Source organism: uncultured Hymenobacter sp. (assembly GCF_964242765.1).
In the GTDB taxonomy this organism is placed as follows: Bacteria; Bacteroidota; Bacteroidia; order Cytophagales; family Hymenobacteraceae; genus Hymenobacter.
Genome location: NZ_CAXTBM010000052.1, coordinates 1 through 41,559 on the forward strand (window position 1 = coordinate 1; position 41,559 = coordinate 41,559).

Annotated in this window: 38 protein-coding genes; 19 read left to right on the top strand and 19 right to left on the bottom strand. The window is 55.4% G+C overall.

The window, feature by feature from the left end; genetic code table 11:
* The first annotated feature begins 97 nt into the window (after positions 1 to 97).
* The 3 genes from ACFE7X_RS18785 to ACFE7X_RS18795 all read left to right on the top strand — a co-directional run bounded on the left by ACFE7X_RS18785 (position 98) and on the right by ACFE7X_RS18795 (position 3,274).
* Complete coding sequence (locus tag ACFE7X_RS18785; RefSeq protein WP_375437226.1) at positions 98 to 871, top strand: AMP nucleosidase; 774 nt, start codon at positions 98 to 100, stop codon at positions 869 to 871.
* A 157-nt stretch (positions 872 to 1,028) separates the two neighbouring features.
* Positions 1,029 to 1,463 carry a hypothetical protein gene (locus ACFE7X_RS18790; RefSeq protein ID WP_375437227.1) on the top strand — a complete coding sequence of 145 codons (435 nt, stop codon included), beginning with the start codon at positions 1,029 to 1,031 and terminating at the stop codon, positions 1,461 to 1,463.
* Between the two features lie 152 nt (positions 1,464 to 1,615).
* A complete protein-coding gene (locus ACFE7X_RS18795) occupies positions 1,616 to 3,274 on the top strand; it encodes an amidohydrolase (protein WP_375437228.1) in 1,659 nt (552 codons plus the stop codon).
* Between the two features lie 88 nt (positions 3,275 to 3,362).
* Here the strand turns inward: ACFE7X_RS18795 and ACFE7X_RS18800 are convergent, their stop codons facing one another.
* The 9 genes from ACFE7X_RS18800 to ACFE7X_RS18840 all read right to left on the bottom strand — a co-directional run bounded on the left by ACFE7X_RS18800 (position 3,363) and on the right by ACFE7X_RS18840 (position 13,008).
* Positions 3,363 to 3,878, bottom strand: coding sequence for a DinB family protein (locus tag ACFE7X_RS18800; protein WP_375437229.1), 516 nt, complete (start codon positions 3,876 to 3,878; stop codon positions 3,363 to 3,365).
* A 132-nt stretch (positions 3,879 to 4,010) separates the two neighbouring features.
* Positions 4,011 to 5,444: an MFS transporter gene (locus ACFE7X_RS18805; RefSeq protein ID WP_375437230.1), complete on the bottom strand. Its 1,434-nt coding sequence runs from the start codon at positions 5,442 to 5,444 to the stop codon at positions 4,011 to 4,013.
* Positions 5,445 to 5,520: 76 nt separating this feature from the next.
* A complete protein-coding gene (locus ACFE7X_RS18810) occupies positions 5,521 to 6,138 on the bottom strand; it encodes an NTP transferase domain-containing protein (RefSeq protein ID WP_375437231.1) in 618 nt (205 codons plus the stop codon).
* Between the two features lie 28 nt (positions 6,139 to 6,166).
* A complete protein-coding gene (locus ACFE7X_RS18815; RefSeq protein ID WP_375437232.1) occupies positions 6,167 to 7,354 on the bottom strand; it encodes an XdhC family protein in 1,188 nt (395 codons plus the stop codon).
* Between the two features lie 93 nt (positions 7,355 to 7,447).
* The gene (locus tag ACFE7X_RS18820) at positions 7,448 to 9,778 is read right to left on the bottom strand and encodes a xanthine dehydrogenase family protein molybdopterin-binding subunit (protein WP_375437233.1); all 2,331 of its coding nucleotides are present in this window, start codon (positions 9,776 to 9,778) and stop codon (positions 7,448 to 7,450) included.
* Between the two features lie 200 nt (positions 9,779 to 9,978).
* The gene (locus ACFE7X_RS18825; RefSeq protein WP_375437234.1) at positions 9,979 to 10,959 is read right to left on the bottom strand and encodes an FAD binding domain-containing protein; all 981 of its coding nucleotides are present in this window, start codon (positions 10,957 to 10,959) and stop codon (positions 9,979 to 9,981) included.
* Positions 10,960 to 10,995: 36 nt separating this feature from the next.
* A complete protein-coding gene (locus ACFE7X_RS18830; RefSeq protein ID WP_375437235.1) occupies positions 10,996 to 11,634 on the bottom strand; it encodes a (2Fe-2S)-binding protein in 639 nt (212 codons plus the stop codon).
* A gap of 557 nt (positions 11,635 to 12,191) precedes the next feature.
* Positions 12,192 to 12,419: a hypothetical protein gene (locus tag ACFE7X_RS18835; RefSeq protein ID WP_375437236.1), complete on the bottom strand. Its 228-nt coding sequence runs from the start codon at positions 12,417 to 12,419 to the stop codon at positions 12,192 to 12,194.
* A 319-nt stretch (positions 12,420 to 12,738) separates the two neighbouring features.
* Positions 12,739 to 13,008, bottom strand: a complete 270-nt coding sequence (locus ACFE7X_RS18840; RefSeq protein ID WP_375437237.1) for a hypothetical protein — start codon at positions 13,006 to 13,008, stop codon at positions 12,739 to 12,741.
* 456 nt (positions 13,009 to 13,464) lie between these two features.
* Between ACFE7X_RS18840 and ACFE7X_RS18845 the strand changes: the two genes are divergently transcribed.
* Positions 13,465 to 15,591 carry a prolyl oligopeptidase family protein gene (locus tag ACFE7X_RS18845; protein ID WP_375437238.1) on the top strand — a complete coding sequence of 709 codons (2,127 nt, stop codon included), beginning with the start codon at positions 13,465 to 13,467 and terminating at the stop codon, positions 15,589 to 15,591.
* Between the two features lie 164 nt (positions 15,592 to 15,755).
* On the opposite strand, the gene ACFE7X_RS18850 is transcribed toward ACFE7X_RS18845, so the two are convergent.
* Together ACFE7X_RS18850 and ACFE7X_RS18855 are read right to left on the bottom strand one after the other, a co-directional pair.
* Positions 15,756 to 15,962, bottom strand: a complete 207-nt coding sequence (locus ACFE7X_RS18850) for a hypothetical protein (protein ID WP_375437239.1) — start codon at positions 15,960 to 15,962, stop codon at positions 15,756 to 15,758.
* A gap of 339 nt (positions 15,963 to 16,301) precedes the next feature.
* Entirely contained in the window at positions 16,302 to 16,661 is a 360-nt protein-coding gene (locus ACFE7X_RS18855; protein ID WP_375437240.1) for a hypothetical protein, read from the bottom strand.
* Between the two features lie 781 nt (positions 16,662 to 17,442).
* On the opposite strand from ACFE7X_RS18855, the gene ACFE7X_RS18860 reads away from it, so the two are divergent.
* A complete protein-coding gene (locus ACFE7X_RS18860; RefSeq protein ID WP_375437241.1) occupies positions 17,443 to 17,862 on the top strand; it encodes a hypothetical protein in 420 nt (139 codons plus the stop codon).
* Between the two features lie 161 nt (positions 17,863 to 18,023).
* Positions 18,024 to 20,243: an ATP-binding protein gene (locus ACFE7X_RS18865; RefSeq protein WP_375437242.1), complete on the top strand. Its 2,220-nt coding sequence runs from the start codon at positions 18,024 to 18,026 to the stop codon at positions 20,241 to 20,243.
* A 197-nt stretch (positions 20,244 to 20,440) separates the two neighbouring features.
* Here the strand turns inward: ACFE7X_RS18865 and ACFE7X_RS18870 are convergent, their stop codons facing one another.
* Positions 20,441 to 20,998 carry a 2'-5' RNA ligase family protein gene (locus ACFE7X_RS18870; RefSeq protein ID WP_375437243.1) on the bottom strand — a complete coding sequence of 186 codons (558 nt, stop codon included), beginning with the start codon at positions 20,996 to 20,998 and terminating at the stop codon, positions 20,441 to 20,443.
* A 311-nt stretch (positions 20,999 to 21,309) separates the two neighbouring features.
* Between ACFE7X_RS18870 and ACFE7X_RS18875 the strand changes: the two genes are divergently transcribed.
* The 4 genes from ACFE7X_RS18875 to ACFE7X_RS18890 all read left to right on the top strand — a co-directional run bounded on the left by ACFE7X_RS18875 (position 21,310) and on the right by ACFE7X_RS18890 (position 26,206).
* Positions 21,310 to 21,465, top strand: a complete 156-nt coding sequence (locus tag ACFE7X_RS18875) for a hypothetical protein (protein WP_375437244.1) — start codon at positions 21,310 to 21,312, stop codon at positions 21,463 to 21,465.
* 159 nt (positions 21,466 to 21,624) lie between these two features.
* The gene (locus ACFE7X_RS18880) at positions 21,625 to 24,135 is read left to right on the top strand and encodes a TonB-dependent receptor domain-containing protein (RefSeq protein WP_375437245.1); all 2,511 of its coding nucleotides are present in this window, start codon (positions 21,625 to 21,627) and stop codon (positions 24,133 to 24,135) included.
* A 138-nt stretch (positions 24,136 to 24,273) separates the two neighbouring features.
* Positions 24,274 to 25,299, top strand: coding sequence for an aldo/keto reductase (locus ACFE7X_RS18885; protein WP_375437246.1), 1,026 nt, complete (start codon positions 24,274 to 24,276; stop codon positions 25,297 to 25,299).
* A gap of 91 nt (positions 25,300 to 25,390) precedes the next feature.
* Positions 25,391 to 26,206, top strand: coding sequence for a DNA/RNA non-specific endonuclease (locus tag ACFE7X_RS18890; RefSeq protein ID WP_375437247.1), 816 nt, complete (start codon positions 25,391 to 25,393; stop codon positions 26,204 to 26,206).
* Between the two features lie 113 nt (positions 26,207 to 26,319).
* On the opposite strand, the gene ACFE7X_RS18895 is transcribed toward ACFE7X_RS18890, so the two are convergent.
* Positions 26,320 to 27,549 carry an exo-beta-N-acetylmuramidase NamZ domain-containing protein gene (locus tag ACFE7X_RS18895; RefSeq protein ID WP_375437248.1) on the bottom strand — a complete coding sequence of 410 codons (1,230 nt, stop codon included), beginning with the start codon at positions 27,547 to 27,549 and terminating at the stop codon, positions 26,320 to 26,322.
* A gap of 437 nt (positions 27,550 to 27,986) precedes the next feature.
* Between ACFE7X_RS18895 and ACFE7X_RS18900 the strand changes: the two genes are divergently transcribed.
* Complete coding sequence (locus ACFE7X_RS18900) at positions 27,987 to 29,228, top strand: tyrosine-type recombinase/integrase (RefSeq protein ID WP_375437249.1); 1,242 nt, start codon at positions 27,987 to 27,989, stop codon at positions 29,226 to 29,228.
* A 186-nt stretch (positions 29,229 to 29,414) separates the two neighbouring features.
* Here ACFE7X_RS18900 and ACFE7X_RS18905 read toward each other — a convergent pair whose 3' ends face one another.
* Positions 29,415 to 31,160, bottom strand: coding sequence for a T9SS type A sorting domain-containing protein (locus tag ACFE7X_RS18905; RefSeq protein WP_375437250.1), 1,746 nt, complete (start codon positions 31,158 to 31,160; stop codon positions 29,415 to 29,417).
* Positions 31,161 to 31,360: 200 nt separating this feature from the next.
* Here ACFE7X_RS18905 and ACFE7X_RS18910 point away from each other — a divergent pair, with 200 nt between their 5' ends.
* Both ACFE7X_RS18910 and ACFE7X_RS18915 read left to right on the top strand, forming a co-directional pair.
* The gene (locus tag ACFE7X_RS18910) at positions 31,361 to 31,789 is read left to right on the top strand and encodes a hypothetical protein (protein WP_375437251.1); all 429 of its coding nucleotides are present in this window, start codon (positions 31,361 to 31,363) and stop codon (positions 31,787 to 31,789) included.
* A gap of 94 nt (positions 31,790 to 31,883) precedes the next feature.
* Complete coding sequence (locus tag ACFE7X_RS18915) at positions 31,884 to 32,207, top strand: hypothetical protein (protein ID WP_375437252.1); 324 nt, start codon at positions 31,884 to 31,886, stop codon at positions 32,205 to 32,207.
* Between the two features lie 326 nt (positions 32,208 to 32,533).
* Here the strand turns inward: ACFE7X_RS18915 and ACFE7X_RS18920 are convergent, their stop codons facing one another.
* Positions 32,534 to 33,217: a porin family protein gene (locus tag ACFE7X_RS18920; RefSeq protein ID WP_375437253.1), complete on the bottom strand. Its 684-nt coding sequence runs from the start codon at positions 33,215 to 33,217 to the stop codon at positions 32,534 to 32,536.
* A 133-nt stretch (positions 33,218 to 33,350) separates the two neighbouring features.
* Positions 33,351 to 33,500, bottom strand: a complete 150-nt coding sequence (locus ACFE7X_RS18925; RefSeq protein ID WP_375437254.1) for a hypothetical protein — start codon at positions 33,498 to 33,500, stop codon at positions 33,351 to 33,353.
* Between the two features lie 225 nt (positions 33,501 to 33,725).
* Between ACFE7X_RS18925 and ACFE7X_RS18930 the strand changes: the two genes are divergently transcribed.
* On the top strand, positions 33,726 to 34,124 hold the full coding sequence (locus tag ACFE7X_RS18930) for a hypothetical protein (RefSeq protein ID WP_375437255.1): 399 nt from the start codon (positions 33,726 to 33,728) through the stop codon (positions 34,122 to 34,124).
* A gap of 92 nt (positions 34,125 to 34,216) precedes the next feature.
* Here ACFE7X_RS18930 and ACFE7X_RS18935 read toward each other — a convergent pair whose 3' ends face one another.
* Positions 34,217 to 34,486 carry a superinfection immunity protein gene (locus tag ACFE7X_RS18935; RefSeq protein ID WP_375437256.1) on the bottom strand — a complete coding sequence of 90 codons (270 nt, stop codon included), beginning with the start codon at positions 34,484 to 34,486 and terminating at the stop codon, positions 34,217 to 34,219.
* A gap of 241 nt (positions 34,487 to 34,727) precedes the next feature.
* Between ACFE7X_RS18935 and ACFE7X_RS18940 the strand changes: the two genes are divergently transcribed.
* A complete protein-coding gene (locus tag ACFE7X_RS18940; protein WP_375437257.1) occupies positions 34,728 to 35,432 on the top strand; it encodes a porin family protein in 705 nt (234 codons plus the stop codon).
* Positions 35,433 to 35,645: 213 nt separating this feature from the next.
* Here ACFE7X_RS18940 and ACFE7X_RS18945 read toward each other — a convergent pair whose 3' ends face one another.
* Together ACFE7X_RS18945 and ACFE7X_RS18950 are read right to left on the bottom strand one after the other, a co-directional pair.
* Positions 35,646 to 35,807, bottom strand: coding sequence for a hypothetical protein (locus ACFE7X_RS18945; RefSeq protein ID WP_375437258.1), 162 nt, complete (start codon positions 35,805 to 35,807; stop codon positions 35,646 to 35,648).
* A gap of 18 nt (positions 35,808 to 35,825) precedes the next feature.
* Positions 35,826 to 36,080, bottom strand: coding sequence for a hypothetical protein (locus ACFE7X_RS18950; RefSeq protein ID WP_375437259.1), 255 nt, complete (start codon positions 36,078 to 36,080; stop codon positions 35,826 to 35,828).
* Positions 36,081 to 36,300: 220 nt separating this feature from the next.
* On the opposite strand from ACFE7X_RS18950, the gene ACFE7X_RS18955 reads away from it, so the two are divergent.
* The 4 genes from ACFE7X_RS18955 to ACFE7X_RS18970 all read left to right on the top strand — a co-directional run bounded on the left by ACFE7X_RS18955 (position 36,301) and on the right by ACFE7X_RS18970 (position 41,507).
* Positions 36,301 to 36,771, top strand: coding sequence for a LexA family protein (locus tag ACFE7X_RS18955; protein ID WP_375437260.1), 471 nt, complete (start codon positions 36,301 to 36,303; stop codon positions 36,769 to 36,771).
* Between the two features lie 18 nt (positions 36,772 to 36,789).
* Entirely contained in the window at positions 36,790 to 38,085 is a 1,296-nt protein-coding gene (locus tag ACFE7X_RS18960; protein WP_375437261.1) for a Y-family DNA polymerase, read from the top strand.
* A 716-nt stretch (positions 38,086 to 38,801) separates the two neighbouring features.
* Positions 38,802 to 39,935 carry a hypothetical protein gene (locus tag ACFE7X_RS18965; RefSeq protein WP_375437262.1) on the top strand — a complete coding sequence of 378 codons (1,134 nt, stop codon included), beginning with the start codon at positions 38,802 to 38,804 and terminating at the stop codon, positions 39,933 to 39,935.
* Positions 39,936 to 40,613: 678 nt separating this feature from the next.
* Entirely contained in the window at positions 40,614 to 41,507 is an 894-nt protein-coding gene (locus tag ACFE7X_RS18970) for a hypothetical protein (protein ID WP_375437263.1), read from the top strand.
* Positions 41,508 to 41,559 lie beyond the last annotated feature (52 nt).

The following is a 41,559-nucleotide window of genomic DNA, read 5'->3' on the forward strand; positions in this document are numbered from 1 at the left end:
CCTTCGTGGGGTGGACGGTTTTTTTGTAACCAATTTATTGAACCTCATACTTGGCTAGGCGGACGCCGGATCGAGCATGACAGAATAATTCATTCTTATGAAAACCAAATCAGACATTCTTGAAAATTGGCTACCCCGCTACACCGGCGTTCCCCTCAAGGAGTTCGGGCAGTACATATTGCTCACCAACTTTATCAACTACGTGCACATGTTCGCCGAGCAGTTTGGCGTGGAGGTGAACGGCCTCGATAAACCGATGCAAACCGCTACGGCCAACGGCATCACCATCATCAACTTCGGAATGGGCTCCCCCATGGCTGCTACCGTGATGGACCTCATTTCGGCGGTGAAGCCGAAAGCGGCGCTGTTTCTGGGCAAATGCGGCGGCCTGAAAAGCAAAACCAAGCTCGGCGACCTGATTTTGCCTATCGCCGCCATTCGGGGCGAGGGTACTTCCGACGACTATCTGCCGGCTGAAATTCCCGCGCTGCCCTCCTTCCGCCTGCAACGCGCGGTGTCGTCGATGATCAAGAAGCACGAGAAAGACTACTGGACCGGCACCGTGTATACCACCAACCGCCGGGTGTGGGAGCACGACGAAAACTTCAAAGAGTACCTGCGGCAGATTCGGGCCATGGCCGTGGACATGGAAACGGCTACCATCTTCACGGTGGGCTTCGTAAACGAGATTCCGCACGGCGCGCTCCTGCTCGTCAGCGACAACCCGATGACACCCGAGGGCGTGAAAACGTCGGAAAGCGACAAAAAAGTAACGGCCGACTTCGTAACAGCCCACCTACAAATCGGGATTGACTCGCTACTGGAGCTGAAAAACTCTGGCGAATCAGTGAAGCATATGCGCTTCGAGTAGCGAAAACAGCCCTTATCGCTTAGCTTGCGCAGCGGCGCTACCAGGAAAAACCCCAGTGGCTCCAACCCACTGGGGTTTTTCCTTGTCACTTCCTCCAACGTACTGGGGTATGCAGCGTCTTTTATTACTTTATTACCGACCGCTGTTTTAATTTGCTATGGATTCATTCTCTACTGCTTATCTGGACGTTGCCTATCACCCCGACCAACAACTGCTATATGGGCATTGGAAGCGGGGAGTCATGCCCTTCGAACTCCAACGCGGCTACGCAGCCATCCTCGACGTAGCGGCTGAAACGAACTGCCGCTTTTGGCTGCTCGACGTCCGGCGCCGGACGGGAGTGGATGCTTCCGACGTGTTCTGGATGATGGAAGATTTCTTTCCACGCCTACACCCCCGCCTGGGCCGCACCACGTACATCGCGCTTTTGATGGCCCCGCACCACCTGGCCGGCGCGCTGGCCAACATTGGCCTCTCCCAAAACAACGCAACTTCACAAGGCCAGCCGTACCTGATTCAGCGGTTTACCGACGAAAACCCGGCCCGCGCCTGGCTCGAATACTGCCTGCAACGTGACTCGGTGGAGCAGTGAAAGGACTTCGTGGTAAGACAGTGAAATGGTGAGGTAGTGAGATGATGACAGTGACGTTCTGCTAGCGCGAGTCTGCGCAAGTGGTGCAATTAGAACGTCACTGTCATCATCTTACCACCTCACCATTTCACCTTTTCACTTACTTTCGCGGCATGCTTCAATTTTTCCGCCTGTTTGCCCTGCTACCGTTGTTGGGCTTTTTTAGTAGCTGCCAAAGTAGTTCAAACCAGTCGGTTGATTTGGTGGTCTACAATGCTACCGTTTACACCGTCGATTCCGCTTTCACCAAAGCCACGGCCTTTGCCGTGCAAGACGGCAAGTTTGTGGCCGTGGGCAAAGAGGAGGACATCCGCAGCAAGTACACGGGCAAGGCAACCGTTGATGCCCGGGGCCAATTCGTTTATCCGGGCTTCTACGACGCGCATTGCCACTTCTACCGCTACGCCTTGGGGCTGCGCGATGCCGACCTGGTGGGCACTACCTCGTGGAAGCAAGTGGTGGCGAAGTTGCAGCAGCAGCGTCAGCAATACCCGCAGGCCGCCTGGTTGACGGGGCGCGGCTGGGACCAGAACGACTGGTCCAACAAGCAGTTCCCTACCAAAGACACCCTCGATATCCTGTTTCCGAACACGCCGGTGTTTATCGTGCGGGTGGATGGGCACGCGGCCCTCGTCAACCAGAAGGCGCTGGACCTGGCGGGCGTCACCACCAAAACGCCCATTAGCGGCGGCACCATCACTAAAAACGCAGCCGGTCAGCTAACGGGCTTGCTGGTTGACAATGCCGTGGATTTAGTCAGCACGAAGATTCCGGAGCCCACACCGACCGAAGCCAATGCAGCGTTGCTGGAAGCCCAGCAGCGCTGCGTAGCTGTGGGCCTCACCAGCCTCGCCGATGCGGGCCTCGACAAAGCGAATATCAACCAAATGGCCGCGTTGCAGCAGCAAGGCAAGCTGAAAATACGCGTATACGCCATGCTCAACCCAACCAAGGCCAACAAAGACTATTACCTGAAAAACGGACCGGTGTTCGAGGACCGCCTTACGGTTTGCAGCTTCAAGGTGTACGCCGACGGGGCCCTTGGTTCGCGCGGCGCCTGCTTGCTGCACCCCTACACCGACAAGCCCAAGGAAACCGGCTTTCTGCTTTCTTCCATAGCCGACTACCGCGCTTTAGCCAAAGAGCTGGCGGCCAGTAAATTCCAAATGAACACCCACGCCATCGGCGACTCCAGCAACCGTTTTTTGCTCGATGTGTACGGCGAGGTATTGAAAGGCAAAAACGACCGTCGTTGGCGCATCGAGCACGCGCAGGTGGTGAGCAAGGCGGACGTGCCCAAATTTGGGCAGTTCGGTATTGTGCCTTCGGTGCAGCCCACCCACGCCACTTCCGATATGTACTGGGCCGGCGAGCGGCTGGGCGCTGAGCGGTTGAAAACGGCGTATGCCTTTAACGACCTGCGTCAGCAATACGGCCAAGTAGCCCTCGGCTCCGATTTCCCGGTGGAAGATATCAATCCGCTGTTTGGCTTCCACTCCGCCGTGGCCCGGCAAGATGCCAAGAACTATCCCGCCAGCGGGTTTCAGATGGAAAACGCGCTGAGCCGCCCCGATGCGTTGCGCGGCATGACCACCTGGGCGGCGCACGCCGCCTTCGAAAACAAGCAGAAAGGCAGCATCCGCCCCGGCATGGCCGCCGACTTCGTGGTGTTGGATACCGACCTATTGCAAGTCCCCAAAGAGAAGCTGCGCGGCGCGAAAGTGCAGCAAACCTGGATTGCCGGCGAGCAGGTGTTCTCAATTAAGAATTGATAAGTAAGAATGAAGAATTGGCCGTTCAACGCTCCAAGTGGGAGTTATTGAACGGCCAATTCTTCATTCTTACTTATCAATTTTTAATTTACCGAACAGGAGCTTCATCGGCGGAGCCGCCGTAGATGGCGGGCACCGGGATATCGAGTAGGCGCAGGTAGACGCTCAGCTGGCCGCGATGGTGGATGAGGTGATTCAGAACCAAGGTCCGGGCTACCGCGGCGCGGGGCAGGGTCATAAACACCTGCTCGCCTCGGCGCAACGACCACATTCCGTGAAACGTAGCGTCATCTATTTGCTCTAAGGCCTTGTGAATGTTCTCGCCATTGACGTCGAAGCGGCGCAGTACCTCGTCGGTGGTGGTAGGCGAATCGGGCATTGTTACGCTGGCCAAATCGGTTTCGGAACCAGCCAGCGACATTTCCAGAAAGCCAACCAGATTGGCCATGTGCGAAGCGAGCGTGCCAAGCTTCATCGACTTGGGGTGAGGCTGCCAACTGAACTGCTCGTTGGGAACTCGCTCTAGAAGACGGCGGGTGAGTTTCAACTCGTGTTTCAGCTCTTGGCTAAGAGCAGCTTGCAAAGTGGGTTGGGCTTCGGTCATGAAGTTGGAAAAAGTATGATAAGAGTGCTGGAAGGTTTTAGAAGTGACTTCTTGGCGAAAAGTTATTGCAAATAAATAGCGCCAAACGAAAAGCCCCGCTTGTGGCGGGGCTTACTGATTATTTCAGGCGAACTACTTCGGAGAAACGGGCACGCCCATGTTGGGCGTAGCGGGTGGTGGGGCCAACACCTGGTCGCCTGCACTCTGCACCTCGTCGCGCAACTTCCGGCCGCGCAAACGCAACAGGAAAATCAAGCCCAAAACGAAGAACACGATAAGCGACAGGATACTGTTGCGCATCGAGCCCGTAATCTGGGCAATGACGCCGAACACGGCAGTGCCGATAACGATGCTAAGCTTTTCGGTTACATCGAAAAAACTGAAGAAAGCAGCAGTATTGGGCGTGTTTTCGGGGATTATTTTGGAATACGTACTCCGGGAAAGGCTTTGCACTGCGCCCATGGTGAGGCCGATAACCGAGGCCAGCGCGTAGAAGCTCCAACCGGCCTGCACGAAATACCCGGCAATGCAAATCAGCATCCAAATCACGACCGACCAACTCAGGGCCCGCGTGTTGCCGATGCGCTCCGACAGCTTTGAAAACAGATAGGCTCCTAGGATACCCACTAGCTGCAACAGCAAAATAGTGAGAATCAGGGCGGAGCTTTCCAGCTTCAACTCTTCGTCGCCGAAGATAGTAGCCACGTACATAACCGTTTGCACGCCCATGTTGTAGGTGAAGTAGGCTAGCAAAAACCGCTTCAGGTTGGGCAGATGCTCGAGCTGTGCCCAGACCTTACCTAGTTCTCGAAACCCGTTGAGCAGCCAGCCCGAATCGGCAGCGGCGGCAGTGGCCGGACGGCCAGGGTCGGCGGGCAAGGCGAAAAAGGGAATCTGCGCGAAACCAGCCCACCACACCCCAGTGAGCAGAAACGCCAGGCGCGTGGCGAAGCCTTCTTCCAGCCCAAGCGTCTCGTGGCCCATTATTAGGCCCAAACAAACCAGCAGCAGCAGCACCGACCCAATGTAGCCCATCGAAAAGCCCCGCGCCGACAACGAATCATATTGGTCTTCCGAGGAAATTAGGGGCAAGTACGAGTTGTAGAACACAATAGAACCCGAGAAGCCAATAGTGGCCGAAATGAATACGAAAGTGCTGACCGTCAGTGTATCGGGGGTGAAGAAAAAGAGGGCGGCGCAGGAGGCAGCCCCGAGGTAGCAGAAGATCTGCATGAACAGCTTCTTGCGCCCCGAAAAATCGGCCAATGAGGTCAGGAACGGGCTGATGAGGGCAATAAGCAGGAAGGCTGCCGAAATAGCGTAAGTGAGCAATGAGGAGCCTGGCACTTGAAAACCAAGGAAATCTACCGGACTTTTGCCGCTGTCGGTGCCGGTAACTTGTTTCACCATAGCGCCCCAATAAATGGGGAAGATACTGGACGTAATAACGAGCGGATACACGGAGTTGGCCCAGTCGTAGAACGTCCAGCCGCGGGTGATTCGTTTATCGTCTTTGGGAATGTTGTCGAAGCCGGTGTCCGGCGCGGTAGCCGAGGCAGTTGTCATAGAGACAAAGTTGAAGGTGTAGTACCGGCCAAGATAACGGGATTCAACGGTTGGGGTTGTTGGGCGGTTGGCAATGTTAGCTGTTACCCGTTGGGGAGGGCGCTTCCCCACGTAGCAGCGCCGCGTACTGTTGCGGCGTATCAACGTCTACGGCCCCGGCGGCAAACGGCACGGTGGCTACTAGCTGCGGGTGCTGCTTGAGTAGTTGGGCGGCCCCGGCGGCATTGGAAATCCCTCGGAGTAGCGGCAATACTTCGGCCCCAAAGAGCACCGGCACGCCCCGCACTGCACCATATTCAGCGGCCACTATGGGCTGGCCCGTGTCAAGGTAAGTTGCTACCAGCTGTTCCAGGACGGTAGCCGTCACGTAGGGCTGGTCACAGAGTATTACTACCACGGTAGCCCAGGTATTGCACAAGCTCTGCAAGGCCGTTAGGCCAGTTTTGAGCGAGGCACCCATGCCCTCGGCCCAAGTGCTGCACTGCACAACCAGGACCGGCAGATCGGTTAATTCTGGCAATAGTTCTGCGTGTAAGGCGCCCGTCACGACCACTACCGGCGCCCCGGCCGCAGCGGCTACGGCTGTTTCAACGGCGCGGCGCAGTAGCGTTTGGCCTTCATAGCACAATAGCTGTTTGGGCTGGCCCAAACGTGAAGACGAGCCGGCTGCAAGAACAATAACCGCAGTGGACATAAGCGAATTTAGCCTCTTTTCTATAGCGTTACAGCTCACAGACCGCATCTACGCGGCCTTCGGCTTGCAACGGTCCGTTCGAATGCAGCGGCGGGTGAATCGGGTCGGGCGAGTCACGCAGGAAGCCGGCGGGGCGGCCCGCCAGTACCGCCTGGATTTCCGCTACAATGGACAGCGCAATTTCTTCGGGAGTTTCGGCACCCAGGTTGAGGCCGATGGGGCTGTGGAGCCGGCCGGCCAGCAGCTGTGCGGCTGTGGGCTCTTCTTTTTGCAGATCAGTAAGTAGACGCTCGTATTTTTTGCGGGGCCCTAGCAGTCCAATGTAGCGCGTAGGTGCAGGCAATAAGTGGCGCAGCACGGCCAAATCGTAATAGTAGTTGTGGGTCATAAGCAGCGCAAAGCGCGCATCGTGGGGCTCTTCTCCTACCTCGGTTAGTGGCAGCACCCGCACTAGCTCCGCCTCCGGAAAACGAGTGGGTTGGGCTTGCGCGGGCCGGCCATCCAGCACCTGCACTCGCCAGCCCAATCCGGCAGCTAAATGCACGAGGGGCTGTACGTCGTTGCCGGCGCCGTAGATGGTAAGCCGTACCGGGGGGTGCAGTATTTCCAGGCACACCCGCACGGTGCCAACTCCGGCGGCATAATGGCGGGTAGCAGGCTGCCCCGCTTGCAAAGCCGCGCGGGCATCGGCCAGTATAGTTTCGTACAACTCAGATGAAGCGGGAAGGGTACCTTGCACCGTGCCATCGGGCAACAGCAACAGCCGCTCCCCCATCTGAACAGGAGCTTGCGCCCCAGCCAAACTAAACACCGTGGCTACCACAGCAGGCGCCTCCACTCCCTCAACCCAACGGCGCAGCATTTCCAGCGGATTGTCAGGATCAGTGAAGTCAAGCGGCTCCAGCAGGATCTGCACGACGCCTTGGCAGCCGAGCGCGGCGCCGAACTGCAAATCATCTTCCGGGTCGGTGGAGTCGTAGGTAACGACGGTGGGGCGGCCTTGCCGAATGGTTTGGCGCGCTCGGCGGCGGGCATCTCCCTCCAGGCAGCCGCCGCTGATAGCCCCGGTCAGTTGCCCATCTTCCGTAACGAGCATGCGGGCGCCCGGCCGCCGATACGCCGAACCCGCCACATCTACCACCGAGGCCAACGCGCAAGCACGGTTAGCGGCGCGGTGCTCGTCGTAGGCAAGAAGAAGGCGCTGAAGCTCAGTCATACAGGGCAATGGTTATCGGCTAGAGTGAATTAGAGCGGTATACGAGCGCAAGAAAGCTATGGGCGTTGAAAAATTGGAAACTGCAACCTCAAGCTAAACTGCCAAAGCCCCCATTACTTTATCGGGTGTGATCGGCAAATCCCGCACGCGTTTGCCAGTGGCGTGAAATACCGCATTGGCCACGGCGGCGGATACGCCGACCATTGAAATTTCACCGATGCCTTTCACGCCCATGGCGTTGATATAAGGATCGTGTTCTTCAATAAATTCCACTGTCATTTCCGGAATGTCGGCATTGACGGGAATGTGGTACTCGCCCAGGCTGGCGTTGGTGTAACGGGCGAAGTTTGGGTCGCGGTAGGTTTCTTCCATCAGCGCCGCGCCTATCCCGAAAATGCTGCCGCCGATAATCTGGCTGCGGGCGGTTTTGGCGTTCAGAATCCGGCCGGCACCGTGCACACTCACCCAGCGCGTAACGCGCACCGTACCAAGTTCAGCATCGACGCGCACCTCGCAGAAATGCGCCCCGAAGGAATGCATGGAGTGGCCCCCTTTGTCGTCTTGATGGCCGGAGTCGGCGGGGCCGGGGGCGAGGCCGGTTTCGTAGCCCGCGCCGTACTTACCGTTGCCGGTGCCCTCGATGTCGGTCATTTCGTTGCGCTTCATCAGGGCTGCGAAGTCCTCACCTTTCTGCTTGTTTGCTTTGAGTACCAACCGGTTTTTCTCGACTACCACATCTTCTATTTTCGCCCTGAACAGCGGCGACTTCTTATCGGCTACGGCCAGCTTTTTCAGTTTCTGCCACACCTCCTGCGCCGCCACGTACACCGACGACGACACCGTACCGGCCGCCACCGAACCACCCGAGTTGGGCGCCGTAGGCAAGCGTGAATCCCCCAACTCGAACCGCACTTTATCGGGCGTTAGGCCCAGGGCATCGGCGGCCACTTGTGTCATGACGGTGTAGGTGCCGGTGCCGAGGTCGGTGGCGCCGCTTTGCACCACGGCGTGGCCGTCAGCGTAGAGGCGGACGCGGGCCGTACCCTGCGAGTTGTGCACCGGGTACGAGGCCGTGGCCATGCCCATGCCGATCAGGTAGCGGCCGTCGCGGGTAGCACCGGGTTTGGGGTTGCGCTTGTTCCAGCCAAACAGTTCGGCTCCGCGGGCGTAGCACTGCTTCAGGCTCTTGCTGCTCCACGGCTTACCGTTGGTGGGGTCTTTTTCGGCGTAGTTGCGCAACCGGATTTCTATGGGGTCGATGCCAAGCTGAACCGCCAGATCGTCCATCGAGCACTCAATAGCAAACGAGCCGGGAGCCTCCCCGGGGGCGCGGGTGAAGGTGGACGTCATGACATTGGCGCGCGCCAACTGGTACGACGACTCGAAAGTGGGGCAGTCGTAGAGCAGGTTGATGATGCGGCTGTTGGGTTCGGCGTAGTTGTCCCAAAGCGAGGTGGTCGAGGTTTTTTCGTGCACCAGCGCCAGCAGCTTGCCTTCCTTGGTAGCCCCGATTTGCAGGGTTTGGGTTTGGTCTTCGCGGTGGCCCATGCCCGTAAACATCTGCTGGCGCGTGAGTACCAGCTTCACCGGCCGGTTCACGGCTTTGGCGGCCTGCACCGTTAGTACCGTGTGAGGCCAGGATGAACCCTTGCAGCCAAAGCCGCCCCCGATGTACTTAGTCACCACCCGAACCTGCTCCTGCGGCAGCCCCAGCATGGTCGCCAACGACTTCTGCGTGCGCGTAATGCCCTGCGTGGACTCGTACACCGTCAGCCGGTCAGGGGCTTCCCAGATGGCCGTGGTGGAGCCGGGCTCCATGGGGTTGTGGTGGTTGATGGCGTGGGTGTAGGTGGCCGAGTGCTTGATGGGCGCCGACGCCAAGGCCGCCTGCGCGTCGCCGCGGCGGGTGTAGCCCTTGGTTTTATCGTCTTGTACCTTCTCCGGGTTGAAGATTTCGGCCTTGGGGTCTTGGTACGAGGCCAAGGGCTTCTCAACGGCGTACTGCACCCGGACCAGCGAGGCGGCGTGGGTGGCCCGCTCAAACGTGTCGGCCACTACCAGCGCCACCGGCTGCCCAGCGTAGTGCACGGTGTCGGAGGTTAGCGGCAGGAAACCCATAGGCGCGCCAATGGCTTTCTTGCCTTCTGGGTCGTTGGGCGTTCTGGCAAGCTTGGGCAATGTTTGGTGGGTAAGCACGGCCAGCACGCCGGGCTCTTTCATAGCGGCCGTAATGTCGATGCTCTGGATTTTGCCTTTCGCAATTTCACTGCCTTTCAGTACGCCATACACCAAGCCCTGTAGCGGAAACTCAGCCGAGTACTTCGCCTTGCCAGTTACCTTGTCGTAGCCGTCTACGCGGTTGAGTGGCTGCCCCACTACGCCGCCGGGGCCATTGGTTTCAAAAAATCTAGGTTCGGTCTCCATACTATCTTATGCTAAGTCGTAGGCGGTAGCGCGAAGCCTGCGCTTCGCGTCTCGTTGAACGACTGTACCCCGAAGCAGCACCTGGCTCGTTGCACGTCGTAGTTATTGAATTCTGTTTCGGTTGTTCAACGAGACGCGAAATGGAAGCTTCGCGCTATGGTCGTTCGGTAGCCGAAACAGCGCTTTGAAGTGCTGAAAGGTTACGCCGTTATTTCCTGCAAAGCCCGGACGATGGTTTTCTGCGCCATTTCCACCTTGAACCGGTTGTGCTCGCGCGGGGCGGCACCCCGGACGGCGGCGGCGGCGGCAGCCCGGAAGCTGGCTTCCGTGGCGGGCTTGCCCACCAGCATTTTTTCCGCTTCCAGCGCGCGCCAAGGCTTGGTCCCGACGCTGCCCATGGCAATGCGCGCCGACCGGATCTGGCCGCCCTGCACATCAAGGCCCACAGCCGCCGACACCAGCGCAAACGCGTACGAAGCCCGGTCGCGCACCTTCACGTAGTGCGACTTGCGGGCATGCGCCGCGGCGGGCACGGTTACGGCCACAATCAATTCATCAACTTCCAAAATGGTTTCGCGCTGGGGCGTGGTGCCGGGCAGCAAGTGAAAATCGATGAGCGGCACGCGGCGTTGCTTGCCCTTGCTGTTTTCGAGGGTCACTACGGCATCCAGCGCCACCAAAGCCACCGCCATGTCGCCGGGGTTGGTGGCGATGCAGGCTGCACTGCCACCCAGGATGGCCAGGCCGCGGTTGTCGCCAGTTTGAGCGGGGCAGCCGGAGCCGGGGTTGCGCTTGTTACACGGGAAGGCCGTGTCGCGGAAGTAGGTGCAGCGGGTGCGTTGCATCAGGTTGCCACCAATGCTGGCCATGTTGCGCAGTTGGGGCGAGGCACTAAGCAGCAGCGCCTCGGAAATAGCCGGGTACTGCTGCACTACTAGCTGGTTTTCGCCTACGTCGCTCATGCGTTCCAAGGCGCCAATACGCAAGCCGTCGGGGGTTTCGCTGATGCCTTTAAAAGGCACCATGTTGATATCGACAAGCTGCGGATGCTGCTCGACGTTGAGCTTCATCAAGTCAAGCAGCGTGGTGCCGCCGGCTATGAAGGCAACTTGCGCACTGTCTTTGCGTGCGCCGGTAGCCTCTTTGGCTGTGGTGGCCGTGGTATAACTGAAATTGTTCATTGGTTCTGTAGTTGTACTAGACCGTCCTTCTCAGCTCTAAGCCTTGCCCGCCACTTCGCGCACAGCGGCCGTGATGTTGGGGTAAGCCCCGCAGCGGCACAGGTTGCCGCTCATCCACTCCCGGGCTTGGGCGTCGGTGGTGGCGTGGCCTTCTTTCACGCAGGCTACCCCCGACATGATTTGGCCGGGCGTGCAGTAGCCGCACTGGAACCCGTCGTGCTTCACGAAGGCTACCTGCATCGGGTGCAGCTCCTCCCCTTTAGCCAACCCTTCGATGGTGGTGATTTCCTTGCCCTGGTTCATGACGGCCAGCGTCAGGCAGCTATTAATCCGGCGGCCATCGACGAGCACCGTGCAGGCGCCGCACTGGCCATGGTCGCAGCCTTTCTTGCTGCCAGTTAAGTTGAGGTTTTCGCGCAGGGCGTCGAGCAGAGTTACCCGCGGTTCGGCGCGGAACGGGCGGGCGGTGCCGTTTACGCGCAGCGTCATTTCCGACACGCCCTCCACGGTTTTCGAGTAGGCCGTCAGGCGTTCGGCTTGGCTAACCAGCGGCGGCGTGAGGGCCAGCCCCAGAATACCACCGGCCTGCTTCATGAAGGAACGACGCGAACCATCTTCGGGCCGAACGCCAGGAGACGTACCGACGGAATCGTCCGGAATAGGAGTAGTTGACATAAAGCAGGGAATGTAAAGTAAGACCGAAGGCGGCCACACACTAAGCGCAACCTGGCAAGGCGCCTCAATACGCGGTGCTGTGCACAAACAACCTAATCAGGTAAGGTGCGGTTTAGGTGAACGTTGAAATACTTGTCCGCCCTCCTCACTCATCCTTCAAACCGCCAAAGCTGCTTAGCTTCCATACGCCATACGGTTCAGTTGAGTTAACTTAATTATTCGCTGATGCAGAGCGTGTTGCTGAGGGCGCGTACTCGCCCTCCAAGATCCCCGAGCTGAGCAACGCTGCTTGCGCCAACACCCAAAGCCTACTTAACCACTTGTAAAGGCAATTCGTGGCGGTTTCCAACTTTCAATTACCTTCTACTCACTACACAAGAAACCCCTTACCGGCGAAGGACAGGGGTTTTGCGGAGCGTTTTACAACGACTTAGAAGTCATTCAGCTCGATAAAAGCGTTGTCACTCCGACGAAGCAGGAAGCTGGGTGAAACCGATCCACCAGCTCCTTCAGATTCCTTGTTCGTCGGAGTGACATCTCCTTACTTGGGTAGGTTCTTACTGGTTGCTAACTGCTTTCGGCTGCTTGGCTTTGCCTTTCGCTTTCTTGGGATTCAGCATGTATTTACCATCCGCCGACTTCTTCTGATCTTTTTTCATTCTTTCCCTCACCTTGGCCGTGTCGCCTTGGGCAGTGGGTTGAGTGGGCGCGGTTTGGGCAGAAACTGGCGCCATAGCACCAAGCAAAAAGGTTGAAAGAACGGCGGTAAACACGACTTTTTTCATAGCATAGAGGCGAGCAGTGAAGGAAAACGCCGCGCCAGCCTTGCGCGTACGTTGCAGTTAATACGCAGCCCCAAAGAAAGCTGGCGTCCTTGTAGCCAGGAATTTAAGTTACATGAGCAGAAGCGGAACCGCTACAAGCGCCACGTTGCAGCCGGTTTACTTTATTTATGATTGGACAACGACCAATTAAGCCATAGCTGAGAAGACAACAAGCCTTTTATGGACACCTCCTAGTTGAAAATGCGGCAACCTACTAGGCAATAAAAAACCCTTCCAGAATAGTGCTGGAAGGGTTTTTAGGTTGAGCTTTGAAGCTACACTATTGCTTGGCAGGAGTCTCTTCTACGGCCTTGTCAGCCTCCTGATCACGAACTACAGCGGTGTCGCCAGCTTCGGGAGCCATATCGGAGGCGGCTTGGTCAGCGGCGCCTTCTACTGCGTCGCCAGCTTTTTCGGTGGCGTTGGCAGCGTCCGTGGCCGCGCCTTCAGCAGTTGCCTCAGCATTTTCCTTGGTTGCTTCCGAGCAGGAAGTCAAAGCGAAAGGAGCGAAAGCGGCAAGAACAAGCAGGGATTTGAAAGAGAATTTCATGGCTATGGTTAGGTTTTTCTGTGAACTGATATCAACTTGATACCCTACTTTCCAAAAAGTAACCTGCTCAGTGCTTAAAATTTCATGAAAAACAAACCTAGGCGTTGGCTGGCTCGTCTGTTTCGTTTCCTTTTTTTCTTTTTGGAAGCAATTTTTCTCTCCCCAAAATCAGCTTGGAAGTGTTCAGCTATTTCCAATGCTGGAAGATGCTTGTAGCACCTACCAAACAATGTTTCATTGCTGCCTTGTATCTTGAACACGTTGCCAAGGCCTACGCCTAGGGCAGCACCAGAGGCCAGGCGGCCCAAGCTTGAGCAGTAGGTTTACCGCCAGCCCTTTGTTACTTTCAGTTAGCGCCTAAAGGCCACCCGGCAAGCAACGCCTTACCAGTAGCGGCGTCTATCCTTGCCAGCACTTGCTGCTTTTTCCGTCATTTTCTCACGTAATCCTTCCTCTATGAGAAGCTTTTTTACCTCGTTTGTGCTACTGCTGGCTGGAGCGCAGGCCTATGGCCAAACCGCCATCAAGCCCCTGCCCTACCCCCAAACCAAAAAAGTAGACACCGCCAACACGTACTTCGGGACGAAAGTAGCCGACCCCTACCGCTGGCTGGAAAACGACCAAGCCGGTGACACCAAGGCCTGGGTGCAGGAAGAAAACAAGGTAACCCAGAATTACCTCAGCCAGATTCCGTTCCGCGACGCCATTCGCAAGCGCCTCGAAACGCTTTGGAACTACGAGAAATACGGCGCGCCTTTCAAGGAAGGCAAGTACACGTACTTCAGCAAGAACACGGGGCTGCAAAGCCAGTCGGTGCTGTACCGGCAGTTGGGCAGCACGGGCGCCCCGGAGGTGTTCCTCGACCCCAACAATTTCTCGAAAGACGGCACCACCTCGCTGGCGGGCATCAACTTCACCAAAGACGGCAGCTTAGCCGCCTACCAGATTTCGGAAGGCGGCTCGGATTGGCGCAAGGTGATTGTGCTGAAAACGGCCGACAAAACCATCGTGGGCGACACCTTGAAGGACGTGAAGTTTTCGGGCCTGGCCTGGAAGGGCAACGATGGCTTCTACTACAGCAGCTACGACAAGCCCAAAGCGGGCAGCCAACTGGCCGGCAAAACCCAGATTCACAAGCTGTTTTACCACAAGCTGGGCACCAAGCAAACTACCGATAAGCTGGTATTTGGCGGCGAACAAACGCCGCGCCGCTATATCGGCGCTTCCCTGACCGAGGATGAGCGGTTTCTCGTTATCAGCGGCGCCAACACTACTAGCGGCAACGAGCTTTACATCCAGGATTTGAGCAAGCCCGGCAGCGCCATTGTGCAAGTGGTTGATAATGAGAAAAGCGAAGTGGGTGTGCTCGACAACGTGGGCAGCAAACTCTACATCGAAACCAACTACAATGCGCCCAACAAAAGGGTGGTGACCGTGGATGCCGCCAACCCCAAGCCCGCCAACTGGAAAGACCTGATTCCGGAAACTAAAAACGTGCTGAACGTCTCCACGGGCGGCGGCAAAATCTTCGCTAACTACCTGAAGGACGCCACTTCCCTCGTTGAGCAGTACGACATGAGCGGCAAGAAGGAGCGCAGCATCAGCCTGCCCTCGGTGGGCACGGCCGGGGGCTTCGGCACCAAGAAAGAGGAGAAGGAAACCTACTACACCTTCACGTCCTACATCTACCCGCCCACCATTTTCAAGTACGACATTGCCACCGGCAAATCGACAGAGTTCAAGAAGGCCGGCGTACAGTTCGACCCCACCAAGTTTGAATCGAAGCAGGTGTTTTACAACTCCAAGGACGGCACGCGCGTCCCGATGATTATTACCTACAAAAAAGGAGTGGTGCTAAACGGCAAAAACCCCACCCTGCTCTACGCTTACGGCGGTTTCAACGTGAGCATGACGCCCGGCTTCAGTACTTCTAACATCGTGCTGCTCGAAAACGGCGGCATTTACGCCGTGGCCAACCTGCGCGGCGGCGGCGAGTACGGCGAGAAGTGGCACGAAGCGGGCACCAAGCTGCATAAGCAGAACGTATTCGACGATTTCATTGCCGCCGGCGAGTACCTGATCCAGAACAACTACACCTCCAAAGACTACCTCGCCATTTCGGGCGGCTCCAACGGCGGCCTGTTGGTGGGCGCGGCCATGGCCCAGCGCCCCGATATGTTCAAGGTGGCTTTCCCCGCCGTGGGCGTGATGGACATGCTGCGCTACAACCAGTTCACGGCCGGCGCCGGCTGGGCCTACGATTATGGCACCGCGCAGGACTCCAAGGAGATGTTCGAGTACCTCTACAAGTACTCGCCCTACCACGCCCTGAAGCCCGCCAGCTACCCCGCCACCCTGGTTACCACCGCCGACCACGACGACCGGGTAGTGCCCGCGCACTCCTTCAAGTTCGCCTCGCGCCTGCAAGAGGCGCAGCAAGGCGCCGCCCCCGTACTAATTCGCATCGAAACCAAGGCCGGCCACGGCGCGGGCCGTTCCACCGCGCAGGTAATCAGCGAGCAGACCGACAAATGGGCGTTCATGTTCCAGAACATGGGCGTGCCGTATAACGTGGCCAACTAAGTTATTTTTGCTGCGGTTGTTTGCTAGTCAAAGCAAGCCTACAAAACAAGAGCGGGTTGCCTGACAGGCAACCCGCTCTTGTTTTGTAGGCTTCAACTGAACAGCTGTTTTCGTGGTAGACCCACTCTAAACGATGGCAGCAGCTCAATACAGCAGGGTGCTGCTTAGCTAGGTTTTTCGGCCTTTATTCTCGTCTTGCCTTTCTTGTTGTTTGCTTTGACTTTGCCGTCCGTGGTTTTCAGCTTTTCTCTTTTACCGTTTGATTTCAACTTAGTGGTGTCGCCTTGCACGGGGGTAGTTTGAGCGAAAGCGGGCGCAACGGTGCCAAGCAGAAAAGCAGAAAGGGCGGCAGTGAACAGGAGCTTCTTCATGGTATAGGATGGTAAACTGTGAAACAATAGTGATGCCGTTATACAGGTAAGCACAACGAATACGAGTACTTACGCAAGATCAGCCGTATCCGTTGTTTCCATCTCATTACTAAGTTCTTACAATCATCTCAAGCAAGCTTTGTTGCTTGCCTGTATCGTTGGTTTTCTCCCAGCTCAACCTTACTAAAAGCAAGCGGAACCTGTGCTTTATCGCCGCTTTGAAACAACTTCTTGATAAAGGCTTCAGTACGGTGGTTAAATAAAAAACCACCCATTCTGTGCGAATGGGTGGTTTTCAGTTTTTGCGACTATGCCTTACGGCACAGAGTAGGCGTGTTATTAGCGGGTAGTAGTACCGCCAGTGGTACCCGAAGTAGTGGTACCCGTGGTGCCCGACGTAGTGCTACCGGAAGTAGTACCCGTGGTGCTACCCGAAGTAGTGCCTGAGGTGGTACCAGTGGTAGCGCCCGAGGTGGTACCCGAAGTAGTGGTGCCAGTGGTAGTAGAACCGCTGGTAGTGCCATCGGTGCTGGTGCCTGACGTGCTTGTACCCGTCGTAGTCGTTCCGGTATCAGTACCCGAAGTGGAGCTAGCAGGAGTGTCAGTGCTGGTGCTGGTGCAGGAAGAAAGGGCCGCGCCGGCACTGAAGAGAAGAGCAACTACACGGATGGTCCAGGCTGAATTCTTAGTCTGTTTCATGGGGTCTGATGTGTGATGGTGATGAGGTGAATGGTGAACAGGCACCTTGTGTTTGTGAAGCCCTTCTACGAAGCTTCTTGTCAAATTGATATAAAACAACTGAAAAAAACTACATATTTTTTTTCAACCCCATGTATTCATGATGCCATATCTAGTCTTTATTATACATTTAAACCATTTATTTTCAACCTGTTATATACTACTTAACAGACCTGGATTACTCGCTGCAATTTCCGAGCAAATAATTTCCATTTAAGGCCCGAAACTACCAGACACACCTATTTGGCGAACTTTTCGGGCCGGATGTAAGGAACCGAAAGTTGTCCTTTTAAACCTTCTTACCGGGGCACATATCAGCTAAACTAACTTAAAATTCGGGGCGCGAAGAGGCGCGGCGGACGGCTGTTTTTTACCTGGTAGAGCTAGCTTAACCGTTGCCGGCCGCCCAAGCAGCCGCCCGCTTCAAACGGGTGAAACCAGAAAAGCGAAACCCGTGTCGGCTACGCTGGTAGGATTGAACCTGCTACGCTCCCTATCGGGCCGGAGAGGAGCACTGCGTTGTAGGCGCGGTTGTGGGCATTCACTCTTGTAAGCTGGTTGAGCTTCGCTGCGCCTTGCATGAGGCTTGTTTTATCTGTGTATTCAATGATAGGCCTACATACTTGCCAACGACAAGCGAACTTAACTCAAAGTCTGTTATAAATTAAATAATATTGATTTGCATTAATTCGTATCATATCTTATATTAACTTTTATTTATATTTCTTCTCGGTTCCTGTCCATGACTTCTAATCCCCAACAAGTACCTGCAACCGATTGGGTTGCCGTAGTGGAAGCCTATATTGAAGTACTAGGCCGGCCTGTGTTGCTGCCAGAAGGCGCTTCCATAGCGGAAGCAACCGAAGCCAAATGGGGCCCTTATGGTTCCATTTTATATCTTGTAAAGGATGTCAGCGGAATGATTCTTACAAGAAAGGGTCCCGAAGAACTTGCCTCTGTTAGCAGTGCGGAAAAGGTTAGCGACTTCGTAAGGGCATTAACAGCAAAAGGCTTCAAAGTCAAGGACAAGCGTGGATTTATAGAATCCTCTTCAAGAGGCGACCGGACGATTGAGATAGGGAGCGTGTATCTGTCGAGAGGACCTAAGACGCTAGCCGACTCCGTCTCCTTGGGCGTGATCCATAATCCGGATTGGAGCTAGCGGTAGGCCACACAATTTGCTGCTAGTTGACAGTAGCCACTGCCACTTCCGAACCCCGTAAGAATATTTACTATGGTTGTGCTGAACTTAACGGGAAGCGGGGTTTTATGAAATTCCAGCCAGGCTCTATATCCCCCACCTGCTCTTTGGCGCCTGTCAGCATGAAACCCTACGTCGTTCTGCTGCTCCTTCTAGGCTTTGGGCTGCTTACGTTTCCCGCACCGGGCCAAACACCATCGGCTGATAGCTTGCGCCGCCTGCTGCGTACCCAGCCTCGGCTTGACACAACTCAAGTACGACGGCTACGGCTGCTGGCCCAGCAGGTAAAGGGCACCGATGTAGCGGAGGCCATTCAGCTTAATCGTCAGGCATTAGCCCTGGCCCGGCAACTAGCCGACGTTTCGGGCGAGGGACAGGCACTACTGGACCTAAGCAACTTGCACCGTCGGCAGGCCGACTACGTGGCGGCCCGACGCTACGCCCAGCAGGCCCAGCAACTGTATGCAAGCCGCTTCGATCATCGTGGACTAGGCAAAACCTGGCTGCAACTGAGCACCATTGACATGCTACAGGGCAACCTCACGGTAGCGTTGGCCTCGGCCCTGAAAGGCTTACCCGTTGCCGAGCAGGCCGGCGACCTACAAACCAAAACGCGCCTCCAGTACATTCTAGGCAACGTGTACCACCAGATGGGCAACTACGCCGAGGCCCTGCCGGTGCTGAAGTCCGCCTTGAAGTTTGGCCAGCAAACGGGAGACCATCAACTGGTGCTATCGACTCTCAGTGACTTGGGCAACTCCTACCAAACACTCAAAAAGTGGCCGCAGGCCCTGCTGTATTATCAGCGCGCTTTACAGTTGAGCAAGCAAGTAGGTGATCAGCAAGGAGAAGCCGGCTTCGAGACGAGTCTGGCAGATGTGTATGGCTTGCAAGGCAGTCAGGCCGAAGCCCTAACTCATGGCCTTAGGGCACGCCAACTGGTACGTTTCCTCCACGACGAGTACACCCTACCCCTGGTAGAACTGGCCCTAGCCCGCACCTACCTACTTTCCAACCAAACTGACAGTGTGCTCACGCTGGCCCACCATGCGCTACAGCTAAGCGAGAAAACGCGCAGCAATAGCAACATTCGCAAAGCCAGTGAACTGTTGGCCCAAGCCTACGCTAAGCGCCAAAACTTCGGGCAAGCCTACCGCTACCGCAACCTGCAAATAGCGTACAGTGATACGCTTTCCGGGGAAGATACGCAGCGCAAAACCAGCGCATTGCGGTACGGGTACGAACTAGACCGCAAACGCGCCCAGATTGCGCTGCTCAACAAAACCCGGCAACTACAAGCCCAAACAGCCATTCGGCAGCGGCAGCAGCTCTACGCCTTGTTGGCCGGTCTCGGGGGCGTAATCGTGCTGGCCGGACTGCTGCTACGCAACGTTTATTTGAAACAGCGAACCAACCGACATCTCAACGAAAAAAACCGACAAATAGCCGCCCACCGCGACGACCTCGACCAAGCCCTGACGGAGCTGCAAGCCACCCAGGCGCAACTGGTGCAACACGAAAAGCTGGCTTCCCTGGGTCAGCTGACAGCGGGTGTGGCGCACGAAATCCAAAATCCTCTCAACTTCATTATCAACTTCTCGGACCTGGGCGTCGAGCTGGCTGCCGAGCTAAAGGAGGAGATAGCCAAGGAAGCGCTGTCGGCCATGGGCAAAGCCACGGTTGAGCAGTTGCTCCAGGACCTGACGCAGAACCAACTCAGTATTCACCAGCACGGCCGCCGTGCCGACCGCATCGTGAAAAGTATGCTGGAACACTCTCGGACCAGCAGCGGGCAGTTGCAGTTAACTGACATGAACGCGCTGACGGAGGAGTGTCTGCGCCTGGCACACTATAGCTGGCAGGCTGCCAACAAAGAGTCTAAAGTTATACTAGTCACGCACTTTGCACCGCATCTGCCTAGCCTAGAAGTAGTGCCCCAAGATCTAAGCCGGGTGCTGATTAACCTGCTCACCAATGCCTTTTACGCCGTAACAGAAAAGCAGCGGTTGTTAGGCGAAGCCTTCCAGCCGAAAATACATGTTCAGACCCAACAGACGGAAAAGGGCATTCAAATTCAAATTCGGGACAATGGCAACGGTATTCCGGCTGCCGTACGAGAAAGGATTTTCGAGCCTTTCTTCACCACCAAGCCCACCGGGGAGGGCACTGGCTTGGGCCTCTCATTGAGCTACGACATTGTCACGAAGGGCCACCGTGGCACGTTGCGGGTTGAAACGCAAGAGGGAGAATACACCGAATTCACGATTTGCTTACCGACAAGCACCCCTTCTAAACGCGCGCTACGGGCCGTAGCCTCGGAAACGACAAGGGCCAGCGTATAACGTCCCTCGCCTACACTAGTAGTTCTACATCAGCGTACTGCCCGAGAAGCAAGCTAGTAGTCTGCGTGCACTTCACTCCTGTCCGGCCTTCACGAAGTTATTTGCACTGGGCTCTGAAATCCTCGTTGAAGATTTATGGTTTCTCACGTATTGCCGTGAGAACTGTGCTCACCCGCTACGCAACATTCCCAACTGTATCAGGCTTGGCTCTTGTTTGGTTCTAACAACGCAATGGTAGCCCGGGGCTGCCACTGCCGGCCGTCGTGGCGGAAAAGGGTGAGGGTTTGCACCGGGAAGGTGGCGGCGTAGGACCGAGCCGAGAAAAGCTGACGCAACTCGGGCACCTGCGCGGCAGGCAAGTCGCGGGTGGCCAGGGTGAGGTGGGGCGTAAACGGACGTTTTTCGCGGGGTACTTCCGGCAAGTGCGCGGCGCACCAATCGGTGAGGGCGGCGTGAAAGGCTTTCAGCGCGGCGGCTTCGCTCACGTGCACAAATAAGGTTCTGCTCCCAAACCAAGCAAAATCCTGCAAACCAACCGTAAACGCCGCTTGGGTAGCCGCAAAGTCGGTGAGTACCGCCGCGCATTTCGCTTCAAACTCGTCGGGTTGGCGGATGGGGGGAATTAGGGTGATGTGCGGCGGCAGGCGCACGGCATTGCGGCTGCCCGTAAGGTGGTGCACCTCTTGTTTTAGGGCCCAGATTTGCGAAAACACCGGTTCTGGCGGGAGCACCGCTACTAAGTAAAGCGTATCCATAAGTCAAGCGCGAGCAGGTTGCGGAGAGTAGGCATTGCCATTGCTGCCTGGAACCTAGCCTTCCAGGTTCAGCCCTAACAGAGAAGTTTTGCCCTTGAACGATTCATAAAGGCTGCGCGGACAACCTGCTTTCACCAATAAGTACCTCGCTCCGTCCACTCCAGAAGCTTGCCGATAAACTAGAAGCGCTTTTTGCTAAGCTCTTAAATGAACGCCTTTATCCTTTCCGGCGCCTAGTAAATGCATTACACAGCCTGGCGTCGGGAAGGTATTACATGGGTTTGCAAAGCGGCTAATAAAAATGTTGGCTGTTGGCTGTAACGTTTGGCGTGGGCGAAGGTATTCACCTCAAATTCCGGAACACAACATCTGCCCGCACTGTGCACAGCAACCCGACATCGGAGCGCCACCCTGATCCGAGTCCTACTCCTACCCTCACGCAACTGGTGTGCACCACCATCTTCTAGGATAAACTGAGGAGCCACTTTCGGCTTTTAGGCTGCTCCTGCTCGGGTGTAGACCCGCCTTTGCTTCCACTGACCTTCCTTCTCTGCCTGCTTTGCTGCGGGCGGCTGCTCTTTCGCGTGCCTTTTCCAGAATCGCCAAAACTCCTTTAAGTGCTCATTATGAAATACTTGCTTTGTATTCTGGCCTTGACAGCGCTCGGCCAGCCGCTCCTGGCCCAAAGCCAATCTGCTGCCGCCGCTACTTCGCCCGGCGCTACCAGTCAGGGGCAACTCTCGGGCGCTGTGCTACATGCTACCAGTAAGCAGCCCGTCGAGTTTGCCACCGTGAGCTTGCTCAGCCAGAAGGCGGGAGTTCTGGTGGCCAGTAGCGTTTGCGATACGGGCGGCAAGTTCTCGTTCCCGAAAGTGGCAGTTGGCGAGTACAAGCTTTCTGTCAGCTTCGTGGGGTTCGAAACCAAGATAATGGAGCACATTCAGGTAAGCGGCAGCGGTTCGGCGAAGCTGGAACCCATCCTGCTAGTGCCCACCGCTCAGCAGCTCAGCGAAGTGAAAGTGACCGGGGAGCGGGAACTGATTGAAAACAAGGCCGACCGCCTGGTGTACAATGCCGAAAAAGACCAGAGCAATACCGGGGGCACCGCCGCTGATCTACTCAAGAAAGTGCCCATGCTCAGCCTCGACCCCGATGGCAACCCGGAGCTGCGCGGCTCCACCAGCGTGCGGGTGCTAATCAATGGCAAACCCAGCGGCATGCTCGCCAACAACATCGCTGATGCGCTGCGCCGCCTGCCCGCCGACCAAGTGAAATCGGTGGAAGTTATCACCAGCCCTTCGGCTAAGTATGACGCCGAAGGCTCGGGCGGCGTAATCAACATCATTCTCAAAAAGAATGCTTCGCCGGGCACCACGGGCTCTTTCACGGCTACGGTTGGCAATATGAACAACAGCCTCAACACCAGCCTCAACAGCCGGCGCGGCAAGCTGGCCGTGACCTCGGAACTAGGGCTGGCGGCTTACTACAACCGCTACCGCAGCGTCATTAGCCGCACCGATGTGCTGGCGCCCGGCGAGCTTGCCCAACTCAGCCAACGCACGGCTACCCGCAACTACAACCAGGGCCTAACCGGCCGCCTGAATCTCGATTACGACCTCACGGAAAAAGACGTGCTGACGCTCGGCGCCAACACCGAACTGTTTCGCTACCGCGGCACCCGGGCCATTACGTCCGCCTACTTAACTCCTGGCTTCCCCAACGACGTGTACGCGCGGCAAATAGAATGGCCGTATGCCGACAACCGCTTCCCGAGCCTAGATGTGAATGCGGGCTACACCCATACGGGCAGCCGCCCGCGGCAGGAACTGAGCGTGCTCGGTTTGCTGAGTACCAGCGTTGGTCGGCAAGCGTACGTTCTCGACCAAACCCGCGGCGAAGGCACCGACTACCGCGAAACCAACCTGAACACCAGTCGCAACCGCGAGCTAACGCTTCAGGTTGACTATGCCCAGCCCACCGACAGCACCGGCCTGCTCGAAGTAGGCAGCAAAGCTATTCTGCGCAACGCGGGCAGCGATTATACTATCGAAGCCGACAGCCTTGACGGCCGCGGGTTGGTGCTGGTGCCTTCCCGATCCAACCAGTTCGACTACCAGCAGAACGTGTACGCGGGCTACCTTTCCTACGGCCTCAGCATCAGGAAGGTGTACAGCTTCAAAGCCGGGGCTCGGGTGGAGCACACCCGCGTAGCCGGCGACTTCGTGAACACGGAAGTTAACGTGCGGCAGCAGTACACCACTATTGTTCCAAACCTGCTTGTCTCGCGCGATTTTGGGGCCGACAACGCGCAGAAACTGAAGCTGAGCTACACCCGGCGCATTCAGCGCCCATCTATCTGGCTGCTCAACCCCTACCTCAACGTGAACAACGGCCGCTCGGCCTCCTCGGGCAACCCCAATTTGCGGGCCGAGCTAACCGACGCGTACGAACTGGGCTACAGCACCAGCCACAAAACCAGCACGCTGAATTTATCGGGCTACTGGCGCCAAACCAATAATGCTATCCAGAACGTGTTTACCACGCTGCCTGCTCGCAGCATCTTCCCCGACGATACCACCAACACCAGCGTACTCTACAACACGTTCCAGAACGTAGCGCGCCGCGCCACCTATGGGCTGAGTGTCACGGGCTCCACCAAGCCAAACCCGAAGTGGACGCTCAACGCCACGGTAAACGCTTTTTACCTGAAGGTGAATAGCCCCCTATTCAACGTCAGCAACCAGGGCCTGATGTACAACGGCAACCTCTCGTCGGCCTGGACGTTCGAGCACGGCTACAGCGTCCAGGCGTCGCTGTACGTGAACTCGCGGCGTATCTTGCTCCAGGGCGATGCCAGCGGCTTCCAGAACCACACGTTGTCGGTGAAGAAAGAGTTGTTCGAGAAGAAAGGCAACCTGACGCTCAACCTGGAAAACCCCTTTTCCCGCACCATCCTCTTCCGCGCCGACCTCGCCTCGCCCGACAGCTACACCCTCCGCAGCGACACCTACGCCTACAACCGCGCCGTGCGGCTTAGCTTCAACTACCAGTTTGGCGCCACCACCTCCGACCCGGCCCGCCCTCGCAAGAGCATCCGCAACGACGACCAAAAGAAAGGCGAAAACGGGGGTAGCTGAAGCTTTGTCAGCTTGCGTCATTCTCTAAAAGGTGCCTCTGCCCTGCCTTGTTCTTTGCGGGTATGATGGGTTGGCATGGTCAGGAGCAAAACCAAGCTTGCCGTAAACCGTTTCTGAAGTTCTACTTCAAGACGGATTATGGAATACAGACAATTAGGGGCTTCGGGGCTGCATGTGCCCGTTCTGAGCTTCGGCACGGCCACCTTCGGGGGAGGCAACGAGTTTTTCAAGGCCTGGGGCAGCACCGATGTAGCCGAAGCCCGCCACCTGTTGGATATTTGCCTGGAAGCGGGCGTTAACTTCTTCGATACGGCCAACGTGTACTCGAATGGCATGGCCGAGGAAATCTTAGGTGAAGCGCTGGCCGGGCGACGCCAGCAGGTGCTCATCGGCACCAAAGCCACCTTCCCCATGGGCGAGGGGCCCAACGACTTCGGCTCGTCGCGCCTGCATCTGCTCAAGTCCTGCGAAGACAGTTTGCGCCGCCTCCAGACCGACTACATCGACGTGTATTACCTGCACGGCTTTGATGGGCGCACGCCGGTCCAGGAAACCTTGCGGGCACTCGACGACTTGGTGCAAAGCGGCAAGGTGCGCTACATTGCCTGCTCCAACTTTTCGGGCTGGCACCTAATGAAGTCGCTGTCGGTGTCGGAGCGTTACGGGTGGGCGCGTTACATTGGCCATCAGGTGTACTATTCCCTCATCAACCGCGAATACGAGTGGGAATTGATGCCGCTGGCCCAGGACCAAGGCGTGGGGGCTGTTATTTGGTCGCCGCTGGCAAGTGGGCGGCTCAGCGGCAAAGTGCGGCGGGGCCAGCCGATACCGGAAAGCAGCCGCTTAAAACAGGGCGGCGGCCAGGGCCCCGACGTGCCGGACGAGCTGCAATACAACATCGTGGACGTGCTTGATGAGCTGGCCGCCGAAACCAACAAGTCGGTGGCGCAGGTGGCGCTTAACTGGCTGCTGCAACGCCCCACCGTCACGAGCTTGGTGTTTGGGGCGCGCAACGAAGAGCAACTCCGGGAAAACCTGGGCGCCGTGGGCTGGAACCTCACGCCCGAGCAAGTAGCCCGCCTGGACAAGGCCAGCGACACGCCACCCATCTACCCGTACTGGCACCAACGCAACCTGCCCCAGCTCAATCCGCTGCCCGTTTGAGCCACGGGGTAGCCTACGCGAGTTCGGCGCCTAAGTAGTGCGCTTGTACCTTTGTTTGATGATGCCAGCTTTTCCCCGCTTCCGTTTCCTTTTGCCTTGCGCTCTGCTGGCTTTATTTGCTAGCTGTGAATCCGACAAAACCCCCGAGCCGGCACTCGACCATCTGGCCCTGGGCAACCCCAGCGGCGCCACTACCGACGTTAATCAACCCACCAATTACCTGCTCAGCAAGTCGCAATACGTCCTCTCCTACCACCGGGACCGGGGCATTCCGAACTGGGTGAGTTGGCACCTAAGCACGGAATGGCTGGGCACGGCCGCCCGGCAGGATGATTTTCGGGCTGATGCTGCCCTACCGGCCACCTGGTATCAGGCGCAGAGCAGCAGCTACACCGGTTCCGGCTTCGACCGGGGCCACAACTGCCCCTCCGCCGACCGCACCAAAACGGTAGCCGACAACTCGGCTACCTTCCTGATGACCAACATAATACCGCAAGCGCCCAACAACAACCAAAATACCTGGGGCGACTTAGAGGAATATTGCCGCACGTTGACCAAAGCCGGCAACGAGCTATACATTATCATGGGCCAGTATGGCACCGGGGGCGTAGGCTCGAACGGCGCCAAGTCGACGCTCGACAACGGCCGCATAACCGTGCCGAGCCGCATCTGGAAAGTAGTGGTGGTGCTGCCAGCCGGCACCGACGATGCCAGCCGCGTCACGGCCACCACCCGCATTATTGCCGTCGACACGCCCAACAACAACTCCCTCAACTCTAATTGGGCCAGCTACCGCACCACCGTCGACGCCATTGAGGCCGCCACCGGCTACGACTTGCTGTCGGCGGTGTCGGTGGCCGCGCAACGCACCCTAGAAGCCCGCGTTGATACCGGCCCCACCCAGTGAACAGGCCAAAGAATCTGCAAACTAAGACGCGGTAACGTCTTGCTTAGCAGGCAATACCACACCAGGAAAAGGTTGAAATCAAGGCAATGCGCTGTTTGTTACCTTCTGGTTGCTCAAGGATACAGCGTGTATTTCTTGCGCATGGCTTTGTAGGCGGAAAGCTGCGGCTCCCAGGTTTTGCGAATTTCCTGCTCGCTTTTGCCGGCTATAATTTGCTCCTTCAGCAGCGTCGTGCCGGCCAGCCCGTCAATGTTACCGATCTGCCGGCTTTGGCTTCTATCAAAGAATTTTTCTTTAGCCGGATAGGCCTTGTACAGCTCTAGCAACCAGTTGATGTTGATCTTGCCCGCCTTGCGGAAAGCCGCTATATCGTACTTTCTCAAATCCAGCCCGTAGCAAACCTGGTCTTGGTGCAAGGGCGTTTCCGATTTGCCGGGTAGGCTTACGGGCGTGAAAGAGAAGCTGTACTTGCCTTTCAGTTCCGGGCTGCCCAGCACCGTAAACGGCATATACGTGCCCCGGCCCTGGCTAAGGATAGTCCCCTCGAACAAGCACAAAGAAGGATAAAGCAAAATGGATTGCTGGGTATTGAGATTCGGCGAGGGATTTACCGGCAGGGTGTAGCCGAGGGTGTGCGCATAGTTCTGGAGGGAAATGATTTTCAGCTTGCACTTCAGGTTGTTGGGCAGCCATCCTTGCCCATTTATCATTTGCGCAAACTCGCCGATTGTCATGCCGTGGGTGATGGGCACGGGAAATTCGCCAATCCCCGATTTCAGCTTCATATCCAGCACGGGGCCATCCACAAACCCGTTCGGGTTGGGCCGGTCCAGAATCACCAACTCTTTCCCCGCCTCCGCGCAGGCCTCCATTATGTCGCCCAGCGTGTTGATATTGGTGTAGAAGCGGCATCCTACATCCTGAAGGTCAAACACCATCACATCCAAGGCAGCCATGTCCGTTTGAGAGGGCTTGCGCTTGGCCCCGTACAACGATACAATCGGAATGCCAGTGGCCTGATCTACTTCGTCTTGCACGTGGGCGCCGTTGCTGGCATTGCCCCGAAAGCCGTGCTCGGGGCCAAACACTTTCACGATGTTTATTTGCAGCACTTTGAGGCTATCGACCAAGTGCCGTTTGCCGATAATCGACGTTTGATTGCCCAGAATACCCACCCGTTTGCCTTTCAGGTACGGCACGTACTGCGCTGTTTGCTCGGCCCCAGTTCGGATGGGTTGTTTTGCGAAAGCAACCACCGGCCTTGCTGCGACCAAGCGTGAGGCAGCGGGCTGCTGAAAAACAGAAATCAGAAGTAAGGCCAGGGCCCCGGCAAACTTGCTCATAACGGTCCGTTCGTTGATGGAGCACTAAATGTAGTTTCTCCCTGCTATAAGCAGGTGCAGCTGAAGCTGTTGCCGTGAAATAAAGCTGCTCTATGGCGCTACTTGCCTACAACCTCCCGCATAAGTGCGCGAGCTGTTTCTGTTGGCAGCCTGTTGCGCCGAAAGAAAAGAGAACTGGCTGCCGCTAAAAACAAAACCCCGTTCCTGAAGCAGAAACGGGGCTTGTTGTAGAGAGGATGGGATTCACCTCCTCTTTATAATACGCTATGTACCCCGACAAAAAGAACCCTCCTGTTAGCGCTTTAAGGGCATTTATCTGGTACGCCTGCCAGCATGTGTCGGGGATTGTCGGGATAAATCGCCTGTCTTGTACCCCCATGTGTACCCCAGAGGACAGAAAGCTGTAGCTTTAGTGCGGCACTTCTCCCCTTCTGTTTATGGCGACCATCTCCTTTCACCTTAAGCGGCCTACTGCGCCTATTCCGACTGCCATTGTGGCCCTGGTAACCATGGGCGGGGTGCGCACCAAAGTGTATACCGGCCAGTCCATCCTGCCTAAGCAGTGGCTCAAAGAGCAACAGCGGGCCCAGACCCGCGGCTATGCCAGCAATGGCGCTCTCAATGACCGATTGGACACGTTGGAAAAGCAGTTGCAAGCGTGCTGCGAGCAGCATCTAGCCCTTGGGCAGGTGCCAACGGCTGCGACGTTGCGAACGCTGGTGCAACTCTTGCCTGCGGAGGCGCCGGAAGCCGTACTTACGCGCTCGTTTCAGGACTACTTCACGGAGTGGACAACGCTGACCCGTGCGAAAGGCAGAGTACGCACGGCACAGGCGGCGGAAACGACGCTTCGTTACCTGCTGCGCTACGAGCAAACGGCCCGCTACGCCGTGGACTTCGATACGATCACCCCGGCCTTTGGCGATGCTTTCGTGCTCTTTCTTCTCGGGCCCGGGGGCCTTACCGATAATACCGTCGCCAAGCACCTAGACCGATTGCGGCGCTTCATGCGCTACGTCGTAGAGCGCGGCTTCACCACCGCCAGTGGTTGGGAGCGGTTGGCCTGGAAACGGCAGGAGCCCGACATCATGACGTTAACGGCGGAAGAGGTGGAAGCGCTGGAAGGATTGGAGTTACCCGCCGGTGGCTACCTCGATAACGCACGGTCCCTGTTCCTGCTCATCTGCTACACGGGCTTGCGCTACTCGGACTTAGTGAGCATCCGGCCCGAGCACGTGCGGGGCAACAAGCTGCGCATTACCACGCAGAAAACGCGCGAGATGGTAAGTATTCCTCTGCAGGCCCGCGCTCTACTCATTGTGACACGCTACTTGGCCGGCGGGGTCCGACTCGTCAGCAATCAGCGGCTTAATGACTATCTCAAAAAGCTAGGGCAATTGGCCGGTATTGATTCTCCGTTAGAGGTCGTGCGCTTTAGCGGCGGCCGTCGTGAATCGAGAACAGTAGCTAAGTGGGAGAAACTAGGCTGTCATACCGGGCGCCGGACTTTCGTCACGCTGAGCTTAGAACGAGGCCTACGGCCAGAGCTGGTGATGAAGATCACCGGACATAAGACGTGGAAGTCATTCCAGCGCTACGTCAACATCACTGAGCAGACAGTTGAGCGTGAATTTGCCAAAGCTTACGAGATGCCTGAACTGCTGAAAGTGGCTCGGTAAGACAGAGCAAGAAAATTTATCTTGTTTCTGGGCATACACTAGCTACACTACTACACAGGCAAAGTGGCTCTACAGGTGGGAAACGCAGTTTTGATTAGTGTAGATTGATGTAGAAAGCTACACTGCCATAATCAAAAACCCCCGGCATGTGCTGGGGGTTTTACACTAGCGCTGCAGCAACTAGGCTTACTTTATTGCGAGTAAGGAAGTAGCATACTGGTTCCCTGCCTTCACTTGCACCCGATACATGCCGGGAGTTAGGCCCGCCACGGAAACTTCAGCAGTGGCATTCATAGGTGTCAACCGTAGCGATTGCGTGCGTACCACCCGGCCCATCAGGTCACTGAAGGTAAACGTCGCTTGGGTAGTCCCAGTACTAGCAGGAAATTGTACGGTGACACTTGTATAGGCCGGATTAGGGTACAGGCCTACTTCGGCTAGGTAAACAGGTTTATTTGTAGGCAGAGGAAGATTATCGAGAATTGCTAAGAAGGCAGCTCCGAAAGCAGAAGTAGAGGAAACAGTATGGCTACCAAATTGGGCAGGGGGCTGAACATACCCTGCTACGTACAAGCGTGTACCACTTAGTGTTACGCTTGATGCTTGGTCTTGCCTAGTGCCTCCTGCTCGTTGCGCCCACTCAAAGCGACTTGCGCTACCGACATCCGTGAGCTGCATTACAAATATTTCATATGAGCCGCTGGCGGAATTGTTCAGCGCGGTAGTGCCCACCGTCAACACAGGACTAGCAAATCTACCCGTCACATACACCTTGTTTCCTTGCACCGCCAAGCCGTGCGCCAGGTCACTATTGATATTGCCTACTTGTTGCGTCCAGATGAATTGAGCATTGGTGCCAGCATCGGTGAGCTTGGAAATGAAAACGTCATCATAGCCTCTACTCGTCAGAGTGGTATCACCAAAGTGAGCGCTAGGGTCATTGGTCCCAAATTCGCCTGTCAAGTACACATTATTGCCGTTCACGGCTACGGCATTCGCTCGATCAATCCCATTGCCTCCTGCTCCTTGTGCCCAGCTAAAACGGGCGCTTGCCCCTAAGTCTTGAAGCTTGCAAACAAACACGTCCTCGCCACCAGCTGTCGTAAGTCGGCTGCTTCCAAAATCGGCTGTTGGGCTACTAAAGCTGCCGGCCAGGTATACGTTTGATCCAACCACGGTTAGTGCCTGGGCTAATTCAGGGTAGGAGCCACCGGCTCGCTGGGCCCACACGAAGCTGGCCGTGTTCCCCTGGTCCACAAGTTTGGCAATAAATAGATCTTCGAGGCCCGCAGTGGTTAAGGTGGTGCTACCAAGGCGAAGAGTGCTACTAAACTGGCCGGCGACGTATACATTAGCTCCGTCCACGGCTATTGCCTTCATTTCGTCGTAGACCGCATTGCCTACTTGCTGGGCCCAGTTAAAATTGCTGGTATTGCCCCCATCGGTAAGTTTGGCCACGAAGCCATCAAAATAGCCGGGACCAGCGTTAGCAAGCGTAGTAGCTCCTAAACTGATCGTAGCGCTCTGAAAAGTTCCTGTTACATACACGCTGCTACCGTTCAAGGCTATTGCTGTGCCGAATTCATAGCCGCTACCCCCTACCCGTTGCGCCCACATAAAACCAGTTGTTGGATGCCATTTGGCGATGAACACGTCGTAGTTGCCAGCGCTCGTCAGGGTGGTAGTACCAAAGCGAACTGAGCCTTCAAATTCGCCTATTATGTACACGTTCCCATTGGCGTCAACAGCCGTTGCATTCACCTGAGAAAAGGCTGTGTTGCTAGTAGGGGTTGCGATTGCTACTGTCTGCCAGGACGGTGTTTGCGCATAGCTAGCTGAACAGGCCAGCAGCAAGCCAATGCTGACGAGCAGGGCGAGGACTAAGCGGCTAAAGTAGAAAGAGAGGGAGGTACAAGCAGTAGTTGTAAGCATGAATACAGATGTGAATATCTTTACAGTATAATTTTTTCATAAACGTATGAATAATCTCCGCCTATCCCTACCTCTCTTATTCAACTAGCCCCCACGCGCTATCCCAGTGGGATCCAACGCCTATTTGCTCTATAAAATAACCGGGGCAACTACCGGCCACTTCTAGACCTTATTGCATACCCTCGTTTTAGCTTGACTATATGCTTCGATTATTACCGCTGTGGCTGGTGAGCCTGGCGTTGCTGCTGGGCTCCTGTAAGAAAGATTCGCCGGACCCAGAACCCACGTTGGAGGGCGACTGGAATGATGCGCGTGTTACCTGGTCGGTCTACAACCCGGCCCGGGTGCTCACCAAGCAGAACACACAGGACTACCAGCATGACCCTTATGTCTACTACACCAGGTTCACCAGCACTAGCTCCCAGCGCTTCCTCGGCAATGGCACCGTTTATGACGTCCCGCAAGCCTTCACACGCCGCGGCGATACCCTGGCTCTGGCGAGTGGCGTGACGTATTACATCACCCAGCTCACAGCCGAGGAGGTAACGCTTGAGTACCGAGCTGTCGGCTACCTTTCCCCCGCCACTCAGGATTCTCTCGTGACGACGTTCCACTACCTCCGCCGCTAAATCCTACCGCTATACCTTACCAGTCACTCTGGTTGCTCCTGAGCCGGGCGCTGCTGGGCGGCGGGCCGGCTGGCGCCTCTACACTACCTACTGCATGAAGTATCTGCTCCTCCTGCTCGTTCTCTGCACCGGCGCCGCCCTGCCCAGGGCCTATGCCCAGCAAGCCCCCGCTGCTGCTCCGCAACCCATGTACGGGGCCGCCCGCATTTGGCTTCTTGTGAACTACTGTCAACTCTCCCTCGCCGATGGCGTGAAGCCGGCGGGCCTGTATGACTACGTGCAGGAAAACGGGAAAACGCGCCGCTTTGCCGATGAAGCCGCTGTTCTCAACTATCTCTACTCGCTGGGCTGGGAAGTGCTGCCCCACGGTGTAGAAGAAAACAGGCACTATTACTTGCTCAAGCGCGGCACCCCCTAGCCGCGGCCGTTGTGCCTGCCCGGATGCGCGGCTACCCTACTGCTAGGCGCTATTCCAGCCAAAACGAGAATTCCCATTGGGCCTACTCATTAATACCCCGGCGCTGGTCGGCTACGGCCTCTACCAGGCGCTGGAGTGACTGCTGGCGTAGACGCATTGCCTTGTTTGAGGCGTCTTAAGCCCTCCCTTGCCTCAGCCACTCTCTTAGTTGCTGCAACAAGCAAGGCAGGCGCCTTCCCCTCCCGCGCGCTTAGACGAATCTATAGAAACACAAAGCTCCATCCGTTACCAGATGGGGCTTTTATTTATCGGGTTAGCGTCAACTGCTACTGTGCGCTGAACTGGTAGCTCACTTGTGCTTGCAGACTACCATTGCGGGCCAACTCTGCGCGGGGAGTCGATTGGTACGTCTCATAAAGCAGAGACCGGCGCACCGACGTGAGGCCCGCGGCATACCGCAGTTCTATGCCGAGTCGACTCGCCACCTGGTAGCCTACTCCTACCACGTAGCCCAATTCCCATCGATTATAACTGCTGACACTCCGCGTAGTTGTAGTGCCGTTACTCACAAGGATACTTGGATCTCGCGGGCCCGAAATTAATTCTGAGGCATTCGTGATGCGGCGTTGCGCAGCTAGCAAGTAGCTCACTTGCGGTCCCGCCACGGCAAACCACTTCGCCCCGTGCAGGCGCACGAGTACGGGTAAGCTAGCGTAGTGGAGTCGACTAAATTCCTGGTGCGTAAACTCATAGGAGGAAGAAATACCCGTTAAAGTGGTAGTGTACGAGGTGCGCGCGCCCCGCTGCTCATAGAAAAGTTCCGGTTGCAAGTCCAGGTGGACACCTAGTGGCAGCCGTACCAGCACCCCGGCCATTGGTCCGAGCCGAAACTGTGGGCTGGGCACATCACTGCCATGGTAGGTGCTGGCATTGAGGCCGGCTTTGACGCCAACGCTAGCGTGTTGCCCATGTAGGGTGCCGGTGGCCAGCGACCCTAAGAGAGAAAGCATAAAGAGGCGGAGCATAGAACGTAATGAAAAGGCAGTTGACACTAGATAGAGGCTTCTAACTCTCAGAAGGTTGGCGTTCGGTGAAGATAAAAATCATCTTGTCTTGAGCCATGTATTGTCTGTGCAGCCGCATTTATAAAACCCCGGCGGTTGTGGCTTCAACTGGGGTGCCTGGCGTGAAACCAACCCCGACCGGCTGGCCTAGTAGGTGTAGTAGGTAGAAGGTCTCCTCCGGCGCCAGCAGGTGCCCATGCAGCGTAAGCAGCCCACGGAGGGCGCGCAAAACCACTGAGGTACGAGGGTGTTGAGCGAGTAAAGTGCCACGTTGGCCCAGTAAAGTTGCCGTTATCGGCTGCTCTTACCACCTTGTCTGAGCGCACTTGGCTAGCCTTTTACTACGAGCGAGGCGATCGATTATTTTACCTCCGCTACCTGGATTCAGGTAACGCCATCCGCTACGCTAACCGTGCGGTAGCAACCAAGATATCAACTTACCTATCCTATTTCTATGCGCAGCTGGATCAATAGTAGTGCGAACTCAGAGGCAGGGCCCCAACCAAAGCCCGATTCGCTGCCTGAGAACGCAGCGACAGCTGCTAAGCCTCGGGATGAACGGGTTGCCCTGAGTGGCTCCGGGGTAGTAGAGCAGATCCTCGAAGGGCTAGGCCAAGTACAGGCGGCGCTCACCTCTGGGCGGGAGCTGCTCCAGGTGGAACTCGACTTGCTTGAGCAGGAACTCGCTCACCCCAAGCCGGCCAAAGGCATCCTGCACAAGGCCGTGGAAATCATCCGGCACAAGGTGACAGAGAAAGGGGAGATTGTCCTCGGCAATGCGGGCTGGACCCAACTGGCGCGCGTAGACGAGCTCATTGAGCGCTTGCCCGAAGACGGCAACGAAGGCGAATAGCACTGCGCGCCCGCAAACTGAACTGGCCCTACTATATCTTCTCTTGGCCAGCGCTTACTTGTAGGTGCATCCTAAGACCAGGATAGGACAGCCTACTTAATGCCGCGCAAATGCTTCATAAATTCTTCCTGTGTCAGTATACCTTCATCCCGCAACTGTTGCAAGCGGGCCACTAGCGCTTTTCTAGAGTCGATGTCTCTTCTCAAGGGTGGTGTAGCCGTGCCCGGACCCGGTTTGTCGTCATTGGCTAGCGCCCACATGAGCACACTAATCCACCCTGCTAGCGTCCAGCCCAACAAAATATTGAGCCAAAGAATAGTCGTGTAATTCTTCTTGCCACCTGCCAGCAAGGTAGGGAGCATGTACAAGAGGATTCCTAGTAGACCTACGACAACAAGTACCGCACTTTCCATAAGCCTAATTTACACAATTTCGGGCGCTATAACGCTCAAATCAAGACACTTGCCTTTGTAACGATGTAGCTTCCTCACTCCTTTCCGGTAGGCGCTCTAGTCGGCTCATTACCCGCAAGCCGCGCTAGCAGGAATGCAACCTTTTCCTCCGGCTACGGCTCCTCAGGTAGTCTTTCTTCTTTCCCTTCTGATGACACATTCCTTACTCCTCCTAGCAGGTAGCCTGCTACTGGCGGGCACTGCTCAAGCCCAAGCAACCTTTCGCGTTGGCCCCCGCGCGGGACTCAACGTCTCCGGCGCTCACTTCCCTACTCGAGTGGCTACCTCGTACGAGCCGCCCTCGTACACGAGCCGTCCGGGGTTCGAGGCCGGGCTGACGAGCACGGTGCAATTCGGCCATTTTGCCGTGCAGCCTAGCCTGTTATTTTCCCAAAAGGGCTACCGCAGTTCGGGCTACCGGCTAAGCTTTGATATGCTTTCTTTCTATGAGGAAGACGTGCGTCTCAATTATCTGACACTGCCCCTAAACCTAGCGTTCACCCTGGGGCGCGATGGGCAAGGCCTACAGGTCTTTGCCGGGCCGTACGCCAGCCTGCTCGTCGGGGGCAACTTTACCCGGCAGGTGAGTAGTTTTGCCAGCGAAACGGGCAAGGTAAAGGCGGCCCATTTAGTGTCCGACTCCGATAAGTGGTATGCGCAGCGGTTCGACGGGGGCCTACAAGCCGGCGCAGGCTACCGCCTGCAGGGGTTTCAGTTGCAAGCCACCTACAGCCTGGGCCTGCGCAATTTGGCGGTGCCCTACCAGGGGTACGACGGGAGGGTGTCTGCTACCCCTGCCTACTATAACCGCGCCTTCCAGGTAGCGCTCAGCTACCTGGTTGGCTTCAGCAGCTAAGCACCAATCTTCCGCCGCCACAAAAGCCCCAGGGCTTACTCTGTCCTTACCCAAACGTAGAAGCGCGCTGATCTATTGGTCGGCGCGCTTTTTTGTAGCTAGCCCGAGTGGGTTACTCTTCTGGCTCCATTCGGGAAAGGAATTCAACAGGCACTTTTCTACTTCAGATTTGGTCAACAGAGTGGTAGTATAGGGGTGCCTAATACTCCTACCCTATTCACGTGACGGCTCCTGCTGTTGTGTCGGTTGTGGTTTTTCAACCTCGATGACGCCTAGCCAGTCGAGTACGATCACCGCGGACACCGCCGCGACCAAGAGCCAGAAGTAGACGCGCAGCTTTTGGGCCGACCAACCCCCGCCATAGTAATCATTCATGTTTGCAGATAGGGCTTGCTAGAGGTTGGGTAGCTTCATCTGATCAGTATAGGCTTCGAGTGGCCCCGTGCTAACAAAGGTCCGGCAATGATGCAGGTGATTGACCTCGGGATCATAGTATACTTCGGCAAAGAAACTGCCCATGTGGTAGAGGTTGATCCGGTCCCCTTCTTCCCCAAAGCGCATCGTTAGGTACGTGCCCTCTCCTAAAACAATAGCTAACTGCTCTTGCAGGTCCAAGCGCTTAAAAGCATAATGGGAAGGAATAGCCATGTTGCCAAGATAGCAAGTGTGGCTCTTACCACCGGTGCGTATGACTGGGAAATTACGTTATGCCGACTCCGTGGTGCTAGTGCTACTGTTGTGACTGATGGTGTCTTTATCTTAAACATCATAACTACGCTATACTTAGATTGCCATTTATATTAGGCAATGTTAACTAATTAAGTTAGTACCTGCGTATACTTGTGACCCAACCTCTTTTGTTCGGTCCATGCATGATGTCGAATTAATCCCGGTAACAGTTACCGAAAGGCCCTTCTTTCTGCCGCTCTTTAGCTGCACCGTGCCCGCGGGCTTTCCCTCGCCGGCCTCCGACCATTTGGAAGAAGAAGCCTTCGATCTGAACCGGCTCTTATTGCGCCATCCCGACGCGACCTACCTCGTGCGCGTCACGGGCGAGAGTATGGCCGGTGCGGAAATTCATACCGGGGACCTGCTCGCCGTCGACAAACAGATGGAAGCCGACCACGGCCATATTGTGGTAGCCGTGGTCGAAGGCGACTGCACTGTCAAGCGTCTAGTCTGCCGGGGCAGCACCTGGTGGCTGGAACCGGCTAACCCTGCTTTCAAGGCCTACCAGATTCGCGATACCGACGAGGTCAGCATCTGGGGCGTGGTCACGCACGTCGTGCATGAACTCGTCCCTAGTAAACAGTCGGCGCTGCTACGCACCCGCGACTAAGCTTAAACGGCCCTGCCTATGTTCGCCTTAGTCGATTGCAATAATTTCTACGCAAGCTGTGAACGGGTCTTTCAGCCGCGGCTGGAGGGCCAGCCGATTGTGGTCCTCTCGAACAACGATGGGTGCATCATCGCCCGCTCCAATGAGGCCAAGGTGTTGGGCTTTCGCATGGGGGACCCCTATTTTCAGGTCAAACACGATTTGCTCGCCTCTAACGTGTGCGTGTTCTCCAGCAATTACGCGCTCTATGGCGATATGAGTCGGCGCGTGATGTGGTACTTGGCCCAACAAGCCCCGGAGGTTGAAATTTACTCCATTGACGAAGCATTTCTCGACCTGCATGGCATGGAGAAATACGTGGCGCCGCTCGACACCTTTGCCCGCACCCTGCGCACTAATATCAAGAAGCGCACTGGTATTCCGACCTGCATCGGCATTGCTCCCACCAAAACGCTGGCTAAACTCGCGAATCGGTTAGCCAAGAAAATGCCGGACTTAGGCGGGGTACTCTACCTCGACACCGACGAAAAGTGCCAATGGGCCCTCGCGCAAGTAGGGGTGGGGGACGTGTGGGGCATCGGCCGGCAATATGCCGCGAAGCTAGCCGCGGCCGGCCTCGTAACGGCGGCGGATCTGGCGGGCTGCTCAGACGCCTGGGCTCGCAAGCAGTTGGGCGGCGTGGTGGGAGCGCGCCTGGTGCAGGAACTGCGGGGCCGCGTCTGTCAGGGCCTAGCGCCGAGTGAGGATGGAACCCTGGCCCGCCAAAGCATCAGCTGTTCGCGGACCTTCGGCCAGCCTCTAAGCGCTTTTAATGATGTGCTCGCGGCCGTTGGGGCATTTACGTCGCGGGCAGCGGAGAAGCTGCGGCGGCAAGGGGATGCTACTCACCTAATGACCGTGTATTTGAGCAAGAACCGGTACGGGCTTGAACCCCCTCCCTATTCCTGTTCGACTGTACTGACGCTGCCGGTGGCCATGTCGGATACTACGCAACTGTTGCGCTATGCCCGGATGGCCGTCAAGAAGTTGTGGCAAGCTAATTCCGTCTATACCAAAGCAGGCGTGATCTTCGACGGGCTGGAGCCGCTTGGCCAAACCCAGCTCAGCTTATTTGAACCCGCACCCGATACGGGCAAGCGGGAGCGGCTCATGGCGGAGCTGGATGCGCTTAATCGGCGCTTTGGCAAAAATACGGTTCGTATGGCGACGACGCTGGTTGGGCGAGGCAAAGCCCGCGCGCCCTGGGAAGGCAAGGCCCAATGGTGCTCGCCAGCCTACACTACACGTTTAGAGGATTTGCTACAGGTATCGTAGTGGCTCGGAGTGTTAGGATTGGCGGCTAGCCAGCTACATTGGGTTGCCGTTCACATTCAAGCAATAGTCCAGCCATGCGCTATCAATTCCGAGAAGCAACTTATAAGGGTAAAACTATACGCTTTATCAAGGCAGTTAACTTTGACAGCGACGGGCTTGTTACTGGCCCCATAAATGAACTAGTTGAGATACAGGACCATATAGAGCGCACGGAACCCAATACCATAGTAGTCGCAATGATAGGCAGAAGCGACACTGCGGTGTCTGCAACTAATGCTCTTCTAACTGAATACTATCAATTGCACCCCCGTACGTATGACGATTATTATACGTGGCAAGTAGGAGAGTTTGATAAGTCCTAGCTCCTTTAAAAGCCTTTTTCGAAGCGTCCGGTTGCGCGGCTAGCGCGCTATATTGCTTTGTAAGCAGAGAAGGGAGCGGAAGGGACACAAATACAGGCGCTCTATCACTTTGACGGATGTCGAATGGGCCAGACTTACCGAGCTTGCCGCCGCACAGAAAATAAGCATTAGCGAATACGTAGATCTGTATCTGGGCTTAATCCCGCCTAATGAGACAGACCCGCCTAAGTCCAGTGACTTTGAGTTGAAGTGGGACTAAGTGTGGTGCATGACTCGCTAGGCGCGGGCTTGCTGCCGCCGATAGTAAAGCTGTGTGAGAACTTATGCTAGAAATAGGCTCTTAATACTACTGCTATGATGACATCTGACCAACTACAAGAGAACATTGAAGATAGCCTTCACCGGCTAAGAGCGGCGTATGATGTTTGCATGTCAGGGTATAATCGTGCAATGTTTAAGGAGCTGTCCCATTCACTTCGTTATTGGGCAGATATGAAAGGGGAAGCAGGTCACTACATCGCAGAGAACAAGCCTACTACCAAGTTCTGGTCTAGCCGCTTAGCGCGAACCATTTCGCGTAGCATCAAGAATAATGAATATGTTATCGTCAATTACCCTAAAGCATTAATAGCTACGATACCTTATCGGCTTGCACCCCAGAAGCCGCAAGGGCAGCCAAAATATGACCAGGAGTTGCTTCTTGTTCCAGTGTTCACCTATCAAGGCAAAGAAATTTGCAACTCTTGTTATGCTACGAAAATAGGGGCTCTGCTATATGCGCTCAAGCACGTTGTTGTTATTTATGATACTACTCCTGAAACACCTGTACCACGCGATCCTTACGCAATAGAGACAATGTATTTCACAGCTTATGAAGCCAAATTTGCTATTTGGCTAACGCAAGAGGTTGTTCGGGTAAACAAGATAAATGCGAGTGGCAAATTAATTCTGCATAGCATAACAAGAGAAAGATTAATAAGACGGTTAGCTAATAAATGGGGAGGAAGCCATCCACAAGGAGCGATAGAGATAGATGACGAAAGCGATGAGGCTATTGAACGTTTGATGGAGTTTAGGGTAGCAGAAAGGCCATTGGCTCTCACCATTTTATTGAAAATTGCTCAAGATATTTTGGATGGGTTTGATTACCTAGAAGGGTCACAAGGCGCGAATTTCGTTTTCTCTAAATTCGTTTTTCCGCCAGAAAAATCTTTAACGCCTCTGCCAGCTCCAGGTCCAGCCAAACAAGGGCCGTACTCCAAGATAACTCCAGCGGTTCTTCACTGGTTTATTTGTAAGAACTGCGGAGTTCAGCGCCTTATTCAATTCAATCTAATAAAAGGGACTCCGTTACAGGTCTTTGCAGGGGCTGAGATGTATCCTGCTAATGATATTTTGGCGTGTTTGGGCTGTGGAATAGAGATGAATATAAGGTCACAACGCGAAAAACTGGAAGCCTTGCAGGGCGCACGCATTTACACCGAATAATTAGGTTCCATACAAAAAGCCCGGCCTAATCAGTCGGGGCTCGTGGTTTCGGAAGTGAGCGGTTACTAGCCGTAGCTAAGTTGAAGTGGGCCTAGTCCAATAGTACCACGTTTTTAAACAATCTGACACCTATTGTGTAAATATTTGCGTTATAGTTAAAAATGACCTATATATTTGCGTTGTCGCTATCCGAGCGACAAAACAAAATTAGCGGATGCCGTTTCCGACACCCGCCAATCCCTAGAGGTTGTGAAGGGCTACATAGAGTAACACTCCCTTTTCCACTAGGTGCACGCAAAGCCGCAACAGCTCGTCGTGCTTGCGAAGGAAGCGGTATATGACCGCCCACTTCTGTTTTACCAAATTGTCCATCAGTCAGGATTATTTGGGTACGTAACACCCTCTTAATCCAAACGCCCGTGTCGCAACCACGGGCGTTGCTGTTTTTAGGCAGCGGCCTTAGTGGTGAGAGACAACCAGAGTAGAACTGCGGTAAAGGTAACACTGAAAAAACAACAACACCGCATTGAAAAAGGGCTTCCCAAGCCTGCGTAGCCTCTCTTTGGCTTCTTCGTAAAGATGGATAAGTCTAGTATAATTGCTAGGTATCAGCAGAAGGTTTCGCGTAAATAAGGACAGGTGTACAAAATTTAGTCACTTGTGTTTTGGTCCTCCCTGATGACAATCATCTTCCCTCAACTATATAATACTACCCTAGCCTTGAAGGATACAGCGACGACTGAAGAGCAGAAAACGTCCAATAGTAGAACTGCCTTATGGACAGTATGTATCGGAGCCGTTTTCTCGTGCTTCTTTCCTTGGCTACTTACTCGGGAGTACATTTTCAAGAGCTTAGATTTCACAAGTACTGGGCAGATAGGGGATACTATTGGGGGGATTGCTGGGCCTTTATTAAATTTTACAGGTCTTCTTGTGGTCTATTTTTCACTACAAGAGCAGTTTAGAACTAATCAAGATCAAACAAAAAATTTTAAAGCCGAGCAGCGCAGATCAAACAATGAAACTGCTATCAGTTCAGCCTTTAAAATAATTGATGACTTGCGTAAAGAGCTTGACTTGATAGCCAAGCATCAATACCTAACAGACTCTTCTAAAACACCTATTGCGATAGCTAAATATACAAAGCCTGCTTTTTTAACAATGTGGCTTCAACAAAATCCTTACAAGCGAGCGAAAACTAGATATTACCCACAATTCGAATATTTAAAAGTAGTTGCCGATGCAAACCCGCTCTTAAACAGGCACATACAATTAAAGCGATACATACCATACATCAACGATTTATTTACTTCTGCTGTCGCTACCTTTAATTTATTAAGGTATTTCATTGAGAACAGTACATTACCCGATGAACAAAAAAAGCTACTATATAATGTTGTTTATAGCTTCTATGAGCCATTTGTTGTAAAATATATTAGCAGGCTTGATATTTTCTCTAGCAGCGAGTATTCATTAAATTTTATAAATGAGACACTGTTTTTCTTAGATGAGAGACTAAACTTAGTCGATAACTATAAGAGAGAAATATGGGAAATGAAAGACGAGTATTGAGGTGGTCTAGAGATGACGGACAGAAGAAGGACGTATATTTCTTTTGTTATGG

Excerpts from the sequence above, each read along its gene's own strand:
- ACFE7X_RS18785 (WP_375437226.1), top strand. The coding sequence starts at position 98 with ATGAAAACCAAATCAGACATTCTTGAAAATTGGCTACCCCGCTACACC.
- ACFE7X_RS18790 (WP_375437227.1), top strand. The coding sequence starts at position 1,029 with ATGGATTCATTCTCTACTGCTTATCTGGACGTTGCCTATCACCCCGAC.
- ACFE7X_RS18795 (WP_375437228.1), top strand. The coding sequence starts at position 1,616 with ATGCTTCAATTTTTCCGCCTGTTTGCCCTGCTACCGTTGTTGGGCTTT.
- ACFE7X_RS18800 (WP_375437229.1), bottom strand. The coding sequence starts at position 3,878 with ATGACCGAAGCCCAACCCACTTTGCAAGCTGCTCTTAGCCAAGAGCTG.
- ACFE7X_RS18805 (WP_375437230.1), bottom strand. The coding sequence starts at position 5,444 with ATGACAACTGCCTCGGCTACCGCGCCGGACACCGGCTTCGACAACATT.
- ACFE7X_RS18810 (WP_375437231.1), bottom strand. The coding sequence starts at position 6,138 with ATGTCCACTGCGGTTATTGTTCTTGCAGCCGGCTCGTCTTCACGTTTG.
- ACFE7X_RS18815 (WP_375437232.1), bottom strand. The coding sequence starts at position 7,354 with ATGACTGAGCTTCAGCGCCTTCTTCTTGCCTACGACGAGCACCGCGCC.
- ACFE7X_RS18820 (WP_375437233.1), bottom strand. The coding sequence starts at position 9,778 with ATGGAGACCGAACCTAGATTTTTTGAAACCAATGGCCCCGGCGGCGTA.
- ACFE7X_RS18825 (WP_375437234.1), bottom strand. The coding sequence starts at position 10,959 with ATGAACAATTTCAGTTATACCACGGCCACCACAGCCAAAGAGGCTACC.
- ACFE7X_RS18830 (WP_375437235.1), bottom strand. The coding sequence starts at position 11,634 with ATGTCAACTACTCCTATTCCGGACGATTCCGTCGGTACGTCTCCTGGC.
- ACFE7X_RS18835 (WP_375437236.1), bottom strand. The coding sequence starts at position 12,419 with ATGAAAAAAGTCGTGTTTACCGCCGTTCTTTCAACCTTTTTGCTTGGT.
- ACFE7X_RS18840 (WP_375437237.1), bottom strand. The coding sequence starts at position 13,008 with ATGAAATTCTCTTTCAAATCCCTGCTTGTTCTTGCCGCTTTCGCTCCT.
- ACFE7X_RS18845 (WP_375437238.1), top strand. The coding sequence starts at position 13,465 with ATGAGAAGCTTTTTTACCTCGTTTGTGCTACTGCTGGCTGGAGCGCAG.
- ACFE7X_RS18850 (WP_375437239.1), bottom strand. The coding sequence starts at position 15,962 with ATGAAGAAGCTCCTGTTCACTGCCGCCCTTTCTGCTTTTCTGCTTGGC.
- ACFE7X_RS18855 (WP_375437240.1), bottom strand. The coding sequence starts at position 16,661 with ATGAAACAGACTAAGAATTCAGCCTGGACCATCCGTGTAGTTGCTCTT.
- ACFE7X_RS18860 (WP_375437241.1), top strand. The coding sequence starts at position 17,443 with ATGACTTCTAATCCCCAACAAGTACCTGCAACCGATTGGGTTGCCGTA.
- ACFE7X_RS18865 (WP_375437242.1), top strand. The coding sequence starts at position 18,024 with ATGAAACCCTACGTCGTTCTGCTGCTCCTTCTAGGCTTTGGGCTGCTT.
- ACFE7X_RS18870 (WP_375437243.1), bottom strand. The coding sequence starts at position 20,998 with ATGGATACGCTTTACTTAGTAGCGGTGCTCCCGCCAGAACCGGTGTTT.
- ACFE7X_RS18880 (WP_375437245.1), top strand. The coding sequence starts at position 21,625 with ATGAAATACTTGCTTTGTATTCTGGCCTTGACAGCGCTCGGCCAGCCG.
- ACFE7X_RS18885 (WP_375437246.1), top strand. The coding sequence starts at position 24,274 with ATGGAATACAGACAATTAGGGGCTTCGGGGCTGCATGTGCCCGTTCTG.
- ACFE7X_RS18895 (WP_375437248.1), bottom strand. The coding sequence starts at position 27,549 with ATGAGCAAGTTTGCCGGGGCCCTGGCCTTACTTCTGATTTCTGTTTTT.
- ACFE7X_RS18900 (WP_375437249.1), top strand. The coding sequence starts at position 27,987 with ATGGCGACCATCTCCTTTCACCTTAAGCGGCCTACTGCGCCTATTCCG.
- ACFE7X_RS18905 (WP_375437250.1), bottom strand. The coding sequence starts at position 31,160 with ATGCTTACAACTACTGCTTGTACCTCCCTCTCTTTCTACTTTAGCCGC.
- ACFE7X_RS18910 (WP_375437251.1), top strand. The coding sequence starts at position 31,361 with ATGCTTCGATTATTACCGCTGTGGCTGGTGAGCCTGGCGTTGCTGCTG.
- ACFE7X_RS18915 (WP_375437252.1), top strand. The coding sequence starts at position 31,884 with ATGAAGTATCTGCTCCTCCTGCTCGTTCTCTGCACCGGCGCCGCCCTG.
- ACFE7X_RS18920 (WP_375437253.1), bottom strand. The coding sequence starts at position 33,217 with ATGCTTTCTCTCTTAGGGTCGCTGGCCACCGGCACCCTACATGGGCAA.
- ACFE7X_RS18930 (WP_375437255.1), top strand. The coding sequence starts at position 33,726 with ATGCGCAGCTGGATCAATAGTAGTGCGAACTCAGAGGCAGGGCCCCAA.
- ACFE7X_RS18935 (WP_375437256.1), bottom strand. The coding sequence starts at position 34,486 with ATGCTCCCTACCTTGCTGGCAGGTGGCAAGAAGAATTACACGACTATT.
- ACFE7X_RS18940 (WP_375437257.1), top strand. The coding sequence starts at position 34,728 with ATGACACATTCCTTACTCCTCCTAGCAGGTAGCCTGCTACTGGCGGGC.
- ACFE7X_RS18945 (WP_375437258.1), bottom strand. The coding sequence starts at position 35,807 with ATGAATGATTACTATGGCGGGGGTTGGTCGGCCCAAAAGCTGCGCGTC.
- ACFE7X_RS18950 (WP_375437259.1), bottom strand. The coding sequence starts at position 36,080 with ATGGCTATTCCTTCCCATTATGCTTTTAAGCGCTTGGACCTGCAAGAG.
- ACFE7X_RS18955 (WP_375437260.1), top strand. The coding sequence starts at position 36,301 with ATGCATGATGTCGAATTAATCCCGGTAACAGTTACCGAAAGGCCCTTC.
- ACFE7X_RS18960 (WP_375437261.1), top strand. The coding sequence starts at position 36,790 with ATGTTCGCCTTAGTCGATTGCAATAATTTCTACGCAAGCTGTGAACGG.
- ACFE7X_RS18965 (WP_375437262.1), top strand. The coding sequence starts at position 38,802 with ATGATGACATCTGACCAACTACAAGAGAACATTGAAGATAGCCTTCAC.
- ACFE7X_RS18970 (WP_375437263.1), top strand. The coding sequence starts at position 40,614 with ATGACAATCATCTTCCCTCAACTATATAATACTACCCTAGCCTTGAAG.